The sequence below is a fragment of the Streptomyces sp. NBC_00158 genome (assembly GCF_045160885.1).
Lineage (GTDB): Bacteria > Actinomycetota > Actinomycetes > Streptomycetales > Streptomycetaceae > Streptomyces.
Map to the genome: position 1 here is coordinate 4140030 of NZ_CP108161.1, position 55361 is coordinate 4195390.

The window sequence follows — 55361 nt, forward strand, 5'->3', positions numbered from 1 at the left end:
CCAAACTCCGAATGCCGGTAAGTGAGAGCACGGCAGTGAGACTGTGGGGGATAAGCTCCATGGTCGAGAGGGAAACAGCCCAGAGCATCGACTAAGGCCCCTAAGCGTACGCTAAGTGGGAAAGGATGTGGAGTCGCAGAGACAACCAGGAGGTTGGCTTAGAAGCAGCCACCCTTGAAAGAGTGCGTAATAGCTCACTGGTCAAGTGATTCCGCGCCGACAATGTAGCGGGGCTCAAGCGTACCGCCGAAGTCGTGTCATTGCAGCAATAGGGCCAACGCCCGCTGTGATGGGTAGGGGAGCGTCGTGTGCCGGGTGAAGCAGCAGCGGAAGCTAGTTGTGGACGGTTCACGAGTGAGAATGCAGGCATGAGTAGCGATACACACGTGAGAAACGTGTGCGCCGATTGACTAAGGGTTCCTGGGTCAAGCTGATCTGCCCAGGGTAAGTCGGGACCTAAGGCGAGGCCGACAGGCGTAGTCGATGGACAACCGGTTGATATTCCGGTACCCGCTTTGAAACGCCCAATATCGAATCCATTAATGCTAAGCCCGTGAAGCCGTTCCGGACCCTTCGGGGAAAGGAAAGTGGTGGAGCCGGCGATCCAAGGTGGTAGTAGGTAAGCGATGGGGTGACGCAGGAAGGTAGTCCAGCCCGGGCGGTGGTTGTCCCGGGGTAAGGGTGTAGGCCGTGTGGTAGGCAAATCCGTCACACATTAAGGCTGAGACCTGATGCCGAGCCGATTGTGGTGAAGTGGATGATCCTATGCTGTCGAGAAAAGCCTCTAGCGAGTTTCATGGCGGCCCGTACCCTAAACCGACTCAGGTGGTCAGGTAGAGAATACCGAGGCGTTCGGGTGAACTATGGTTAAGGAACTCGGCAAAATGCCCCCGTAACTTCGGGAGAAGGGGGCCATCACTGGTGATCGGACTTGCTCCGTGAGCTGGGGGTGGCCGCAGAGACCAGCGAGAAGCGACTGTTTACTAAAAACACAGGTCCGTGCGAAGCCGTAAGGCGATGTATACGGACTGACGCCTGCCCGGTGCTGGAACGTTAAGGGGACCGGTTAGTGACCTTTCGGGGTTGCGAAGCTGAGAACTTAAGCGCCAGTAAACGGCGGTGGTAACTATAACCATCCTAAGGTAGCGAAATTCCTTGTCGGGTAAGTTCCGACCTGCACGAATGGCGTAACGACTTCTCGACTGTCTCAACCATAGGCCCGGTGAAATTGCACTACGAGTAAAGATGCTCGTTTCGCGCAGCAGGACGGAAAGACCCCGGGACCTTTACTACAGTTTGATATTGGTGTTCGGTTCGGCTTGTGTAGGATAGGTGGGAGACTTTGAAGCAGCCACGCCAGTGGTTGTGGAGTCGCCGTTGAAATACCACTCTGGTCGTGCTGGATGTCTAACCTCGGTCCGTGATCCGGATCAGGGACAGTGTCTGATGGGTAGTTTAACTGGGGCGGTTGCCTCCCAAAGGGTAACGGAGGCGCCCAAAGGTTCCCTCAGCCTGGTTGGCAATCAGGTGTTGAGTGTAAGTGCACAAGGGAGCTTGACTGTGAGACCGACGGGTCGAGCAGGGACGAAAGTCGGGACTAGTGATCCGGCGGTGGCTTGTGGAAGCGCCGTCGCTCAACGGATAAAAGGTACCCCGGGGATAACAGGCTGATCTTCCCCAAGAGTCCATATCGACGGGATGGTTTGGCACCTCGATGTCGGCTCGTCGCATCCTGGGGCTGGAGTCGGTCCCAAGGGTTGGGCTGTTCGCCCATTAAAGCGGTACGCGAGCTGGGTTTAGAACGTCGTGAGACAGTTCGGTCCCTATCCGCTGTGCGCGTAGGAATATTGAGAAGGGCTGTCCCTAGTACGAGAGGACCGGGACGGACGAACCTCTGGTGTGCCAGTTGTCCTGCCAAGGGCATGGCTGGTTGGCTACGTTCGGAAAGGATAACCGCTGAAAGCATCTAAGCGGGAAGCCTGCTTCAAGATGAGTATTCCCACCTCCTTGAGAGGGTAAGGCTCCCAGTAGACGACTGGGTTGATAGGCCAGATGTGGAAGCCCGGTAACGGGTGGAGCTGACTGGTACTAATAGGCCGAGGGCTTGTCCTCAGTTGCTCGCGTCCACTGTGTTAGTTCTGAAGTAACGAACTCGCCTTGCCGGCTTGAGTTCAACTTCATAGTGTTTCGGTGGTCATAGCGTTAGGGAAACGCCCGGTTACATTCCGAACCCGGAAGCTAAGCCTTTCAGCGCCGATGGTACTGCAGGGGGGACCCTGTGGGAGAGTAGGACGCCGCCGAACAATCATTGTGGGAAAGCCCCGCACCTTATGGTGCGGGGCTTTTCTGCGTTCAGGGTCCGTTCGGGCGCGTTCAGCCGTTTACCGGCACGCGGTTCCCGTCAACCTGAGGTGACTCCTCGTATGGTGGCCCGATGGGCTATGAGCTGGTCATCTTCGACAACGACGGCGTCCTCGTGGACAGTGAGCCGGTCGCCAACACGATCCTCTCCGCGTACCTGACGGAGCTCGGGCACCCCACCACGTACGAGGAGTCCCTCCGGGACTACATGGGCTCCGCCGTGCACCGGGTGCACGACCTCGTCCAGGAGCGGACCGGGCAGCCGCTGCCGGCGGACTTCGAGCGGGTCCTCAACGAGCGGGTGTTCGCCGCGTTCGAACGGGAACTGCGGGCCGTGCCCGGGGTGACGGACGTGCTCGCGGAGCTGTCCGCGATCGGCATGCCCTACTGCGTGGCCTCCTCCTCCAGCCACGAGCGGATCAGGGTCGGGCACCGGGCAGCCGGCCTGGACGAGTGGTTCGAGGAGGAGTGGATCTTCAGCGCGGAGGAGGTCGGCAAGGGCAAGCCGGCGCCGGACCTGTTCCTGCACGCCGCCGACATGATGGGCGTCCACCCCTCGCGGTGCGTGGTGGTCGAGGACAGCCCGCTCGGGGTGGAGGCCGCCCGGGCCGCCGGGATGGACGTCCTCGGCTTCACCTCCATGCTGCCCGCCGACCGGCTCGCCGGGGCCACCGCGTGCTTCGGGGAGATGAAGGAGCTGTCCGCCCTGCTCGGACAGGGCGGCTGATTGGGTGTGTGATCTCTCTACCCACCGGTAGCCGCGGGGCCTACGCTGTGCCGCCATGACGGTTGACGTACGGCTTCGCCGTGGGCGCGGGGCGCTCGGGTTCAGCTTCTTCGTGCAGGGTGTCGCCTTCGCCCTGCTGGTGACGCGGATCCCGGCCATTCAGGACCGGTACGGGATATCCGACGGGCTGCTGCCCGCCTTCCTCGCCGCCGTGCCCGTCCTCGCCGGGGTGTCCAGCGTCGCCACCGAGCACCTGGTGAAGCGCGTGGCGCCCGGCGTGGTGCTGCGGTGGGCGCAGCCCGTCGTGCTGCTGGCCCTGCTCGGTGTGGGGGCCGGCAGCGGGATGTGGCAGGTGGCGGTGGCCCTCGGGGTGTTCGGGCTGTCGGTGGGCGCGCTGGACGCCTCGATGAACATGCTCGGGGTGAGCCTCCAGCGGGCGTACGGGCGTTCCATCATGCTGGGCTTCCACGCCTCGTACAGCCTCGGCGGGATCCTGGGCGCGTCGGCGGCCTGGGCGGGGGCGCACTGGCACCTGTCGCTGTTCACGGGGTACCTGCCCGCGGTGGTGGTCCTGCTGCCGGCGGCCATGGTGGGGAGCCGGTACTACGTGAACGCCAAGGGAGGGGGCACGGAGCAGGAGCAGGGGCAGGGGTGGCCGGCGGGCGGAGGGAAGCTGCTGCTGCCGCTGTGCCTGGTGATGGCCTGCGCGTACATCGGGGACTCGACGGTGGCGAACTGGAGCGCCAAGTACCTCCAGGACGTGCTGGGGAGTTCGGAGCAGCTGGCCACGGTCCCCTACAACGTGTACATGGTGACGACGCTGGCCGGGCGGGCCGTCGGGGACCTGGGTGTGCGCCGGTTCGGGGCGGTCGCGGTGGTGCGGGCCGGGACCGTGGTGGCGGCCTGCGGGTTCGGGGTGGTGGCGGCCGCGCCGGGGGCCTGGGTGGGGATGCTGGGGTTCACGCTGCTGGGGATCGGGCTGTGCGTGATCGTGCCGCAGACCTTCGCGGCGGCGGGGCGCCTGTTCCCGGGGGCTTCCGACACGGCGGTGGCGCGGCTGAACATCTTCAACTACGTGGGTTTCCTGATCGGTTCGCCGCTGGTGGGCGGGATCGGGGACGCGTGGAACTACCGGGGCGCGATGGTGGTGCCGATGGTGCTGGTGTTGGTGACCTTGTTCCACGCCCGTTCCTTCGGCGCCGGCGGGGCCCGATACGGTGTCGGGCATGAGCGGCGAGTCGGTGACCGGGCTGTTGATGTGGGACGAAGCGGTAACGGGGTATGACTTCGGACCGGGCCATCCCATGGATCCGGTGCGCCTGGCGCTGACCATGGGCCTGGTGCGCGCCTTCGGGCTGGACCGGGAGATGGAGGTGCGGGCGGCCCCGGCGGCCGGTGACTCGACGCTGAGGCTGGTCCACCGGGAGGACTACGTGGCCGCGGTGCGGGAGGTTTCTGCGGATCCCGGGGTGGCGGACGGTTCGTACGGGCTGGGGACCATGGACGATCCGGCGTTCCACGGGATCCACGAGGCGTCCGCGCTGATCGCCGGGCAGTCGGTGGCGGCGGCGGAGGCCCTGTGGCGGGGGGAGGCCCGGCACGCGGTGAACTTCGCGGGCGGGCTGCACCACGCGATGCCGGGCGGGGCGGCCGGGTTCTGCGTGTACAACGACGCGGCGGTGGCGATCGCGCGGCTGCTGGAGCTGGGCGCGGAGCGGGTCGCGTACGTGGACGTGGACGTGCACCACGGGGACGGGGTGCAGACGGCGTTCTGGGACGACCCCCGGGTGCTGACGGTGTCGCTGCACGAGCACCCGCGGACGCTGTTCCCGCAGACGGGCTGGCCGGAGGAGACGGGCGGTCCGGAGGCCGAGGGGAGCGCGGTGAACGTGGCGCTGCCGGCCGGGACCGGGGACGAGGGGTGGCTGCGGGCCTTCCACGCGACGGTGCCGGAGCTGCTGGCGGACTTCCGGCCGCAGGTGCTGGTGACGCAGCACGGGGCGGACACGCACTTCGAGGACCCGCTCGCGCACCTGGCGGTGTCGCTGGACGCGCAGCGGGCGGTGCAGGAGGCCTGCCACGCGCTGGCGCACGAGTACGCGGGCGGGCGGTGGCTGGCGCTGGGCGGCGGCGGGTACGCGGTGGTGGACGTCGTGCCGCGGTCGTGGACGCACCTGGTGGGGATCGCGGCGCACCGGCCGGTGGACCCGGCGGCGATGGTGCCGCAGTCGTGGCGGGACGAGGCGTACGCGCGGACGCGGCAGGGCGGGCCGGCCCGGATGACGGACGGGCGGACCCCGGGCTGGCGGGACTGGGACGCCGGATACGACCCGGCGGACCGTACGGATCAGGCCGTTCTGGCGACGCGGAGGGCGGTGTTCCCGCTGCGCGGGATGCTCGTGTGACGCAGGGTCAGTCTTTGGCGTGGTTACGCCAACTGTGGGGCGGTTCGGCGGAATTGATGAACCGGCAGGTCGGGTGCGGCAGCATCGGAGGGTGTTGAGCACCGGCGCGTTGCGTGCGCATCTGCTGGCCGCCCGGTTGGCCGGGCCCGTCGCCACGACGCGGGAGGAGAGCCTGCGCAGCTACCGGCTGTTCGCGGCGGGGGACCCCCGGGTGTTGCTGGGGTTGGAGCCGGAGCGCCGGTGGGGTGTGGGTGAGCTGCTGGGGCTGATGTCGGCCAAGTGCGGGGTGTCGGTGGATCCGGCGCACGTCAGGGGGCCGGACGTGATCGATCCGGAGCGGACGCTGGCGGCGCTGGAGGCCTTCGCGGAGCGGCTGGGGGCGGCGGCGGGGGCGCGGGCGCCGGTGCTCCTCGGGACGGGGCACCCGCATCGGCTCCTGCCCTTCTACGCCGCTTTGGCCCGGGCGCTGTCGGCGGCGGGATGTGTTGTCCTCACTCCGGCGCAGGGGGTGCATGTCGACATGGCGACCCGGTTCGGCGTACGCCCGCACCGGATCGATTACGTACGGGGGGTCGCGCTGGTGCGGGACTCCGGCGCGCGGGGCGCCGGGAGTGCCACCGGCGCACACTCCCATTCGCCACTGCCGGTTCGGATCGCGCTGGGGGCGCTGGCGGCGGCCGGGGGGCCGCTGCCGGAATTGGTGGTGGGTGACCACGGGTGGGTCTGCGGTGCAGGTCAGCTGGGTGTGGAGGCGATCGGGCTGGGTGATACGGATGATCCGGCGCTGTTCGTCGGGGAGGCCGAGGGGCGGGTGGCGGTGACCGTTCCGCTTGATGACGGGGTGCGCTCGGACTACTACGGTCCGCTCATTCGGCACGTGCTGCACCGCGCCGGGCTGCCGGGGCGTCAGGAGTGGCCGTAGCTCCTCTTCCCCACTCGTATCACCCGCCCCTACTCTGGGGAGTGAGCGTGCGACGACGAGGAGTAACCGGAGGGGAAGCCGGTGCCCGTCATGCGCGGAAGGTCAGGTGGGTGTCATGGCTGCTGGCGAGAGGCCTCTCAGTGAGGTTCAGTTCCTGACCGTGGCGGAGGTCGCCTCGGTGATGCGAGTGTCGAAGATGACCGTGTACCGGCTGGTGCACAACCGTCATCTGCCCGCGATCCGGGTGGGCCGGTCCTTCCGGGTCCCCGAGAACGCGGTCCACGAGTACCTCCAGGAGTCCTTCGTGGGGGTGGAGTCGGCCTGAGATCCGGGCCGCCTGCCGAGGCTTGGTAACTCCTGCGGAGGGCTCGGATTACAAGCTCTGAGTTTCGGCGGGTAGGCTAGGCCGACGTAGGTCGTGTGGGCCCAGACGCCCCGCACCAGTGAAGAGAAGTGAGCGAGGGTAGTCGTGGGCTCTGTTATCAAGAAGCGGCGCAAGCGGATGGCCAAGAAGAAGCACCGCAAGCTGCTCAAGCGCACCCGCGTCCAGCGCCGTAACAAGAAGTAAACGGCAGCTGTACGTGTTCTCCGCAGCCCCTCCACCATCCTGGTGGAGGGGCTGCGGTGCAGCCGGGGGTACTTCTTCGAGGGAGGCGCTGAGCTCGTGGGGAAGGTCGTGCTCGTCACCGGGGCAGCCCGGCAGCTGGGGGGCCGCTTCGTGCGCCGCGTCCAGCGCGACCCGGAGGTGGAGCGGGTCATCGCGGTCGACGCGGTGAATCCGCCGCACCGGCTCGGCTCGGCCGAGTTCGTGCGTACGGACATCAGACAGTCGGCCATCGCCCGGGTGCTCGCGGAGCACGCCGTGGACACGGTGGTCCACCTCGCGGTCAGCGGTGGCGCCGCCGCGGGGGCTCCGGGCGGGCGCAGCACCGTCAAGGAGACGAACGTCATCGGGACGATGCAGCTCCTGGGGGCCTGCCAGAAGTCCCCGACGGTACGGCGGCTCGTGGTGAAGTCGAGCACCAGCGTGTACGGGGGCACGGCGCGGGACCCGGCCGTGTTCACGGAGACCACGCAGCCGAAGTCGCTGCCGGCCGGCGGCTTCGCGAAGGACGCCGCCGAGGTCGAGGGATACGTACGCGGTTTCGCGCGGCGGCGGCCGGACGTGGCGGTGTGCGTGCTGCGCTTCGCGAACATCCTGGGGCCGTTCGCGGACTCCGCGCTGGCGGAGTACTTCTCGATGCCGGTGATGCCGACGGTGCTGGGGTACGACCCGCGGCTGCAGTTCGTGCACGAGGACGACGTGGTGGACGTGCTGAGGCTGGCGGCGGGGGAGCCGGAGCGGGGCACGCTGAACAGCGGGACGTTCAACATCGCGGGTGACGGGGTGCTGCTGCTGTCGCAGTGCGCGCGGCGGCTGGGCCGGCCGACGGTGCCGTTGCTGCTGCCCGCGGTGACGTGGGTGGGGCAGGCGCTGCGGGCGGTGGGCGCGACGGACTTCTCGCCGGAGCAGATCCGGCTGCTGACGCACGGGCGGGTCGTGGAGACCACGCAGATGCGTCAGACGCTGGGGTTCCGGCCGATGTACACGACCGCGGAGACCTTCGCGGACTTCGCGCGGAGCCGGGGGAGCGGGCTGCTGCCGCCGGAGCGGGTGGCGCGGGCCGTGGGGCGGGTCGCGGAGCTGTTGGACGTTGACGAGGTTGCCGAGGGAGTGGAGCGATAGTGGCCGACGCCAAGGTCATCCCGTTCGACGAGGACCGGCCGCGCCGGCGGGCGGGCGGGGCCCGGAAGGTGCGGGCGGTCCCGGACCGGCCGGAGCCGGTGGATCCGGTCGCGGAGGCGCCGGTGCGGGGCGGCGGCGAGGGCGGCTGGGACCGGCGGATCGCGGGCGGGCTGGCCTTCCTGCGGCGGCGGATCACGGGCGATTACGAGGTCGACGAGTTCGGCTACGACAAGGAGCTGACGGACCAGGTCCTGATGTCCTTGATGCGGCCGCTGTTCGAGAAGTACTTCCGGGTGGAGGTCAGGGGCGTCGAGAACATCCCGAAGGAGGGCGGCGCGCTGATCGTGGCCAACCACTCGGGGACGCTCCCGCTGGACGGCCTGATGCTCCAGGTGGCCGTCCACGACCACCACCCGGCACAGCGGCACCTGCGGCTGCTGGCGGCGGACCTGGTGTTCATGCTGCCGGTGGTGAACGAGCTGGCGCGGAAGGCCGGGCACACGCTGGCGTGCGCGGAGGACGCGCAGCGGCTGCTGGAGGCCGGGGAACTGGTCGGGGTGATGCCGGAGGGCTTCAAGGGCATAGGGAAGCCGTTCGGCGACCGGTACAAGCTCCAGCGGTTCGGGCGGGGCGGCTTCGTCTCGACGGCGCTGCGGGCGGGCACGCCGATCGTGCCTTGCTCGATCGTGGGGGCGGAGGAGATCTACCCGATGATCGGCAACGCGAAGACGCTGGCGCGGCTGCTGGGGGTGCCGTACTTCCCGGTGACGCCGACGTTCCCTTGGCTGGGGCCGTTGGGGGCGGTGCCGTTGCCGACGAAGTGGACGATCCAGTTCGGCGAGCCGATCCCGACGGACGGGTACGCGCCGGAGGCGGCGGAGGATCCGATGCTGATGTTCAACCTGACGGACCAGGTGAGGGAGCAGATCCAGCACGCGCTGTACAAGCTGCTGGTGCAGCGGAGGTCCGTCTTCTTCTGACGGTGCGGTGGGGGTGGGGCTGGGTGCCGCTGCGCGGAGCTGCTCCCCGCCCCGCCCTTTCTCCGTTTCCCGGGGCTCCGCCCCGGACCCCGCGCCTCAAACGCCGGCGGGGCTGGATGGCCCCGCCGGCGTTTCGGCGTGTTACTCGGCGTCCTCCGCCTGGATGCCCAGGCCCGGGAGGAGGCCCGGGAGGAGCGGCGGGAGGGTGATGTCCGGCTGGGGTTGGGCCGGGGGTGCCGAGGGTGGCGGGGCGGACTGCCCGTGCGCCGGCGGGTTGAGCAGGTTGCCGGTGCCGCCCAGGAGGCCGCTGCCGGGAGCCGGTGCGTGGCTGCCGGAGGGGCTGGGGGCGGCCGGGGTCTGCGCCGCGGCGGGGGAGTCCGGTGCCGGTGCGGGCTGCTGCTTGCCCGTCGCCGGGGTGCTCGGCCTGGCGGGGGTGCCGCCGGGGCCGCCGCGCTGTTGCTCCGGGGGCTTGGGCAGCAGGCCCTGGAGCGGCGCCACCTCATCGTCTATGGCCTGGAAGACCGAGGTCACCTGGTCGCCCACGTCCATCAGCTGCGGCGGCAGGTTGGACCGGAGCCGGCCCCACGCGTCGCGGTGGGAGTTGGAGAACGAGGACAGGGTCTGGATCGGGCCGAGCGAGCCGTCCCGCTTGTAGGCCGCCTGGAGCAGCCGGTGGCCCTCCGCGGCGTCGTGCTGCATGCCTGCCAGCGCCCGCCGGATCTCGCCCAGGACCTCGTGGTCCAGGGGCCCGGAACGGCCGCGTTCCATCAGCCGGCGCGCTTCCGACAGGCGGTTCGAGGCCCGGTCGAGGTAGACCTCGCCCCGGTCCGCGCCCTCGTCGGCCATGCCCAGCTTCAGGTCCTCCATGCCCAGCTTGACCGGGTACAGCGGATCACCGGGCAGGGCGTCGGTGCTGGCAGCGGCCACTCCGCTGAAGGCCCCTGCGGCCACACCCACGGTGAGGCCCCCCGCTGCGATGCCCTTGGACCAGCGGGAGCGGGGCCGCAATTTCCGGAGCGAGGTCGCCCGGTGGGCGCCGCGGCCGGTCCGCTGTTCGGGCACCAGAGGGTCCTCGGCGGCACCGCCCCCGGCCCTCTCCTCCATCACCATGGCCTCCATGGCGGCTACGAGCTGCGCTCGTTGCACCACTTTGACCTCGGGGTCCAGCACCGGGCGCGGCATTTCGCCGAGCACGCTCGCCAGGGCCAACAACCGGTCGTGGTCGGCGGATTCGGCAGGCGCCTCGGACTGCTCGGCCGCCGGGTCCGGTTCCGAAAGAGCGGACGGGGTCCGATCCTCCAGGGCCTGGGCGAAGGCGTTCGCCCGCCGGTGCGGAGTCACGTTCGCGATCACTGGCGGCACCTCCTCTCGTCATGACGATCGACTCCCCAAGGTGTCCGGAAGGTTGCCTTCCTTGAGCACATCCACACTTTCGGGTGAGCGGCTTCGGGCAGGGCTTGTCCACAGGGAGCCTGCATTCCGCACAACGAGCGGCGCGGCACTTGGGTTACGGACGAAGGATGATCGGACCACAGCGTCATCGAGGGGTCACCGGTAGTGGGGTCGTCTTGTGTGCGGGAGCGGGTCAGCGGGCGTCGTCCGGCAGCAGGCGGGCCAGGGTGCGGACCGCCCGGTACTGGAGCGTCTTGATGGCCCCTTCGTTCTTGCCCATCACCCGGGCGGTCTCGGCGACCGAGAGGCCCTGGAGGAAGCGCAAGGTGACGCACTCCTGCTGCTGGGGGTTCAGCTTCCGTACGGCTTCGAGCAGTGCCGCGTTGGAGAGGGACTCCAGGACGGAGTCCTCGGGGCTGCGCTCCACCTCGTTGGCGTCGAGCATCTCGCCGGTGGTGACCTCCAGGCGGAAGCGGCTGGACTTGAAGTGGTCCGCCACCAGGTTCCGCGCGATGGTCACGAGCCAGGCGCCGAAGTCGCGGCCCTGCCAGGTGAAGGTGGAGATGCGGCGCAGCGCGCGCAGGAAGGTCTCGCTGGTGAGATCCTCCGCGGTCGCCTTGCCGCCGACGCGGTAGTAGATGTAGCGGTACACCGTGTCGCTGTACTGGTCGTAGAGGCGGCCGAAGGCCTCCGCCTCGCCGGCCTGGGCGCGTTCGACCAGGTCCATCATGCGGGCCTGGTCGCTGTCCGCGGTGGGGCGGCGGGCGGCGGTCGTGCTGGTGCCGCCGGCGGCGGAGCCCGCGCGACCGCGTCTGCCCACGGTCGCCCCGCCGTCCGTCAGTGCGTAGCAGGGGCCGGCCGGGCCGAGGCCGGCAGGGACCGCGGCGGCGAAGGCGGGGACGGCGTACGCGGTGGGGACGAAGCCGCGCAGGTGGTCGAGGACCGTCGCGCGCAGCGTAGCCAGGCCCGAGGCGTCAACCCCGACAGGTGGGTACACGGGACTCCCAGAGGCAGAGCTTCCATCACGTGCAGTGCGGGACCGTTCACCCGTCGTGGGGACGGATGGGCGGTGGCATGCGTTTGAGGAGAATAACGCTTCGTACAGGCAGCACTACACCCAGTTGCCTAAATCACCGGTTCCGACACTTCTGTTGCGTGTCCAGGGCATATTCAGGCCCGATTGGTGATCGATTCTTGATCGCTTGGATGCGCGGAATGGACGGTTCCACGGTGGCTCACGACCGAGTAGGGCAGGCCGGAGTGCCGCGCCGACGGCGCGGGTAGAGGGGAGCGAATGACCGCCGGGCGGCCCGGGGGAGGGCGGGGGCCCGGCGTTGCTACTTGCGGCGCCGGTGCAGGGCGATGGCGGCGGCCGCGCCGCCCGCGATCGCGCCGACTCCGGCGGCCGCCGGGACGCCGACCTTCACGGCCTTGCGGCCGGTCCGATAGTCGCGCAGGCGCCAGTCGTTGGCGCGGGCATGCTTGCGCAGTTTTGTGTCGGGATTGATCGCGTACGGATGTCCGACCAGGGACAGCATCGGGATGTCGTTGTGCGAATCGCTGTACGCGGCGCAGCGTTCGAGGTCGAGGTCCTCGGCGGCGGCCAGCGCGCGCACCGCCTCCGCCTTCGCGGGGCCGTGCAGGGGCTCGCCGACCAGGCGTCCGGTGTAGACGCCGTCCACGGACTCGGCGACGGTGCCCAGGGCGCCGGTCAGGCCGAGCCGCCGGGCGATGATCGTGGCGGTCTCGACGGGGGCGGCGGTGACCAGCCACACCTTCTGGCCGGCGTCGAGGTGGGCCTGGGCCAGGGCGCGGGTGCCCGGCCAGATCCGCTCGGCCATGTACTCGTCGTAGATCTCCTCGCCGATGGCCATCAGTTCGGAGACCTTGTGTCCCTTGACGATGGACAGGGCGCTGTCGCGCGCGTCCTGCATGTGTTCGGGGTCCTCGACCCCGGCGAGCCGGAACCAGGCCTGCTGCCAGGCGAAGCGGGCCAGTTCGCGGCGGCGGAAGAACTCGCGCTTGTAGAGGCCGCGGCCGAAGTGGAAGATCGCGGCGCCCTGCATGACGGTGTTGTCGAGGTCGAAGAAGGCGGCGGCGAGGTCGTCTCCGTGGACCGGGAACTCGGGCTCGGCGGGCTCGGCCTGCGCGGCTCCGGCCTCGGCGGCGGGGGCTTCGCCGGGCGTGGACGCAGGCGCGGTCTCCGGTGCGCCGGCCGCCTCGGGGGCGTGTGGTGCACCGGCCTGCGCGGTCTTGCGGGCGGCCTCGGCCGAGGCCTCGCCTGCCAGTACGCTCCGCGCCGTCGCGGAGCGCCTACGGGGGGTGAGCCATCCCAGAGCGGCCATGACGCGAGCATAGCCATTGTGTTCGGGAGTTCCCGAACCGCCGGGAAACGGAGCGGTTAACTCTTCGGGCGCGCCGGGCGGGAGCGGGACAATGGCGGCATGAGCCCTTTGCTGCGCCGTAAGGAAAAGAAGCGTCCCGAAGAGCGGATGGTGACGCTCATCGGGAAGCCGGGGTGCCACCTCTGCGACGACGCCCAGGAAGTGATCGAGAAGGTCTGCGCCGAGACGGGCGCACAGTGGGAGAAGAAGGACATCTCGCAGGACGAGGAGCTCTACCGGCTCCACTGGGAGCAGATTCCGGTGGTGCTGGTCGACGGTGAACAGCACACCTTCTGGAGGGTGAACCCTGACCGGCTGCGTCGGGCATTGGGAGCCTGACCGTTTCGCCCGTTACCATCGTGGGCGATTTATGGGGACTCGGGGGCGTATCGATGAGGAGTGTGTACCGCTTTGCCCCCCTCGGGATTTGAACGGGTTCGGCCCGTTCCCGGCCCGGGCCCCACCTGCCCAGCCCGCGTGACCCCGGTCACTTTGCTCGGACAAAGCGGACACAATCTTTGTGCACGCGTTCACAAAGACATAGCCTGCATTCGACGGGGCGGTCCTGGGACAAGAGGCCGCCTGCAGCCCCGCTCATCCCGCAGGAGCATCGTGGCAACTGGCCGAACTCACCGACCGGCGACCCGCAGCCGAGGTATTCCCGAGGCCACTGTCGCCCGGCTTCCGCTGTACTTGCGCGCACTCACCGCGCTCTCCGAGCGATCGGTACCCACGGTGTCCTCCGAGGAGCTCGCGGCCGCCGCCGGAGTCAACTCCGCGAAGCTGCGCAAGGACTTCTCGTACCTCGGTTCCTACGGCACGCGCGGCGTCGGCTACGACGTCGAGTACCTCGTCTACCAGATCTCCCGCGAACTCGGCCTCACCCAGGACTGGCCCGTCGTCATCGTCGGCATCGGCAACCTCGGCGCCGCCCTGGCCAACTACGGCGGATTCGCCTCGCGCGGCTTCCGCGTGGCCGCGCTGATCGACGCCGACCCGGCCATGGCCGGCAAGCCGGTCGCCGGCATGCCCGTGCAGCACACCGATGACCTGGAGAAGATCATCGAGGAGAACGGCGTCTCGATCGGCGTCATCGCCACGCCCGCCGGTGCCGCCCAGCAGGTCAGCGAGCGGCTGATCGCCGCCGGCGTGACCTCCATCCTGAACTTCGCGCCGACCGTGCTGTCCGTGCCCGAGGGCGTCGACGTGCGCAAGGTCGACCTCTCCATCGAGCTCCAGATCCTGGCGTTCCACGAGCAGCGCAAGGCCGGCGAAGGCGCCGGCGGCGCCGGTGCGGACGCGGACTCCGAGACCGCTCCGGGCGGGGACGCCGCCGCGGGCGCCGCGCCCGTCGCCGCCGTGGAGCCGCCGGCCGGCCGGGCCGCCGCGGCCGCGCGCAAGGGCGGCCCCGAGGGTGACGTGCCGGCGGTGATGCCGGCATGAGTCTGCTCGTCGTTGGCCTGAGCCACCGCAGCGCGCCGGTGAGCGTGCTGGAGCGGGCCTCGCTGTCCGCCGACGCCAAGGTCAAGCTGCTGCACGACACCCTGGCCGCCGAGCCGGCGGCCGAGGCGACCGTGCTGGCCACCTGCAACCGGATCGAGCTGTACGCCGACGTGGAGAAGTTCCACGCCGGTGTCGCCGAGCTGTCCACGCTGCTGGCCCAGCACAGCGGGGTCGCGCTGGAGGAGCTCACGCCCTACCTCTACGTGCACTACGAGGACCGGGCCGTGCACCACCTGTTCTCGGTGGCGTGCGGGCTGGACTCGATGGTCGTGGGCGAGGGTCAGATCCTCGGCCAGATCAAGGACGCGCTGGCGCTGGGGCAGGAGCTCCACACGGCGGGGCGTCTGATCAACGATCTTTTCCAGCAGGCGCTGCGGGTCGGCAAGCGGGCGCACTCCGAGACCGGGATCGACCGGGCCGGGCAGTCGCTGGTGACCTTCGGGCTGGAGCAGCTCGCGGTGCACCTGCCGGTGGGGGAGTGGGCCGCCGGGAAGCGCGCGCTGGTGATCGGCGCCGGGTCGATGTCCTCGCTGGCGGCGGCGACGCTCGCGCGGGTGGGTGTCGCCGAGGTGGTCGTGGCGAACCGGACCGCGGAGCGGGCGGAGCGTCTCGCCGAGATTTTGGTTGCCTCGGGCACTGGTGTCGCGGCGCGGGCCGTTCCGATGTCGGCGGTCGCCGGTGAGCTCGCGCGGGTGGACGTGGTGGTGTCCTGTACCGGGGCCACCGGGCTGGTGCTGACCGGGGACGACGTCGCCGCCGCGCTTGCCGGTGGCGGTGCCGGTGCCGGTGCGGTGGCGGGTGGCCCTGCGGGGCTCTCCCCCACCCCGCCCCTTCCCGAAACCGGGGCTGCGCCCCGGACCCCCTCCTGGGGGCTCCGCCCCCAGACCCTCGCGCCTCAATCGCAGGCGGGGCTGGAGAACGGGGCTGCGCCCCGGGCCGCCGGGCCGGGGACGGCCGACGGCTTCGCCGCGGCCCAGGCCTCCGGGCCGGCGGTGGCCGACGGCTTCGCCGCGGCCGGTGCGCTGGGCTCGGCCTTCGCGGCTGCGCCGCAGGCCGGGGTCGACGCCGAGGTCGTCGCGCGGCTTGCCGCCGCTGCCCAGGGCGGGCGGCGGATCGCCGATGCCGGGGCCGTGCGGACCATCGCGGCGCCCGTCGCCGTCGAGGGTGACGGGTGTCCCGTCGGGCTCGACGTGCCGGCTGACGGGTCCCTGCCGGCCGGCGGCGGCCGCTCGGCGCTCGCCGGGGTCGACGCCGGGTCGCTCGAACTGCACGGGGCCTGGGCCGATCAGGGTGAGGCCGCCGCGCAGCGGCAGCCGCGGCGGGCGGCGCGGGCGCTGGCCGACGGGGCCGTTCCCGTACGGCTGGCGCTGCTGGACCTGGCCATGCCCCGGGACATCGACGCGGCCGTGCACCGCATCCCGGGCGTGCGGCTCGTAGACATCGAGAGCCTGGCGGAAGCGTCCGCGGACGCGCCGATGGCCGCCGACGTCGACGCCGTGCGCGGGATCGTGGCCGCGGAAGTGGCCGCGTTCGGCGCCGCGCAGCGGGCCGCGCACATCACGCCCACCGTCGTCGCCCTGCGGGCGATGGCCGCCGAGGTCGTCGCCATGGAGGTGGCACGGCTCGACGGGCGGGTACCCGACCTCGACGAGCGGCAGCGCGCGGAGGTCACCCAGACCGTGCGCCGCGTCGTCGACAAGCTCCTCCACGCGCCGACCGTGCGCGTCAAGCAGCTCGCGAGCGAGCCCGGCGGCGCCGGGTACGCGGAGGCGCTGCGCGAACTCTTCGACCTCGACCCTCAGACGGTGGCTTCCGTCAGCCGGGCGGACGCGGCCGATCCGATGAACGACGACCCAGGACGGGCATCATGAACACACGTCCCGACCAGCCCCTCAGGCTCGGCACGCGGCGCAGCAAGCTGGCCATGTCCCAGTCCGGGCACGTCGCCGAGGCGGTCCGGGCGATCACCGGCCGGCCCGTCGAGCTCGTGGAGATCACGACCTACGGTGACGTGTCCCGCGAGAACCTCGCGCAGATCGGCGGCACCGGCGTGTTCGTCACGGCGCTGCGCGACGCGCTGGTGCGCGGCGAGGTCGACTTCGCCGTGCACTCGCTGAAGGACCTGCCGACGGCGCAGCCCGACGAGCTGGTCATCGCGGCCATGCCGAAGCGCGAGGACCCGCGCGACGCGCTGGTGGCCCGCGACGGCCTGACCTTCGAGCAGCTGCCCGACGGGGCCCGCGTGGGTACCGGTTCGCCGCGCCGCATGGCGCAGCTGAACGCGTACGCCCGCAGCCTGGGCAAGTCGATCGAGACCGTCGCGATCCGCGGCAACGTCGACACCCGGATCGGCTTCGTGCGCGACGGCGAGCTCGACGCGGTCGTGCTGGCCGCGGCCGGCCTGAACCGGATCGGCCGCGCCGACGAGGCGACCGACCTGCTGTCGGTCGACAACGTCCTGCCCGCCCCCGGCCAGGGTGCCCTGGCCGTGGAGTGCCTCGCCTCCGACGCGGACCTCATCTCCGCGCTCGGCCGGCTCGACGACCCGCACACGCGGGCCGCCGTGACCGCGGAGCGTGCGCTCCTCGCCGCCCTGGAGGCCGGGTGCAGCGCACCCGTGGGCGCGCTCGCCGACCTGCTGGTCGACGGGCAGATTGTCAATGAAATGCGCCTGCGTGGTGTCGTCGGGACCCTCGACGGTTCGACGCTGGTGCAGCTGTCCACCACCGGTCCCGTGCCCCAGTCGTACGACGAGGCCATGGCGCTCGGCCGCGAACTCGCGGACGAGATGCTGGCCAAGGGCGCGGCCGGTCTGATGGGGGAGCGATCCCTTTGAACCCCTCAAGCCCCACCACCTCCCCCTTCGCGGGCGTAGCCGCCCCCGGGCTCGTCACCTTCCTCGGTGCGGGTCCGGGCGACCCGGGTCTGCTCACGCTGCGCGCCGTGGAGGCGCTCGCAGCCGCGGACGTACTGATCGCGGAGCCCGAGGTGCTAGAGGTCGTACGGACCCACGCCCGGGCGGGCGTCGACACGCCGCAGCTGACGGTCGCTGACGAAGTGTCAGCCGCCGCCGGTGTTCCGGCGATCCGTACTCCGTCGACCGCCGCGGACGTTGCCAATCTTGTCATGGAGGCCGCGCGCTCCGGCAGGCGGGTCGTCCGTGCGGTGACGGGCGACCCCGGACTGGAGGGCAACGCGGCCGAGGAGATGCTCGCCTGCGCCCACCAGGGCATCCCCTTCGAGGTGGTTCCCGGTGTCGCGACCGCCGTCGGCGTGCCCGCGTACGCCGGTGTTCCGCTGCGCGGTGAGCAGGGCGCCGACGTGCGCTTCGTGGACGCCCGGCACGCCTCGGCGCGCTGCTGGAGCGAGGTCGGCGCGAGCGACTGCGGTGTCGTGGTCTCGGCGACGCTGGAGACGGTCGCGAGCGCGGCCGCCGAGCTGGTGTCGGCCGGCCGCAAGCCGGAGACCCCGCTGACGGTGACCGTCGGCGGTACGACGACCCGGCAGCGGACCTGGAGCGCGACCCTGGGCACGATCGCCCAGGTGTTCAAGCAGGGCAAGGTGCTCCCCTCGCCCGAGGGCTCCCGTCCGGTGATAGCCGTGGTCGGTGAGCAGGGTGCCGCGGCGCGGCGCGAGGAGCTGGCCTGGTTCGAGTCGAAGCCGCTGTTCGGCTGGCGGGTCCTCGTACCGCGTACGAAGGAGCAGGCCGCTTCGCTCTCCGACCAGCTGCGTTCGTACGGCGCGGTGCCGCACGAGGTGCCGACCATCGCGGTGGAGCCGCCGCGCACCCCGCAGCAGATGGAGCGGGCGGTCAAGGGCCTGGTGACGGGCCGCTACGAGTGGATCGCCTTCACCTCGGTGAACGCCGTCAAGGCGGTGCGGGAGAAGTTCGAGGAGTACGGGCTCGACGCGCGCGCCTTCGCGGGCATCAAGGTCGCCGCGGTGGGCGAGCAGACCGCGGCCGCGCTGGTGGAGTTCGGCGTGAAGCCGGACCTGGTGCCGAGCGGCGAGCAGTCGGCCGCCGGTCTGCTGGAGGACTGGCCGCCGTACGACCCGGTCTTCGACCCGATCGACCGCGTCTTCCTGCCGCGCGCCGACATCGCCACGGAGACGCTGGTGGCCGGGCTGATAGAGCTGGGCTGGGAGGTGGACGACGTCACGGCCTACCGGACCGTGCGCGCGTCGCCGCCGCCGGCGGACACCCGCGAGGCGATCAAGGGCGGCGGTTTCGACGCCGTTCTCTTCACGTCGTCGTCCACCGTCCGCAACCTGGTCGGCATCGCCGGCAAGCCGCACAACGTGACCGTCATCGCCTGTATCGGGCCGGCGACGGCCAAGACGGCGGAGGAGCACGGCCTGCGCGTGGACGTGCTGTCGCCGGAGCCGAGCGTGGGCAAGCTGGCGGAGGCGCTGGCGGCGTACGGGGAGGCGCGCCGGGAGGCGGCCAAGGCGGCCGGCGAGACGGTGGCCCGCCCGAGCGAGCGCCGTCCGGGTGCGCGCCGGCGTCGCGCGACGTGAGGTTAGTGGTCGGAGGGGTCCGGGAGCGGTGTGCGCCCCGGGCCCCTTCGGCGTTTCCGGGGAGGGGTACTCGGGCGGGGCTGAGTAGCGGGTTGAGTAGCCGCGCGGGTTCCGGCGGGGCCCGGCGGGCGGTTGGGTGGTGCCATGACCGAGAACACCGCCGCCGCGCTCCCCGACACCGACGCCGACGCCCGTGACCGCCGGGCTTTCGTGGCCCCGCTGGTCTCCACGCTGCTGACCGTGCCCATGGGGCTGCTGGCGCTGTTCTACGCGGGGATCTCGCCGATGGCCTGCGACTCCTGCGACGGGGCGGTCGCCGACGCCTTCGACGCGAGCTTCCGCACGGCCTGGCCGGTGTTCCTGGGCGGGCTGGTGGTGGCCCTCGTGCTGCTTCTCGTCTCCTGGTGCCTGCCGTGGCAGCGCCGCAACGCGGCCCGCCGCCTCCTGGCGGCGTTCGCCGCGCCGGGGGTGGTGGTGCTGGGCACGCTGCTCTTCACGGCACTGGTCGACTGGCCGGCCTAGGGGCTGCGCGGGCCGGGCCGGGGGCGGCCTCTACGCTGGGTGGTGACTGCTGTCGAAGCTCGAAGAGGCGACCAAGAAGATGAGCGCGTACGGATCCTTCCCCGGCTCGCGGCCCCGCCGGCTGCGCACCACCCCGGCGATGCGGCGGATGGTCGCGGAGTACCGGCTGCACCCCTCGGACCTGATCCTTCCGGCGTTCGTCCGGGAGGGCATCAACGAGCCGCTGGCGATCTCGGCGATGCCGGGCGTGGTGCAGCACACCCGGGACACGCTGCGGAAGGCCGCCGTGGAGGCGGTCGAGGCGGGCGTCGCGGGGATCATGCTCTTCGGTGTTCCGGCGGACGAGAACAAGGACGCGCTGGGCACGGCGGGCACGGAGCCGGACGGCATCCTCCAGGTCGCGATCCGCGACGTGAAGGCCGAGGTCGGCGACGACCTGGTGATCATGTCGGACCTGTGCCTGGACGAGTACACCGACCACGGCCACTGCGGGGTCCTCGACGAGCACGGCCGGGTCGACAACGACGCGACGCTGGAGCGGTACGCGGAGATGGCGCAGGTCCAGGCCGACGCGGGCGTCCACGTGGTGGGTCCGAGCGGCATGATGGACGGCCAGGTCGGCGTGATCCGCGACGCGCTGGACGAGACGGGCCACGAGGACGTCTCGATCCTCGCCTACACGGCGAAGTACTCCTCCGCCTTCTACGGTCCCTTCCGCGAGGCCGTCGCCTCCTCCCTCCAGGGCGACCGCAAGACCTACCAGCAGGACCCGGCGAACGCCCGCGAGTCGCTGCGGGAGCTGGCGCTGGACCTGGAGGAGGGCGCCGACATGGTCATGGTGAAGCCGGCCGGCCCCTACCTGGACATCCTGCACCGGGTCGCCGAGGCCGTGGACGTGCCGGTGGCGGCGTACCAGATCAGCGGCGAGTACGCGATGGTCGAGGCGGCCGCGGAGAAGGGCTGGATCGAGCGCGACCGGGCGATCATGGAAACGCTGCTCGGCATCAAGCGGGCGGGCGCGGACACGATCCTGACGTACTGGGCGACCGAGGTCGCGGGCTGGCTGCGCGCCGAGCGCTAGACCGTCCGACGGGCGGGCGGGGCGGGGCGGGCGCACCCTGGAGGGGTAGTCCGACAGTGGGAGGTGATCCGCCATGGCCACGCTCGCCGGATGGCACGTGGAGCTGGAGTTCACCGAGGACGGCCACCGCACCAACGCGGCGGCCATGCTCAGGCTCGGTGACGGCTGCGAGATGAGGGCGCGCGGCTACGCCATGCGCCATCCCTCCGACCCGGAACAGCTGCGGGTGGGCGAGGAGATCGCTGGCTCGCGGGCCCTCATGGACCTCGCGTCGCAGCTGCTCCAGAAGGCGCACACGGAGATCGACGAGGTCTCGGGAAAGCACTCCTACCCGCTCAAGGCCTAGCGGGTCCGCGTCCGGAACAGGGTCACCGCCAGGGCGAGCGCCAGGGCGGTGATCCCCGCGCACCAGGCGAGCGCCGTCCACGGGGTGTCGCCCGCGGGACGGTCCAGCAGCAGGGCCCGCAGCGATTCGATGACCGGGGTCAGCGGCTGGTGCCCGGCGAAGCCGTGCAGCCAGGACGGCATGGTGTCGATGGGGACGAAGGCGCTGGAGGGGTAGGGCAGGAACATCATCAGGAAGGTGAACCCGCCCGCCGCCTCGGGGGTCTTGGCGAGCAGCCCCAGCGCCGCCGCGAGCCAGGAGATCGCGGTGATGTACGCGACGAGCAGCCCGGCGGCGGCCAGCAGCGCGAGCGGCCCGCCCGAGGGCCGGAAACCGATGGCGAGGGCGACCAGCAGCACCAGCGTGGTGGAGAGCAGGTTGCGTACGACCGAGGCCGCGACGTGCCCGGCCAGGATCGGCACGCCCCCCACATCGAGGGAACGCAGGCGGTCGACGATCCCCTTGCTCATGTCGTCGGCCACGCTCACGGCGGTGCTCGCCGCGCCGAAGCCCGCGCACAGCAGCATCGCCCCCGGGACCACGTAGGTCACGTACTCCGTCCCGGTGTCGATGGCCCCGCCGAAGAAGTAGACGAAGATCAGCATCAGCATGACCGGCAGCATCAGGGCGGCGATCAGCGCGTCCGGGCTGCGCCGGCTGATGCGCAGGCTGCGCCCGGCCATGGTGAGGGCGGTGGCGGTCATCGGGCTGCTCCCGTCAGGGCGAGGAAGACGTCGTCGAGGCTGGCGCTGCGCACGGCGAAGCGGGCGACGTCGGTGCGGTCGGGGTCGAGTTCGTCGAGCAGGGCCCGCACCTGGGCGGCGGAGCCGTCGGTGGCCAGGCCCAGCGTCAGCTCGTCGGGGTCGTGGTGCACGGCGCGGGCGGCGAGGGCCTCGTAGGCGCGGCGGCTGGTCAGGGTGAGGTCGAGGCGGTGCCCGGCGACGCGGGCCTTCAGCTCGGCGGGGGTCCCTTCGGCGGTGACGCGCCCGGAGTCGAGGACGGTGACCCGGTCGGCGAGCCGGTCGGCCTCCTCCAGGTACTGGGTGGTGAGCAGGACGGTGGTGCCGTCGGCGCGCATCTCCCGTACGACGTCCCAGAGTTCGAGGCGGCTGCGCGGATCGAGCCCGGTGGTGGGCTCGTCGAGGAAGAGCACCTCGGGCCGCCCGACGAGGCTCGCGGCGAGGTCCAGGCGGCGGCGCATGCCGCCGGAGTAGGTCTTGGTGAGCGCGCCCGAGACCTCCGACAGGCCGAAGCGCTCCAGGAGTTCGTCCGCACGGGTCCGTGCGTCCCGGGCGGAGAGCCCGGCCAGCCGGCCGGTCATCCGGAGGGTCTCGGTGCCGGTCTGGAGGTCGTCCAGGGCGGCGAACTGCCCGGTCAGGGCGATCCGTTCGCGTACGCGGGCCCGCGCGCCGGCGATGTCGTGCCCGGCGACCCGTGCGGTCCCGGAGTCGGGCGCGGTGAGGGTGGCGAGGATGCGGACGGTGGTGGTCTTGCCCGCCCCGTTGGGGCCGAGGAGGGCGAGTACTGAGCCCCGCGGGACGGCCAGGTCGAGGCCGTCGAGGACGCGGGTGCCGCCGTAGGACTTGGTCAGGGCTCGGGCGTACAGGGCGTGGTCGTTCACGGGTCATCCCTTCTGCGTATGGGTTACGCGCTTCTGTGTAAGTAATACACAGAACTAGGATGTGGGTCAACGAGACCAGAAGGGAGGGGCGGCCGTGCCGAAGGACGAACCGGATGAAACCGGGCTCCCGGTCAGCCTGCAAATGGCCTGGGGCCTGCGTGAACGCCCTGGCAAGGGCCCCCGCCCGACCCTCACGCTCCCCAAGATCGTCGACGCGGCCGTCGCCCTGGCGGCGAGCGAGGGCATGGACGCCGTCTCCATGGGCCGCGTGGCCAAGGAACTCGGCGTCTCCACGATGTCCCTCTACCGCTACGTCACGGCGAAGGAAGAGCTGTACATCCTGATGTCCGAGGCGGGCGTCGGGACCCCGCCGGATCCTCCGGAGGGCGAGGGGGAACGGGGCTGGCGCGAGCTGCTGACCGACTGGGCGTACGCCCAGCGCACCCTGCTGATGACGAAGCCGTGGATCCTGCGGATCCCCCTCAACGCCCCGCCCGCCTCACCCAACCAGCTCGCCTGGATGGAACGCGGCCTCGCCTCCATGGCCGGCACGGCCCTGGAGGAGGGCGAGAAGCTCTCCGCGATCATCCTCATCGGGGGCCTGGTCCGGAACGAGGCGACGATGGCCGCCGACATGATGGACGCCATCATCAAGAGCGGCGTCGCACCCGACCAGGTCATCGGCCGCTACGTGAAGACGTTGAACCTGCTCACCGCCCCCGACACCCACCCCGCCCTGACCCGCCTGCTGTCCTCGGGCGCCTTCGCCGGCTCGGGCGAGCCCGACTTCCAGTTCCGCTTCGGCCTGGACCGCATCCTCGACGGCCTGGCCCGCCTGATCGCGGAGCGGACGGCCCCGCCGAGCGCGTAGCCCCGTACGGGTGCACGCTGGAAAGCAGCGGCCACGGAGGTGATCGTCATGAAGGATGCCGTCGGATGGCATGTCGACGTGAAGTTCGATGAGGACAACGAACGTACCCGCGCCGCCGCCCTCGTCCGCCTGCCGGACGGGAGCGAGCTGCGCTCGCACGGCTACGCCAGCCGTCACCCGAGCGACGGTAATCAGCCCCGGGTGGGCGAGGAGCTCGCGGCGGCGCGCGCGCTCGGCGACCTGAGGGAGCAGTTGCTCAACAAGGCGCACGACGAGATCGACGGCGCGTCGGGACGCACGTCGTACCCGATCACGCGCTGACCGGTCCCGGAGGGAAGGGGTCATCGCAGAGGCCCGGGCGTGCACGCGCCCGGGCCGTCGCTCGTTCGAGGGGGGCGCACGGACGTTCGCCCTCCGTACCACCGGCCGGTCGGGTAGGACACGCCCGCCGAGGGGTTGCGCCGCGTGACGTCCCGGGCGTGGCGGGGCCGTGCGGTGATCGGATCTGCCGTGCACCGGCCGCGAGGGGCGGCCGGCGGACACGGCAGGAGCATGTGATGCGACGACCCGGGTACCTCGTACGCGGAGCGCTGGCGACAGCCTCGGCGGCGGGCATCCTGATGGCGATGGCGGGACCGGCGGCGGCGGCAGCCGCCGTGCCGTGGTTCAAGGTCGACGGGGTGGGCACACCGCTGGCCGGCGGCACACCGCAGCTCGGTGTGCCGTACGCCAGCAAGGGGACGATGACCGACGACGACACCGACGCGGTGACCGGCACCTCGTACCGCTTCTGCGTGGTCGAAGAGGTGGGCGCGAACTTCGACAAGCACCTGTGCACCATCAACTTCCGCTGGAACAACGGCAGCCAGATCAGCGCCACCGTTCTGGTCGAGGCTCCGCACGCGGGCGTCGAGCCGAAGGCCTTCGACGGTGTGGTGACGGGTGGCAGTGGGCTCTACGAGGGCACTACGGGCTACGTGCACTACGAGCCGGTCGCGGGAACCCCGAACAAGTACACCGTGTCGGTGCCTTGAGGCCGTTGATGCGATACCTCAGCCTCGCCGCTGCGGCTCTGGCAGCGGCGACAGCCCTCGCAGGGCCGGCGGCGGCGGACGGCATCACGATCGTCAGCCCACCGGCGTTCACGGTCGACCCCGTGGGCAAGGCGCCGCTGACCTGCGCGCTCGGCCTTCCCGGGGTCGGCGTTCCGTGCGGCAGCAACGGTCCGATGACCTCGGGCACGAAGACGATCGGCACCGTCTACCGCGAGTGCACGGTCCAGAAGAAGGGGACGAAGTACGACACCTCGTCGTGCGACGCCACCTTCGTGTTCGACGACGGCAGCCAGATCGGCGTCAGGGTCCTGGTACCGGTCCCGCGCACCGGGGTCGAGGCCAAGGCCTTCGACGGGTACGTGCTGGGCGGGACCCTGACGTACGAGGGCTGGTACGGCACGGTCCACTACGAGCCGACGGCGACCGCCGGCCAGTACGCGGTGACCTTCCACTGACCCCCTGCCGCCCTGGGCGGTGCTACCGGCCGACCCAGCCGGTCAGCGCCGCCCAGCTCGCGGGGGCGAGGTCGAGGGTGGGGCCGTCCGGGACCTTGGAGTCCCGGACGTGGATGGTGGCGGGGGTGGTGGCTACCTCGACGCAGTCGCCGCCGTTGCTTCCGCTGTAGCTGGACTTCCGCCAGGCGACGGCCACCTCCAGGCACTGGCCGCCGTCGCTGCCGCTGTAGCTGGACTTGAACCACTTCAATGTGGTGCTCATAGCTCTCCTAGCAGGCGGTCAAGCAGCCCCCGTGTCTGCTCGGCGTTGAGGGCCTGAGTTCGCAGCATTGCATACCGGCGGGCCAGGATGCTCACCTCGTTTGGGTCTGAGATGAGTCGGCTGCCCCGCTGCCCTTCGGAGTAGCCGAAGTGCTGGTGGTCGTGGGTCTCCAGGAGCGTGAAGGGGCCGTCGAGAGCCGCGTGAGCGCACTGTTCCAGGGGCATCACCTGGAGGGATACATCCGGAAGTTCCGCGCAGGAGATCAAGTGGCGCAGCTGCTCCTCGTGTGACTCCGGACCACCGACGCGGTGGAGGATCACCGGCTCCCAGATGACGAAGCTCAGGGTCGGTGGTGTTGTGCGGTGCAGTATCTCCTGGCGGGCCACGCGGTCGGCCGTGAGCGCCTCGATCTCCTCCTCGCGGTATGCGGGTACCCGGCACTTGAACAGCGCACGGGCATAGGCCGCTGTCTGAAGTAGACCCGGTACGACCTGGTTGTCGTACCAGGACAGGGTGATCGCGGTGTACTCGCGATCCATGTACTCCTCGGCCCATGGAGGTGTCGTGTCGAAGGCGGGCATTTCGTTCGCCGCGACGGTCAACGTACCCGGCAGGCACAGGTGCAGGTCCAGCAGCTCGGCCACGTTCGGCATGAGCGCACGGCGCCCCTGCTCGATGGAGCCGATGGTTTCCTCGTCCACCTTGATCAGTTCGGCGAGCTGTTTCTGGGTCAAGCCTTTGGCGACCCGGGCGCCAGCAACCTGCCGGCCAACCATCTTCATCGTCGTCGCATTGGCCCGCGGGCGCTTCTTCGGCGGCATGGCGATGGACTCCCCACCTCTGCACGTGGATTACCCCTGGCCGACCCGTACTCATCGCAGAGTACGGGTCGGCGCACTGTCGCAAGCTAGTCACTCCGCGCCACCATCGTCCCGTGAACCTAAATACTCAACCCGGCCTCATGCGCGAGCGGTTGTTCCCCCGCACCTATCAAACGGTGTCCGCTGCCCGGGCCTTCGCGCGCGAGACGCTCACCACCTGGGACCTCCCCGACCGCCAACCGGACATCGCGCTCTGTGTCAGCGAACTGGCCACCAACGCCCTCCGCCACGGCGTCCCGCGCGGCCGCTCCTACCGCCTCCGCCTGCTCAACTTCGGCTGCTGCGTGCGCGTCGAGGTGCACGACAGCGGGCCCGGACGGTCGCGGATCCTCGGGCGGCCGCACGGGAACGGGCTGCGGATCGTCGAGGGCGTCTCCGACGAGTGGGGGGTGCTTCCGCGGCGGCCCGGCAAGGTCGTCTGGGCCGAGTTCCACGCACACGGGTGATAAACGGGCCGTTACCGGGGCGAAACCAGTTCAACCGCCCTGCCGGAGCCACCATGGCCTCATGAACGCTATGACCTTGTACAGGGCCGCGATGACGGTCGGCGCGGCGACGCTGTTGGTGGCCGGTCCCGCCTGGGCGGCGCCTCAGCCGGCCCCCCGGGCCGCCGCGGCGCCGTCCAATTCGGATCTGGAGGTGGTGCGCATCGACCCGGACGCCGCACCGCCCGGCGGCACCACCACGATCCACGGGTTCGTCGCCAACCTCGGCCCGGAGACGACCAACTCCCCGATGACCGTCACGATCACCCTGCCGCGCGGGGCGACGGCCGAGGGGCCCTACTTCCCCGAGGACTGCGAGGCGACCCCGAACGGCCGCCGGGTGCGCTGCGTGTTCCCTCCGGGGCTCAAGGCGAACCGCAGCGCCACCGCTCTGGTCCCGCTCTCCCTGGACCGGGACCTCGCGGTGGGGACGACGCTCAGGGGCGGCTCGGTCGCGGTGCACAGCCTGGACGACCGCAACGGGCAGAACAACCGGCAGGAGTTCGAGATCGAAGTCGTCGAGTCGGCGCCCGGTCTCTGACCCGTTCTGCCGTTCGCCGCTCGGGATGTCCGGCTCGGGTCGGTTTCCCCTCCGCAGGCTGCTAGCTTCGGCTGATCGGAGCAGACGGCCGGAGGGGGAGCAATGTCGCGTCCGTGGCGGTGGGTTGTGGTGGTCGGGGCCACCGGGATCGGGTTCCTGATCGCCTTCAAGGCCGGGCAGTGGGACCCCTTCGGCTGGTTCCCAGAGAAGGACTCGGACCGCGTCTCCGCCGCCGCCGGCTTCGGCGGGGCCATGGCCGCCGTGCTCGCCCTGGTCGGCGGCTGGTGGGCCCAGGGCGGCGCCGCCGGGGACGGCGGCAACTCCCTCAGCCAGCGCGCCCGCGCCTCCGGCACCTCGCAGATCACCCAGGACGGCGGCCGCACCGCCCCCGGCCGGGTCAGCCAGCAGGCCCGCGCCGACGGCGACTCCCGCATCCAGCAGCGCGGCGGCGGTGAGGCCGAGGAGCCGTCCCCGTGACGGCCGAACAGCACGCGAGGGCCTCCGGCAACGCCCGGATCGAGCAGCGGATCACCTACGCCCCCGGGGCCGGCCCCGCGCCCCGCGCCGGGCTCGGCCTCCCCGAGGCGCCCGCTGTCCTCGTCGGACGGGACGGGCCGACGGAGGAACTGCTGGCCCTCCTCGCCGACGGCGGCCCCACGGTCGCCGTCGTCTCGGGCCTCGCCGGGGTCGGCAAGAGCGCGCTCGCCGTGGCCACGGCCCACCGGGCGGCGGAACTGGGCTGGTTCGGGGACCGGGTGTTCTTCCTCCGCCTGCGCAGCTACGCCCCGGACGGTGGCGTGAGCGGTCCCGACGCGGTGCGGGAGATGCTGCGGCTGCTCGGGATCCGGGACACGGACATGCCGGAGTCCCAGGACGGCCGGGCGGGGCTGTACCGGGGGCTGCTGGCGGAGTTCGCCCGAGCAGAACAACGGGTGCTGATCGTCGCCGACGACGCGGGCGAGGTCGCCCAGGTCCGCGACCTCGTACCCGCCGGGTCGGCCCACCGGCTGCTCGTCACCTCCCGGCACCGGCTCGTGCACCGGGACTTCTCCGCACGGGTGGTGCCCCTGGACGAGCTGGCGCCCGACCCCGCCGCCGAACTCCTCACCAGGGCGGTACTGCGCACCTGGCCGCAGGACCCCCGCCCGGCGGCGGAACCGGAGGCCCTCGCGGAGGTCGCCGAGCAGTGCGGTCGGCTGCCCCTGGCCCTCACGGTCGCCGGGGCGCTGCTGGCGGGCGACCCGGGACTGCCCGTAACGCAACTGGCGGCCCAGCTGGCCGACGCCCGGACCCGGCTGTCCACCCTGGACTCGGAGCTGGACGACGGCGTCCGGGCCGCCTTCGACCTTTCGTACGAGCGCCTCCCGCCCGACCAGGCCCGCGCCTTCCGCCTCCTGACGGTGAACCCGGGTCCGGACTGCGCCACGGTCTACGCCGCGCTCCTGACGGGCGAGCAGCCGGCCGCCCTGCGCCCGAAGCTGGCGGCCCTCGTCCGCGCCTCCCTCCTGTCGGAGGAACCGGTCGGCGGGGGCCGCTGGCGCATGCACGACCTGGTCCGCCTCTACGCGCGGGAACGCGGGGAGGAATGCGCGGAGCAGGACGGCCGGGAGGAGGTGGTCGACACCCTGTTGGGGTACCTGGTCATCCAGGCCGAACTGGCGCGGCAGGTGCTCGCTCTGGACACGCGGCCGGTGGCAGGGCCGGGTCTGCCGTCGATGGAGGAGGCCCGGCACTGGCTCGGCGCCGAACGCGCCCTGCTGGTCGCCGCCGTGGGTTTCGCCATCGAGTCCGGGCGGCCGGAGGCAGCCGTTGAACTGGGCACGCGCTTGCTCTCGTACCTCCAGATCTACCACTACGGACAGGACGCGCTGACGGTGGCGCGCAGGCTCCTCACGGCCGCGGAGGGTGGTGGGAGCGCCGAGGACGTCGGCGGGCGGCTGTACGACCTCGGCCTTGCGCTTCTGTCGGTGGACGAGCCGGCGGAGGCCGAGAGGTCGCTCACGCGGGCACTGGCGGTGTTCCGGGAGAACTCCCTGCGGATGCTGGAGGGAAAGGCCCTGAACCAGCTGGGCAGCGTGTACGCGGCGGCGGAGCGGTGGGCGGAGGCGGAACAGCTGAAGCGGGAGGCCCTGGAGATCCTCCGTGAGGAGGGGATCCGTCATGCGGAAGGCACCGTACTGTCGGGCCTCGCCCGGATCTACGAGCAGACGGGACGCCTGGACGACGCCGTCGCGACCATGCAGCAGTCGGTGTCCCTGATGAAAGCCCTGGACGACCCGCACCGTGAGGTGTCCGCGCTGAACTCCCTCGCGGACGTGCTCTGGCGGGCCGGGCGGCTGGAGGAGTCCACGGCCGTGCGGGAGCGGGCGGTCGACACCCACCGGGAGTTCGGCAACCGCAAGCAGGCCGTACGAATGCTGTCCGCGCTTGCCGAGGCGCTGGTGGACCGGGGAAGGGACCAGGACGCCCGGCAGCGGTTGGAGGAGGCCCTTGAAGCTGCCACGGCAGAGGGCGACCTGTACGCACAGGGGGAGATCACGGGGAACCGGGGCCTGCTCCATCGGCGTGCGGGGCGTCTGGACCAGGCGCGGGAGTTGCTGGAGCAGGCCTGCGAGCTGGTCGCGGAGACGGGCGGCCAGCGCGCCGAGGCCGCCTTCGCCGTCGGGCTGGCGCTCACGCTGCACGACCTGGACCGCCACGCGGAGGCCGCCGACGCGTTCGAGCGCGCGGCGGGGCTCCACGCCGGTCTCGGCGACGCCGAACAGGAGGCGGTGGCCCGGGCGGCCGCCGCCGAGCTGCGGGGCCGGGCGGACCGGCCCCGCAGGGGGTGGCGGCGCCGCTGATCCGCGGCGGCCGGATGGGTCGACTCGTACGCCTTCGTCGTACGAGTCCGTACTGGGAGGTGAGCCCGTGCCGATCTCGGCGGAAGACGCCCGGCGGCGTCGTGATCATGTCCGCCGAGGACTTCCGGTCCTGGCAGGAGACCGTCTGCCTCCTGCGCTCACCGCGCAACGCACAGATCCTGATGGAGTCCGTCGCGGAGCTGGACGTCGGCCACGGTCATGCCGGGGAGTGATCGGCGAAGCGGGTCGTCTGCGGGCCCTGCGGGGCTGTCCCCTACCCGCCCTTCGCCCGTTCCCCGGGCTGCGCCCGGACCCCTCCTGGGGGCTCCGCCCCCAGACCCCCGGGCCTCAAACTCCCCCAGCTACCGCTGGGAGGTGCCCCCAGGCGGGGCTGGAGGGGGCCGGCGAGGCTTCGGGGTGCCGGCGAGGCTGGACAGGGCAGGCAGGGGGCTGGTTTCGCGGGGCTGGAGGTGGCTGCGATGCGTGAGGGGGCGGGGGCGGGGTGGGGTGTCGGCCGGGACTAAAACGAGATGAATTCGGCGCGCGGTGCCGATCCGCAGAGCAGATCCCGATCAGGCGCCGAACATCGAAGCCTGTCCCGGACGACACCCCACCCCGCCCCCGACCCCGGCCCCCGCAGCACGCACCCAGGACCCCGCCCGGCAGAGCAGCGCCCTCACCGGCGCCCGGCGCCCGGCGCCCGAGCTCGGCACCGGCCCACACCACGGACCCCGCCCGGCCAGGGCAGCCGCACCCCGCCCGGCCCGGGCAACGGCCCGGCCGGGCCGTTGCCCACAGGCTGGGGATGAACGAACCCTAGGCCGGGTCCTCCTGCATCGACGCCGTGATGATGGAGAACGCCCCGCCCTGGGGGTCGGCCAGGACCGCCATGCGGCCCGCGACCATGTCGAACGCCGGGGCCAGCACCGTCGCGCCCGCGCGCACCGCGGCGGCCTGGACGTCGTCCACGCTGTCCACGTGGAAGTACGGCTGCCAGTGCGGCGGCACGCCCGGCGGCATCTTGCTCATGTCCATCATCCCGCCCACCGCGCGGTCGTTGACCTTGAACTCGACGTAGCCCTCGGCGCCTTCCATCTCCGACTCCGCCGTCGTGACGGGCAGGACGGACGAGTAGAACGCCGAGGCCGCCTTCAGGTCCGGCGTCGTGAGCTCGTTCCAGATCAGCGCGCCGTGCTCGTTGACGATGCCCGCACCGTCGAACGTTCCCGGCTGCCACAGGCCGACGACGGCCCCCGTCGGGTCGGCGATCACGGCCATCCGGCCGAGGTCCATGACGTCCATCGGGCCCATCATGACCGTGCCGCCCGCGTCGGTGACGGACTTGACCGTCGAGTCGATGCTGTCCGTCGACAGGTACGTCGTCCACACCGTCGGCGGCAGCGGGTCCGGCACCGTCCCGTCCGGGTTCATCGCCTTCATGATCCCGGCGACCGGCTTCCCCTTGAGGGTGCAGACGGCGTACCCGCCCGTCTCCGGCGGGCCGACCTCCCCCTGCCACCCGAACAGGTCGCGGTAGAAGTCGAGCGCCGCCTGCTGGTCGGGGACCATCAGGTCGATCCAGCACGGGGTGCCGGGCTTGTAGGGGCCGTTCATGTCGGGCACGGATGCCTCCGTCGGTGGTGCGGTGGTACTGGGGCTGGACGGGCCATCCCCTACCCGGCCCCACCACCCGGAATCGGTCCGAACGGGTGACTCCCCGACCCCGCCCCCGACCCCGGCTCACCGCTCCCGCGCCAGCCGCCCCGCCACCCACCCGAAGCCGAGGCACACCGGCGTGTACACCGCGAGGTTGAGCGCGAAGAAGGGGCTGTCCGGCGGGCTCGGCAGGAGCCCCGCCGCCCAGCCCAGGCCCGCGAGGCCGCGTACGCCCAGGCCCGCCGCCACCGCGCCCGTGACGGCCCGCGTCAGGCGCCCGCCGCGGCCGTACCCGTGCGCGAGGACGGCCGCGCCGGCGGTGAGGGTCAGCGCGGCCAGCGGGAGGACGACGGGCGGGCCGAAGGATGTCTCCAGGCCGAGCACCGCCAGCGACAGGGCCCGCTGGTCCGGGGCGGGCCAGGTGGCGCCGGTGGCCCAGTAGAGGTGGACGAGCCCGTCGGCCCCCAGCAGCCCCGCCACCGCCACCGCCGCCCGCCGCCGTGCCTTGACGTTCATCCGCCCACTCCCCTTCGCCGTGCCGCGCCCTGACACACCGAAGAGGCCCGCCCCCGGCCCGACGTTCCCCGTGACCCCGCTCACACGACGACGGCCCCCGCCTCCCGGAGGGGAGGCGGGGGCCGCCGGACGGTGCGTCAGGGTCAGAGCTTCTCGGGGGTCCGGATCCCGAGGAGGGACATGCCCTTGGTGAGGGTGCGGGCGGTCAGGTCGCACAGGAACAGGCGGTTCTCGACCTGCTCCGGGGTGTCGGCCTTCAGGACCGGGCACTCGGCGTAGAACGTCGTGTACAGCGACGCCAGCTGGTACAGGTACGCGGCCAGCTTGTGCGGGGCGTACTCGGCCGCGGCCTCCGCGATCAGCGCGCCGAAGCCGTCCAGGTGCAGGCCCAGGGCCCGCTCCGAGGCGGTCAGCTCCAGCTCGGGGTGGGCGGCCGGGCGGGCCTCGCCCGCCTTGCGCAGGATCGACTGGATGCGCGCGTACGCGTACTGGAGGTACACGGACGTGTCACCGGTCAGCGAGACCATCTGGTCCAGGTCGAACTTGTAGTCGCGCGCGGCGGAGGTGGAGAGGTCCGCGTACTTCACCGCGCCGATGCCCACCTGGGCGGCGCGCTCGGCGATCTCCTCCTCCGTGAGGTCCTGGGCCTTCTCGCGGACGACCGCGGCGGCCCGCTCGACCGCCTCGTCCAGCAGGTCCACCAGCCGGACCGTCTCGCCCTCACGGGTCTTGAACGGCTTGCCGTCCTTGCCGAGGACCGTGCCGAAGGCCAGCTGCACGGCCTGGACCCCGTCGTTCAGCCAGCCGGCCCGGCGGGCCGTCTCGAAGACCATCTTGAAGTGCAGCGACTGCCGCGCGTCCACCACGTAGATCAGGCTGGTGGCCGCCAGGCCGGAGACGCGGTCGCGGATCGCCGAGAGGTCGGTGGCGGCGTAGCCGAAGCCGCCGTCGGACTTCTGGACGATCAGCGGGGTCGGGTTGCCGTCCGGGCCCTTGTACTCGTCGAAGAACACGCACAGCGCGCCGTTGGAGCGGACGGCGACGCCCGACTCCTCCAGCAGCTTGCACGTCTCGACCAGCATGTCGTTGTAGCCGGACTCGCCGACGACGTCGGGGTCCTGGATGTCCATGTCCAGCTTGTTGAAGACGGAGTAGAAGTAGATCTTCGACTCGTCCACGAACCGCTGCCACAGCTCCAGCGTCTGCGGGTCGCCCGCCTGGAGGTCCACCACCCGGGCCCTGGCCCGCGTCTTGAACTCCTCGTCGGAGTCGAAGAGGGCGCGCGAGGCCTTGTAGAGGCGGTTGAGGTTGGACATGGCCTCCTCGCCGGAGGCCTCCTCGTCGCCGCCCTTGTGGTCCAGCTCGTGCGGGTGCTCCAGCAGGTACTGGATGAGCATGCCGAACTGGGTGCCCCAGTCGCCGATGTGGTGGCGGCGGATCACCTTCTCGCCGGTGAACTCCAGGATCTCCACCATCGCCGCGCCGATCACCGCGGACCGCAGGTGGCCGACGTGCATCTCCTTGGCCACGTTCGGCTGCGCGTAGTCGATCACCGTGGTGCCGGCGGACGCGTTGAGCGCCACGCCGAGCCGGTCGTCGGCCGCGCGCGCGGCCAGCGTCTTGATGATCGCCTCGTCGGAGACGGTGATGTTGAGGAAGCCGGGGCCGGAGACCTCGACGTCCTTGATCACGCCGCCCTTGTCCAGGCCCTCCAGGACGGTCGCGGCCAGCTCGCGCGGGTTGGCCTTGGCCTTCTTCGCGAGCGCCAGGATGCCGTTGGCCTGGAAGTCGGCCCGGTCGCTTCGTCGCAGCAGCGGGTCGGCGGCACCGGCCTCCGGCAGGGCGGAGACGAGGGCGTCCGAGACGCGCTGTTCGACGGAAGAAGCGAGGGAAGGGACCGAGGCCATGAGCTGCCGTTCCTGTGAGGTTGCACGTGCGCGTGCGCTTGGTTGTTCCGACAAGTGCCGAGTATCCCACGCGGAGGGTGCCCGTTTCCCGGTATATGGCGGCGCGTATCAGCAGGCGGAAGCAACCCCGGAGCGGCCCCTTCCGTCTGGGAGAATGGCCATTGCCAGCATTCGAGATAGAAGGACGTGTCGTGGCTCAGAGCGCGCAGAGCAGCAGCACAGAGACCGACTGGGTCTCCCGTTTCGCGGACGAGGTCATCGCCGAGGCGGAGCGCCGAGCCCCCGGCAAAGCGATCGTCGTCGCGTCCGGACTCTCTCCCTCCGGCCCGATCCACCTGGGCAACCTGCGCGAGGTCATGACCCCGCACCTGGTCGCGGACGAGATCCGCCGCCGGGGCCACGAGGTCCGCCACCTCATCTCCTGGGACGACTACGACCGCTACCGCAAGGTCCCCAAGGGCATCCCCGGCGTCAGCGAGGAGTCCCACGCCCAGCACATCGGCCGCCCGCTGACCGCCGTGCCCGCGCCCGAGGGTTCCTCGTACGCGAACTGGGCCGAGCACTTCAAGGCCGCCATGGTCGCCTCCCTGGCCGAGCTGGGCGTCGAGTACGACCCCATCAGCCAGACCGAGCAGTACACCTCCGGCGCCTACCGCGAGCAGGTGCTGTTCGCGATGAAGCACCGCGGCGACATCGACGCCGTCCTCGCCCAGTACCGCACCAAGCAGAAGCCGGGCGGCAAGAAGCCCCAGCAGAAGCAGGTCGACGAGGCCGAGCTGGAGGCCGCCGAGGGCTCCGGCGCGGCCGCCGAGGACGACGGCAGCGCCGAGGGCGCGGAGTACTTCCCGTACAAGCCGTACTGCGCCGAGTGCAACAAGGACTTCACCAAGGTCACCGCGTACGACGACGAGACCACCGAGCTGACCTACGTCTGCACGGAGGACGAGTTCACCGAGACCGTCAAGCTGTCGGAGTTCAACCGCGGCAAGCTGGTCTGGAAGGTCGACTGGCCGATGCGCTGGGCCTTCGAGGGCGTCGTCTTCGAGCCCTCCGGCGTCGACCACTCTTCCCCGGGCTCCTCCTTCCAGGTCGGCGGGCAGATCGTCGGCCTCTTCGGCGGCGAGCAGCCCATCGGCCCGATGTACGCCTTCGTCGGCATCTCCGGCATGGCCAAGATGTCCTCCAGCAAGGGCGGGGTCCCCACCCCGGCCGACGCGCTGAAGATCATGGAGCCGCAGCTGCTGCGCTGGCTGTACGCGCGCCGCCGCCCGAACCAGTCCTTCAAGATCGCCTTCGACCAGGAGATCCAGCGCCTGTACGACGAGTGGGACAAGCTGGAGGGCAAGGTCGCCGACGGCTCCGTGCTGCCGGCCGACGCCGCCGCGCACGCCCGCGCCGTACGCGTCGCCTCCCACGAGCTGCCCCGCACCCCGCGCCCGATGCCGTACCGCACCCTCGCGTCGGTCGTCGACATCACCGCCGGGCACGACGAGCAGACCCTGCGGATCCTCTCCGACCTGGACCCGACCCAGCCGCTGACCTCCCTCGACGAGGTACGGCCGCGCCTGGACCGTGCCGAGAACTGGATCACCACCCAGGTCCCCGCCGACCAGCGCACCCTGGTCCGCGAGGACGCCGACACCGAGCTGCTGTCCTCCCTGGACGAGGCCGGACGCGAGTCCCTGCGGCTGCTGCTGGAGGGACTCGACTCCCACTGGTCGCTCGACGGGCTCACCACCCTCGTCTACGGCGTCCCGAAGGTCATGGCCGGCCTGGAGCCCGACGCCAAGCCGACGCCCGAGCTGAAGGTCGCCCAGCGCGAGTTCTTCGCCCTGCTCTACCGCCTGCTCGTGACCCGGGAGACCGGCCCGCGCCTGCCCACCCTGCTCCTGGCCGTCGGGGCCGATCGGGTGCGCAAGCTGCTCGCCGCCTGACCCTGCGGGGCCGACCATGCGGAAGGGCCCGCACCCCTCGGGGTGCGGGCCCTTCCGCGTGCGTGCCCGGCCGTGCGGCTACGCGATGTGCTCGCTCTCCAGGTCGCGCTGGTAGCGCTGCTTCAACGCGGGCATCAGCTTCTTGAGCTCGGCCTCGCTGCGCGGGTGAGTCTGCCCGAGGTGCGCGGAGAGGCGCTTGTCCAGCTCGTCCGGCTCCGGGAAGTGGGAGTAGCGGTCGATGTACGCCCGGAAGACCTCGTACGCGGCCTCCGTGAACTTCTCCTCCTCGGCGTCGTCCGGCTCCTGCTCCGCCTCCGGCCGCTCCAGCTCCAGCTGCTCCGGCAGCGACCCCTCCTCAGGGGCGGCCGGGGCCGGTCCCGCACCCTCGACGTGGGGGGCGTAGGCACCCTCGTACGCCGCCTGCGGCGCCAGCGGCCCCGCGAACCAGGCGCTGTCGTGCGGGGCGGGCATGGCCGTCGGGTCCACCGCGAAGGGCGCGGGGGCCACCGGCTGGCGGGGCTTCGGGGGCTGAGGGGCCCGGCCCTGGCCGTCCCGCTGCTCGGGAACCTCCGGCGCCGCGTCTCCCCCGGACCCGTCGGAACCGTCGGACCCGGTGACGGCTGTGGCCGCCAGGGCGGCGGGAGCGGGCGCGGCCTGGGCCGGCACCGCGGCCGGGACGCCTTCCGCGGCCCCGGGCGCCGCGGGCAGGGCCGCGGCGGCATGGGCCTCCAGGCCCGCCACCGCAGGCCCGGCGGCGACGACCGGGCCCCTGGCGGCCGCCGGAGGCAGCAACACCGGGTCGATGCCCGCCGCCGCCAGCCCCTCGGGCGCCGTCTGCGACAGCGGCACGCCGATCCGGGCCAGCCGCAGCGGCATCAGCGCCTCCACCGGCGCCTTGCGCCGCCACGCCCGCCCGTACCGGGCCTGGAGCCGCGCCTGGTAGATCAGCCGGTCCTGCTCCATGCCGACCGCCTGCTCGTAGGAGCGCAGCTCCCACAGCTTCATCCGGCGCCACAGCTTGAAGGTCGGCACGGGGGAGAGGAGCCAGCGGGTGATCCGCACGCCCTCCATGTGCCGGTCCGCGGTGATGTCCGCGATCCGGCCCACGGCGTGCCGGGCCGCCTCGACCGTGACCACGAACAGCACCGGGATCACCGCGTGCATGCCCACGCCCAGCGGGTCCGGCCAGGCCGCCGCGCCGTTGAACGCGATCGTCGCCGCCGTCAGCAGCCACGCCGTCTGGCGCAGCAGGGGGAACGGGATGCGGATCCACGTCAGCAGCAGGTCCAGCGCCAGCAGGACGCAGATGCCGGCGTCGATGCCGATCGGGAACACCAGCGAGAAGCTGCCGAAGCCTTTCTTCAGGGCCAGCGCGCGTACCGCGGCGTACGAACCCGCGAAACCGATGGCCGCGATGACCACGGCTCCGGCGACCACGACACCGATGAGTATCCGGTGCGTACGAGTCAGCTGCATCGCGGCCACCCGCGGTCCCCTCCCGTTGTCGAGCTACGGCAGGCACAGCGTACGGGTGACTGCGCGTCACCCGTGCCCTAGGCCCCCTCTTGTCGGAGGGATTGTCCCTACGACTGCGCCGACGGGGAAGCGGAAGCCGAAGCGGAACCCGACGGAGCCGCACCCTCACCGGTGTTGGCGGCGCCGATCGCGGCCACCGTCTCCTTGGCGGCGGTGATCGCGTCCTGGAGCAGCTTGCCCTGGTCGGGGGCGCCGGCGCCCTCGTAGGCGGCACCGTTGTAGTCGACCGTGACGACCACGTTCTGGGCGCGGACGACGACCGAGTTGTTGGCGAAGTCGACGTCCTTCTTCACGCCGAAGCTCACGGAGGTGGCCGCGTCGCCGACCCCGTCCGCCTTCTCGGCCTTGACGTCGTGCGCGCCCTCGGTGGCCTTCGCCAGCTCGATCTGCTTGTTGTACTGCTCCTCCGCGCGCTTGTTGCCGCTGCCGAGGGAGGCGTGCGAGTCGTAGCGCACCAGGGAGACGGAGAGCCAGCGGTACTGCGAGCCCTTCGCGCCGTCCGTCTTGAGGCCGTTCCAGGAGCAGCTGGCGCGGTTGCCCAGGTCGTTCGACTTGGCCGCGGTGCCGTTCTTGTCCTTGGCCTCGGGGACGAGCGAGTCGATGCTCTTGCCGGTCACGGCCTTGCACGGGTCGGGCAGCTTCGCGAAGGCCACCTTCTCCAGCGGGGCCGCGGACTTCGAACCCGGCTTGGCGGGCGAGGAGGCTTCGGACTTCTTGCCGGAGTCCTTGGCACCCGAGGACTTGTCCGAGTCGGACGAGCAGCCGGCGACGGTGAGGATCACCGGGACGGCTGCGCAGGCGAGAACGCGGGTGAGGCGCGAGGCTGATCGGTGCATGGTTCCTTCAGACGTTGGGCAGACGTGGGGTCTTCTTCGGGGCGCGTTGCGGGCGCTGGACCCGAGCAACGGTAGCCCGACCCGGCGCCCGGCGGCTGTGCGCGCCGTCACGCGGGGCGTGCGCGCCCCCTCGCGGGAGCGCCGTCACTCGCTGAAACGCTCGGCCAGGGCCTGCGCCAACTGGCGCGCCTTCTCCTGCGTTTCCGCACTCGGGGGGACCGAGCCCGGTCCGGACGGCTGGACGCTGTACTCGACGGTGACGAGGACGTTCGAGGTGCGGAACACGATCCGCACCGTCCGCGCCTGGGCGGCGGTGGCGCCGGCCGCGCTGAGCTTGTCGTCGAGGAACGCCTCGCTGCCGAGCCCCTCCAGGACGCGCGAGCCGAGCTCGGGCGGCGCGGTCGGGGAGACCGGCGCGGACGGCGAAGCGGAACCGGGAGCGGAGGGTGCCGGGGAGGGCGCGGCACTGCCGCCGGGCGTGGCGGCGGGGGGCGCTGCGGGGGCCGTACTCGTATTCGTACCGTTACCAGCGGGGGGCGCCGTACCGGGTGCGGCCCCGGGGGTCGGGCTTCCGCTGGGTCCCGGGAAGGGCAGCTTCGCGTCGGTCAGCCGGCGCACGTACACCTGGCGGGCCTTGTCGTCGTCGCTCGTCGTGGCACGGTCGTACGAGACCACGCGCTCGAAGGTGACGGACAGCAGCAGGTTCCCCTCGGGGGTCTGCGCGTTCCAGCGGCAGGCGACGTGCCGGTCCCCGTCGTACGAGGCGTCCGCGGTCCCGGCGTAGAGCCGTTCGCGCTGCTCGGTGGTGAGGGAATCGGCTGCCGGGAGCATGGCCTTGAGCCGCTTGGGGTCGGCGGCCTTGCAGGGCTGCGGCAGGCTGCGGTACTTCCCGGGCTGCGCGGGCGCGGCGGTGCTCCCCCCGCCCTTGGGGTCGCTGGTCCCGATGCCGTTGCCGTCGGTGCAGCCGGTGAGCCCGGCGGCTCCGGCCACGAGCGCGGTGAGCATCGCGATGCCCGGCAGGACTCGGCGACGACGCACCGGCGTCCGGTGTACCGGCATTGGGTCCACGTCCACTGGCTCCCCTTGGCTCCCTCGGGAAAATCCGTTGCCGCGACTTGGGCACGGATGGACACAATGTCTATCGCACACGCACGTGCCGGCGCCGGTTCCCTGTCTGCTTTGGGGTGATGAGCGCGGCTTTTCGCGTATTCATACTTTTCTGCTGATTTCGGGGGATTGTTGTCTTATGTCGTATGTAGAGGTACCCGGGGCTAAAGTCCCGATCCGGATGTGGACGGATCCGGCGTCCGTCGAGGACAGCGCGATGCGCCAGCTCCAGAACACGGCCGGGCTGCCCTGGATCAAGGGCCTGGCCGTGATGCCGGACGTGCACTACGGCAAGGGCGCCACGGTCGGCTCGGTGATCGCGATGAAGGACGCGGTGTGCCCGGCGGCGGTCGGCGTCGACATCGGCTGCGGAATGTCGGCGGTCAGGACGTCCCTGACGGCGAACGACCTCCCGGGCGACCTGTCGAAGCTGCGCTCGCGCATCGAGCAGGCCATCCCGGTCGGCGCGGGCATGCACCGCGAGCCGGTGGACCCGGGGCGGCTGTACGGCTTCTCGGAGTCGGGGTTCGGGGACCTGTGGGAGCGGTTCGACTACCTGGCGGACGAGGTGAAGTTCCGGCGTGACAGGGCACTGCGGCAAACCGGAACCCTAGGATCCGGAAATCACTTCATCGAGGTCACGATCGACGAGACCGGTGCGGTGTGGCTCATGCTGCACTCCGGCTCCCGGGGCATCGGCAACGAGCTCGCCGCGCACCACATCGGGATCGCCCGTGGCCTCTCCCACAACCAGAACCTGGTGGACCGGGACCTCGCGGTGTTCCTCGCGGCGACCCCGGAGATGGACGCGTACCGCAGCGACCTCTTCTGGGCGCAGGAGTACGCGAAGTACAACCGCGCGGCGATGATGAGCCTTCTCAAGGAGGTCGTCCGCAAGGAGTTCCGCAAGGCGAAGGTCTCCTTCGAGCAGGAGATCAGCTGCCACCACAACTACGTGGCGGAGGAGCGGTACGACGGCATGGACCTGCTTGTCACCCGCAAGGGCGCGATCCGCGCCGGCAGCGGCGAGTACGGGATCATCCCGGGCTCGATGGGCACGGGCTCGTACATCGTGAAGGGTCTCGGGAACGAGAAGGCCTTCAACTCCGCGTCGCACGGCGCGGGCCGGAAGATGAGCCGGACGGCGGCGAAGAAGCGGTTCACCGCGCGCGACCTGGCGGAGCAGACGCAGGGCGTGGAGTGCCGGAAGGACTCGGGCGTCGTGGACGAGATCCCGGGGGCGTACAAGTCGATCGAGCAGGTCATCGACCAGCAGACGGACCTGGTGCAGGTCGTGGCGAAGCTGAAGGCGGTCGTCTGCGTGAAGGGCTGAACGCACCGTGCCGTGCCCGGGGGGATCCGGGCACGGCACACGTGTGTTGCTCAGCGGGGCCCTGACGGGGGCGGGGGCGCTAGCTGATCTTCGTGAGGGCCTTGTCCATCTCCGGGCCGACGGCGCTCGGCTCCAGCGTGGCGCTGCGGTTGATGGGCGGCGGGGGCGTGCCCGGCTGGGGGGACGCCGGGGTCCAGACGACCGGGCTCGGGCACACGAGCCTGTCCGGCTCGCCGCGCTGCACGCGGCATTCGGTCTCGAAGACCGTTCCGGTGGTGGTGAGCACCTCGACGATGACGCGGTTGGCGGTCTCGGCGATGGTGACGCCACAGGGGTTGGGCGGGAAGCCCGTGGAGCCGGTGGTCAGGTTGTACCAGGTGTAGGCCGGGTTGACCGGGTTGGGCGCGTTGAAGTCGTAGACGCCCGCGTACACGATGCCGTTGGACAGGACGGCCTTGTACTTGACCTCTTCCTCGTCCCACGAGGTGGAGATGCCGGCGCACACCCCGGGCGGGCCGGCGGGGCCGGGAGCACCGGGTGCTCCGGGTGCGCCCGGAGCGCCGGGGGTGCCGGGGGTGCCGGGTGCACCGTCGCGGCCGTCTCGGCCGTCGCGGCCGTTCAGGCCGGGGGCGCCGGGGGCTCCCGGAGGTCCGGGGGGTCCGGGCGGGCCGACCTTGACGCACTTGTCCTTGTGGGGTTCGGCCGCCGCGCCCTTCACCTCGGGCTCGTAGTCGTCGTTGTCCTTCTCCTTGCCCTTGCACTTGTCGCCGGCCGGAGCCGCGGCGACCGTGGCGGCCGCGGGCGCGTCGGTGTCCGCCTGGGCGGGGGTGGCGAGGCCGAGCATCGCGATGGCCATCGTGGCCACCGCACCGCCGGCGAGCCACTTGCTCTGCCGGGGCAGCGGGCCCATGCGGGACGGTGTCCTTGTCTCAGGACTCATGTGTGGTGCTCCTCGTGGGAACCGGGGGTCTGACGTGGAGGCGTTGGCGGCCTCTGTCCCGCATGGTTCGCCCGCCGCAGCCGGTACGGCGTGAGGCGCGAGGTCTGATCATCAGATAGGTGTCACAAATGGCGCCGATCGGCCGAGCCGCTGTCAGCCCTCGTCCCCGTCGAGGAGGCGGTCCACGGACAGTTCGAGGCTGATGCCGATGGATTCGGGGAGTGGGACCGACGTGCCGCGCTTGAAGTGCTTGCGCGACCGGTACTCGCCGCCGCGCGGGTCGGTGTAGAGGACGACTTCGTCGTGGCGGCGGTCGGACACCAGATAGACCGGGATGCCGGCCTGGGCGTAGCAGTCGACCTTGGTGCCGAGGTCGTCCGACCAGTTGGACGAGGTCACCTCCACGACCAGACGGAAGGCGTGGGGGGCGTAGCAGTTCTTCGTGACGTGGGCGTCGCGGTAGTCGGCGTCCAGGACCGAGAAGTCCGGGATGGCGTGGTCGTCCGCCCCCGAAGGCAGCCAGAGTCCGATTGCCTGAAGGTATTTGAGTCCGGCCTGGCGTGCTCCGGCTGTGAAGAACTCCTCGCCGAGCCACATCAAGGACTCGGCGTGAGGTCCGTCGGCGGGGGGTGTCACGGTCAGCCTCCCCTGGAGAATCTCCACTCGATGCCCGGGAAGCTCCTTGGAGAGTCGATCGGCGGCGTCCGCGATCGTGATCTCGTGCTGTATCACGGCCACAGCTTCCTCCCTTTCGCGACGCATGCTTTCGGAGCGTATCGGGGTCCGCCGACATTGCGTACGGATTCACCCATACGGGCTCCGAAGGGGCTCCGGGGCGGCAACTTCCGCTTGTGGGAGGGGGATTGACGGCGGGAGCTGGTCTAGACCAAGGTGTGCGGCATGTGGAGAACTCGTGTGCTTGTCGCCGCGCTCGCGTCGTTGTCGCTCGCCCTCGGGGCCGCCGGGTCCGCTCAGGCGGGGGTGGGGCTGCCGCCCGTCGTGTCGCACGTGCCGACCCAGGAGAAGGTCGTCTTCATCACTGTTGACGACGGTTGGAACCATGACCCCGAGGCCGCCCGGATCCTGTCCGAGAAGCGGGTGCCGGTGTCGTTGTTCCTGCTGCCCGGGGCGACCTCGTACGACACCTCGTACTTCACCGACCTGGTCGACCAGGGCCGGGTCACCGTCGAGAACCACACCGTGAACCACCCGGACCTGACCACCCTCGACGCCGCCGGGAAGGACGCCGAGGTGTGCGGGGCCGGGGAGCGGATCGCCGAGACGTTCGGGAGGACGCCGAAGCTGCTGCGCCCGCCGTACGGGGCGGTCAACGACGACGTGCGGCTCGCCGCGAAGGCCTGCGGGGTGAAGGCGCTGGTCACCTGGACGCACGACTTCACCACCTGGGGCCAGACCCCGCCCACCCCGCAGCTGAAGGCCGGGGACATCGTGCTGCTGCACTTCACGCCGACGCTGGCGGCGGACCTCCAGCGGGCCCTGGACGCGGCGAAGGCCGCCGGCCTGAAGCCGGCGGCCCTGTTGCCGCACCTGAAGAGCGCCGGGCTGGTCCCGTAGGGGTCAGTGCTCGCGGTGGACCTTCGTGTTCGAGGCCTGGGCGCGGGGGCGGACCACCAGCAGGTCGATGTTGACGTGGCTGGGGCGCGTCACCGCCCAGGTGATCGTGTCGGCCACGTCGTCGGCGGAGAGGGGTTCGGCGACGCCCTCGTAGACCTTCTCGGCCTTGGCGGCGTCACCGCGGAAGCGGGTCTTGGCGAACTCCTCGGTCTTGACCATGCCGGGCGCGATCTCGATGACGCGGACGGGCTGGCCGACGATCTCCAGGCGGAGGGTCTCGGCGATGACGCGGGCGCCGTTCTTGGCGGCGACGTAACCCGCGCCGCCCTCGTAGGTGGCGTGGCCGGCGGTGGAGGAGAGCACGACGACCGTGCCGTCACCGGAGGCGACGAGCGCGGGCAGCAGCGCCTGGGTGAGGTTGAGGGTGCCGATGACGTTGACCTCGTACATCGTGCGCCAGTCGGCCGGGTCGCCGGTGGCGACGGGCTCGGCACCGATGGCCCCTCCGGCGTTGTTGACGAGGACGTCACAGCGCTGGAGGGAGGCGGCGAAGGCGTCGACGGCGGCCCGGTCGGTGACGTCGAGGGCGTGGGCGGTGGCCTCGTGGCCGGCCTCGGCGATCTCGGCGGCGAGCGCCTCGATGCGGTCCTTGCGGCGGGCGGTGAGGACGACGTGGTAGCCGGCGGCGGCGAGCTGCCGGGCGGTGGCCGCGCCGATTCCGCTGCTCGCGCCGGTGACTACGGCGGTTCGGGTGGCCGGGCGCGTGCTCATGGGCGGGGCTCCTCGTGGGGTCGCGCGGATCGCGGGGTCGCAGGGTTCGCGGGGGTCGCCCGCCGGTTCGGTCGTTCGGTCGTTCGTACGGGCGAATCTCCGCCAGCATAGGCCGGGTCAGCGGCGCGGCGCGTACATGATCACGGCCATCCCGGCGAGGCAGACGAGCGCCCCGGTCACGTCCCAGCGGTCGGGCCGGTAGCCGTCGGCGACCACGCCCCACAGCAGGGACCCGGCGACGAAGACCCCGCCGTAGGCCGCGAGGACGCGGGCGAAGTCGCCCTGCGGCTGGAGGGTGGCGACGAATCCGTACAGGCCGAGGGCGATCACCCCGGCGCCGATCCAGGCCCAGCCCTTGTGTTCCCGTACGCCCTGCCAGACGAGCCAGGCGCCCCCGATCTCCAGGAGGGCGGCGAGGGAGAAGAGGGCGGCGGAGCGGGCGATCAGCATGACCGGAAGCCTACGCACGGGGCCGGGCCGGGTCGCCGGGCGAATGGCGGACGGCTCGCCCTCCTTCGTGTGATGGTCCGATCGTCGGGTGGGCGGGGTGGCTACGGTCCGCGCGAGGAGGTGGTGGCGGTGCGCCGTGGTGCCGTACGCAGTGTGGTGGTGGCGGGCTTGCTGGTGCTGTGCGGGGCCGGGCCGGCGGAGGCCCGGCCGGGGTCGGACGAGGAGGCGGACGTGGCCTACCACGGCCGGGTCCAGCTCGCCCGCGGACAGCTGAAGGTGTGGATGGTGCCGCAGAACGAGGGCCCGGCCGAGGTGCCGAACGCGACCGTGAGGGTACGGCTGTCCGCGGACCTCGCCGACCGGCACGAGCTGTCCGAGGGGTGCGCGCGGGTGGGCCGCCGGGAGGTGGTGTGCGAGACGGGCGCGCTGCCGCGGCACGGGCGGGGGCGCCACATCGCGCTGGTGCTCGGGCTGCGGGAGCGGCCGGCGGAGGTCGCGGTGCGGATCGACACCCTGTGGGACGGCGGGACGACCGACCGCAACCACGCCAACGACGAGCACGTGGTGCTGGCGCTGGACACGGGCGACCCGTACGCCTTCTGACGGCCCGTGCGCGCCGGTCAGACGGTGGCGCCGTCGCCGAACTCGGCCAGGGCGTCGTCGACGATCCGCTCCAGGCGGGCGTGGTGGGCGCCGCGCCAGTAGACGCGCTCGCAGTCGGTGCACTGCGCGAAGACGTCGTACGAGCGCTGCGTGCCGTGCTCCAGCCGGTCGCCCACGCTGTCCTTGTCCGCGTCCCGGAGCGGGCCGTTGCAGGCGGTGCAGCGGGTCCAGGGTGCGAGGCCGGGGGCGAACCGGCCGAGGACGTCGCGGAGTTGGTCGTCGGGGTTGTCGCTGTAGACGTACGCGCCGGCGAAGATCTCGCGGCGGCGCAGCAGGCCGCGGTCGCGGGAGAGCAGGACGCGCTGCTCGGCGGCGGAGCGGGTGGCGAGGGCGGGGTCGCCGATGTCCTCGTTCTCGTATGCCGCGTCGACGCCGAGCAGCCGCAGCCGGCGGGCGAGGGTGCCGAGGTGGACGTCGAGGAGGAAGCGCAGCGGGGCGCCGGTGACCTGTTGGGGCCGGTCGACGCCGAACACCTCGACGGATTCGCCGGCCCGGGGCACGTGGGCGGTGGTGACCTCCTGCCCGTCCACGAGCAGCCGGCCCACCTCGGTGAGGGGGACGCCGGCGGATTCGACGACGTGTCCGAGGCTGGAGGCGCCGTCGGTGGCGGTCGGTACGCGGTCGACGCGCCTGCTGGGCGGGGCGAAGAGGCGCAGTTCGGGGGCGAGGGTGAGGTGGATGCCGGGACCGTTCACGGTCCCAGCATGCCATTGGGGGGTGTGGTGGCGCGGCCGAATTTCGGGGGCGGTCAGGCGGTGGCGGCGGTCCCGTCGTAGGCCTCGCGGTGGGCGCTGACCTCGTCGAAGTGGTTCTCGGCCCACTGCTTGACGGAGGAGAGGAGGCAGCCGAGGCTGCCGCCGAGTTCGGTGAGCTGGTAGTCGACGCGGACGGGGACGGTCGCGGTGACGGTGCGGCTGACGATGCCGTCGCGTTCCAGGGAGCGGAGGGTCTGGGTCAGCATCTTCTGGCTGACACCGGGGATCTTGCGGCCGAGTTCGCTGTAGCGCATGGAGCCCTGTTCGGCTTCGCCGAGGGCGCTGAGGACGAGGCCGACCCACTTGTCGCTGATGCGGGCCAGGAGCTGGCTGGTGGGGCACTCCTTGACGAAGGCGTCGTAGGCGGCGCGGGCCTCTTCGCGGAGGGCGGCGGCGGTGCGGGTGGCCATGGGTGCCCACTTCCGGGTCGGGTACGCACTCCGGAGTGCGTACTTACGAAAAGAGAGTACCTCTCCATAGGTTAGTGGTCATCGGAACGGCCGAACGAACGGCCGAACGGCCAAGACCAACGGGGAGAGAAAATGAGCGAGCAGCAGACCCAGAGCCAGACCCAGACCATGCGGGCAGCGGTTGTCACCACCTTCGGCGGGCCGGAGCGGGTGGAGCTGGCCGAGGTGGCCGTCCCCGAGCCGGGTGCCGGGCAGGTCCGGATCCGGGTCCGGGCCGCCGGGGTGAACCCGGTCGACGGGGCCGTCCGCGCCGGCGTCTTCGGCGGGGCCGGGCAGCGGCTCGGGCTCGGCTGGGACGTGGCGGGCGAGATCGACGCGGTCGGCGCGGGCGTGGACGGCTGGACGGAGGGCCGCCGGGTGGTCGGGCTGCACTACGGCACGGTGAAGCCGCTCGGTACGCACGCCGAGTACGCGGTGCTCGACGCCTCGGCGGTGGCGGCGGCCCCCGGGTCGGTGGACGACACGGCCGCGGCGGCGCTCCCGCTGAGCGGCCTGACGGCGGCCCGGGCGGTGGACCTGCTGGGGCTCGCACCGGGCGACTCGGTACTGATCACCGGCGCGGCCGGGCTGGTCGGCGGCCTCGCGGTGCAGCTGGCCGCGCGGGCGGGTCTGGTGGTGACGGCGCTGGCGGGCGCGGGGGACGAGGAGTTCGTACGCTCCCTCGGCGCGACCGGGTTCGTGCCGCGGGGCTCTGCGCCGGCCGGCCCGGTGGACGGGGTGCTGGACACGGCGGTGATCGGCGCGGAGGCGCTGGGCTTCGTCCGCGACGGCGGGGCGTACGTCGGCCTCATCCCCGGCGCGGCGCCGGCCGCGGAGCGGGGGATCCGGGTGGCGGAGCAGGAGGTCGCCGCGGACGGCGAGCTGCTGGCCCGGCTGTCGGCCCTGGTCGACGCGGGCGCGCTGACGCTCCGGGTGGCGGCCGAGTTCCCCCTCGCGGAGGCGGCGAAGGCCCACGAAGCCCTTGCCGTTCCGGGGACCCGGGGTCGCGTGGTCCTCACGGTCTGAAGTGCCGCTGCGCGGGGCCTGCCCCTCCCCGCCCTTCGCCCGTTCCCCGGGGCTGCGCCCCGGACCCCCTGGGGGCTCCGCCCCCAGACCCCCGCGCCTCAAACGCCGGCGGGGCTATAAGTAGCCCCGCCGGCGTTTGAGGCGACGGGCGCGCAGCGCCCGTACGGGGTCAGGGGCGGAGCCCCTGGGAACGGTGGAAGGGAGGGTAGGGGACCCCGGCCCCGCGCAGCGGCCCACCACCCGCACCCGACCCACCGGCACCAGCCACCCGAACCGGCCCCGCCCGGCGCGTCAAGAAGGAGCGGGGGCCCGGAGGAGCCAGTGGCGGGTGAGGGCCGCCATTTCGGACGGGGTGCGGCCGTTGTGGTCGACGGCGATGAACTGGCCTCCGATCCGCAGCGAGAACATCATCAGGCACCGGACCTCGACGTCGTCCGGGTCGGGGCAGAACGCCCCGAACAGCCCGCGCAGGTAGTCCATCCGGCGGTTGTCGACGCGGCGCAGCCGCGCCGCGACGGCCGGGTCGCGGCGGGCCCAGTCGCGGACCGCCAGGTCGACGGCGGTGCCCCGCACCGGCCCGTCGGCGGACTCGCTGACGAACGTGAACAGCCGGTCCAGTCTGGCGCGCGCGTCGCCGCCCCCGCTCTCGATCCGTTCGATGACCGCGTCCGCGACCTCGTGCTCCCAGGTGTCGAGCATCTCCTCCAGCAGCGCGTCCCGGTTGCGGAAGTACCCGTAGAAGCCGCCCTTGCTGACGCCGAGGGCCTGCGCGAGCGCTTCGATCCGTACGGCGTCGGGGCCGCCGGTGGCGAGGGCGCGCAGGCCCTCTTCGATCCACTTGCCGCGGGGCGTGCGGGCGGTGGCCATGGTGTGTCTCCCGTCACGTGCCGGTGATGATCTGTACGCCTCCGTATAGATGGGGCTAGCCTCATCTATACGGCATCGTATAGATGAGGGGCACATACATGAAACTCCCCAGTACCGCCCACACCTCCCGGCCCTGGCGCATTCACGGGATCGTCCCCGACTTCCGGCTGGAGGACGTCTGGGCGCTGCCGACACCGGGCGGCCCGGACGACCTCGCGTGGCTGGTGGCCCAGTTCGCCGAGGAGCGGGGCGGGAAGTCCGGCATCTCCTCCCCGCTGTACCGGATCCTCTTCGCCATCCGCTGGAAGCTCGGCGCGCTGCTGGGCTGGGACGAGCCCGGCGACGGCGTCGGGGCCGGGGGGCGGGTGGACTCGCTGCGGCGCCGGCTGCCCGCCGACCTCGCCGAGGGGCTGCGCGGGCCCGACCCGGAGGGCGCCCCCTTCACCTCCGTGTACCTGACGGACGACGAGTGGGCCGCGGAGATGGGCAACAAGACCGTGCACGGCGTGATGCACATCGGCTGGGTCCCGGACGGCCGCGGCGGCTACCGCGGCCAGATGGCCGTCCTGGTCAAGCCCAACGGGCTGCTCGGTGCCGTGTACATGGCCGCGATCAAGCCCTTCCGGTACGTGGGCGTGTACCCGGCGCTGATCAGGGCGATCGGCCGCGAGTGGCAGGAGAACGCCGCCGCGCGCCGCCAGGCCTGAAGGCGCTGGCCGCCGTGTCGGCGGCCAGGGGGGTGCCGACTCCTGTGCGCGATGGTGGCGTAATTGGCGGCCGCGATCACGTAGGGCAGGCCCTGAGGTTGGCATATTGCACAGAAATTCATCGGAATGGGACTTGTCTGGGCGGTTGCTGCGCGGCCTTTGGCGGAGCGGAGTTTCGCGCAAAACTGCGGTCTGGGAGTGCAGGACTCGATTCCTCGGGCGACTCTGGGGCGATTTCCTGATTCCTGTTTTTTTTGTGACCGGAAAATGTGGTCAGCGCTGTGAAGTGTGATGTGAAATTCAGATCGCTCTGCGCCCGGCGTGAATCACTTGCGCGACACGGGCTCACGGTGGATCCAGGTGTCCTGGCCGTGGCAATCTGCTTGCCAGCGCAAGGGTTTCGAGTGGAGGTACACGGCCCGTGGGTGTCAATGTCAATCCCACCGTCAGCAGGCGCCGGCTGGGATCGGAGCTCCGTAGGCTCCGGGAGATGAGGGGTATGACGACCCCTCAGGTGGCGGAGAGCCTGCTGATCTCCCAGCCCAAGATCAGTCTCATGGAGAACGGCCGCCGCCTCGTCAAGCCGCGAGACGTGCGCGATCTCTGCAGGCTGTACGGGGTTCAGGACCAGTGGCTTGTTGACCAGCTGATGCGCCTGGCCAGGGAATCGGGGCAGCAGGGCTGGTGGAATGCCTACGGCGATATCCCGTACGGCGCATACATCGGCCTGGAAACCGAGGCCGCGGCGATCCGATGCTTCGAGCCCCTGGTGATCCCCGGCCTGCTGCAGACTCCCGCCTACGCTCGGGCGGTCATCGCAGGAACGATCCCTCAGGCCGCCGCCGAACAGGCCGCCATGCGTCTCCAGGTGCGGCTGCGGCGCCAGCGCCGGCTTGCCACCCCGGAAAACCCGCTGCGCTTATGGGCTGTACTGGACGAATCGGCACTGCGGCGCCTCGTGGGCAGCCGCGAGGTCATGCGTGAGCAACTGGAGCATCTGACCGACCTTGGAGCCCAGCCGCACATCACCCTGCAGGTCCTCCCCCACGACGTGGGGGCGCACCCCGGTGTCTCGGGGCAGTTCGCGCTGCTCGAGTTCGCCGACGCTACCGACGTGAGCGTGGTGTATTTGGAAAGGTTCACCAGCGATCTCTATCTGGAAAAACGATCCGACGTCAGGCTCTACAGCGACATGTATGCCCACCTGCAGGCCCAGGCACTGAGCCCGGACAGTACCCGTCACTTCATCAACGAAGCCATCAAGGCGTACGTCGCCGCCGAATCCTGGGGAGACGCCCGGATGCCCTCCCCGCCGAACCCGTGAGCGTCGTGCGGTACGCATCCTGACACCGAGGACCGAGCCCCTGGACGACGTGTCCAGGGGCTCGGCTTTGGGCGCTGTCGAGACCGATCGGTCAGAGGTGCGAGGCTGTCACGCTCGCCTTGTGCCGACTAGTCCTGTCGAGTCGCCGCACCCCGGCGGGTTCTCTTCATCGCGAAGACCGCCGAGCCTCCGACGAATACCAGGGCGGCTGCGGCGGCGGCCATGATGCCGGTCCCGCTGCTCGTGCTGGTAGCGGCGAGGCCTGGCGACGCCGACTTCGGCTGCCGGCTGGTGGCGGTGCTCACGTGGGCGAAGTTGACGTTCTTGGCCATCTGGCCGGGAAGCATGTGGCCCAGGGCGTCGTCGAGGCCGCCCGGCAGGAAGTCGGCCCACGGGGGCTTGCCCTGGTTGTGGTCGTCGTGACCGTGGCCGGGCTTGCCCTGGTCGTGGTGACCGTGACCCTGCTCGCCGTCGTCGTCGTGGTCGTAGTCGTCGCGACCGTGTTCGCCCTCGTCGCCGTCGCCGTCGTCGTGGTGGCCGTGGTGGCCGTGGTCGTGATCGCCCGAGTCTCCCTTTTCGCCCTTGTCGCCGCGAGGCCCCTTGGGCCCGGCGGGCCCGGCGGGTCCGGCAGGTCCGGCGGGCCCGGCGGGTCCGGCGGGTCCGGCAGGTCCGGCAGGTCCGGCAGAACCGGTGGGTCCGGCGGGTCCGGCGGGTCCGGCAGAACCGGTGGGTCCGGCGGGTCCGGCGGGTCCGGCAGAACCGGTGGGTCCGGCGGGTCCGGCGGGTCCGGCAGAACCGGTGGGTCCGGCGGGTCCGGGTGCTCCGTCGGGGCCAGGGGCGCCGGGGCTGCCGGTGGGTCCGGGTGCGCCCGTCGGTCCGGGCGGCCCGGTCGGGCCGGGAGATCCGGTGGGGCCGGGAGATCCGGTGGGGCCGGGAGATCCGGTGGGGCCGGGAGATCCGGTGGGGCCGGGAGATCCGGTCGGGCCGGGAGGCCCGGGCGGGCCGGCGGCGCAGGTCGGCCTCGTGATGGTGTTGTTGTCCATCGTGACCGCGGCCTCACGCGCCAGGGCGCGGCCTTCGATCACGGCGCTGTTGTTCAGTGTGATGGACTGCAGGGCCAGGATGGTGCCCTTGAACTGGGTGGTCGTGCCGAGGGTGGCGGAGCTGCCCACCTGCCAGAACACGTTGCAGGCACTTGCTCCGTTGATGAACTCCACGGAACTCGAGGTAGCCGTGGTCAGGGTCGAGGGGATTCGGAAGATGAAGACGGAGTTGGGGTCGTTCTGGCCGTCGAGTGTGACCGTCCCGGTGAGTTGGATGAACGACGGGCAGTGTAGACGCCGGGCGCCAGCGTCAGTCCGCCGATCTCGGACGATGCGAGCACGGTCCCGGGTCCCCGGCCTGCCGCGTCGTCGTAGGCGACGACGAGGTCGGACTTCGCCTGGGCGGCGGCGGCGTTGGGGGCGACGCGCGTCACTCCGTTGACGATGCCGGGCGGGAAGCCGGTCACCGATGTACCCGGATAGAGCCCCAGGTCACCGTTGATGACGGTGTCGTTCGTGTTGGTGACCGTAGAACCGGCCAGGACCCCGTAACTGGCGGTGGTCCCCAGCAGCACGGGGGCTTCTGCGGCGTGGGCGAGGGTCGGGATCAGGGTGGCCGCTAGGAGCGCTGTGGGGAGCAGGGCAAAGGCTCCCCGTTTGAGCAGATTGCGTTGGGGACTTGTGTCGGGTGGAGCCGACCGGATGGCATCCAATGCCATGGCAGGACCTTTCTTGTTGCTTCGGGTCTCAGTCCTCCCGAAGGAGGATCCCGAGCGCCCTCGACGATGGCTGCTCAGGGCCGTAGGCCCCCCTGCCGGCGCCGGTGCGAAGGCTCGCCCTGAGCGGGAGCCGCAGAACGATTGCCTTCCAGCGATGTGATGCGCCGTCATGCGGGAGTATTCACGCATATTGCGCAGCAATAGACCGCAAATCGGAAAAAATGGTCTGCATGGGTGACGTGACGTCAGGAAGCCGTGTGGGCTGAACGGCCACGCGAATCCGTTGTGTCGTCAAAGCGGAGAGCGTCGACGCATCCGAGAGGCCCTTTGACCGATGTGAACGATCGCAGGCGCAAGTCGCACCGCAAGCCCCCGGAGGCCGGCTGCGCCGAGTACAGGAGCCGTACGGGGTGGATGGCCCCGACCGCCGACCGCCGACCGCCGACCGCCGACCGCCGACCGCCGACCGCCGACCGCGGGACCGGCGAGCGCTGGCGGGTCCGCTACCGCTACCTCGGCGGGCAGCAGCACAAGGGGAACTTCGAGACCGAGGCGGCTGGCGACAGCCGGGCCGCCGAGGTCGACGCCGGCTGTGGCACGGCACGTACGTCGTCCCCAGCGCGATCAAGGAGACGCTCGCCGGCTACGCGCAGAAATGGCCGGACGTGAATCCCGCCGGCCCGACGACCGCCCTCCGGTACGAGGCAACGGTCCGCAACCACATCACCGCACCTCGGACGGCGCGAGCTGCGCTCACTCAACCAGCCGTCCACCATCCAGGCCGGATGCGCGAGCTCCAGGACGCGGGCCTTGGACGACGGCCTGCTGCCCAAGGAGTGTGCCCTGGCCGCCTGGCGGGCGGCTTCCGAACCGGGGCGGGCAGTCCCCTCGGAAGGCTGCCCACCATGGGTGAAAGCCCGGTCACGGCCAGACGAGGCAGTACGCCTGGTGGCCGTTCTCGTGGAGGCGGTGGGAGAAGTCCTGCCACTCGTGCAGCAGCTGGTAGACGTTGAAGGCGTCGCGCGGGCCGCCGCGGTCGGGGACCGTCGACCAGATGAAGGCGGCCGCGCCCACCGACTCCTCGCCCACCCCGCGCAGCGGGTCCACCACCGTCATGGGCAGCTTGACCACCGCGTAGTCGGGGTGCAGGACGACGAGCTCCAGCGGGGGGACCTTGTGCAGGGGTATGCCCTCGATGCCGGTCAAGACCATCGCGGCCATGGTCTCCGGCTTGATCTTGGTGAACATGCCGCCCATGCCGAGCTCGTCGCCGCCCAGCTCCTCCGGCCGCATCGTCTGCGGGACCCGCGCGGCGGTGGCGCCGTCGGGGGCGCCGAAGTACTTGTACGTCACTCCCATGCCGCGGCCCTTGGGCAGGCCGCCGGTGTCTTCCGCGTCGTCCGCCTCGTCACCCTGTGCGGGCTCGGCGGCTTCGGCGGCCTCGGCCGCGCGCCGCCGATGCTTGCCGCGCCGGCGGGCTTCACGGGCTTCACGGGCGCGCTGCGGGTCCAGGCCGTCCGTACCCTCGCCCGGTCCACCACCGCGTTGCATATCTCCACCCGACACGTATTGCCTGCCCCGGCCCCGCGGCCCCCGCCACGCAGCCTGATCATCATGGCAGTGACCTCCCCCGCGGCGGCGCGGTGAAACGCCCCTCCGCAAGTCTGTCGCGGCCTCTGAGACCATGGCTCGTGTGAGCTACCCGTACCCGTATGAAGCCCCAGTTTCGCAGACGCTCTTCGAGCGCGCGTCCCTCGTGACCCCCGGCGGCGTGAACTCTCCCGTGCGCGCCTTCCGTGCCGTGGGCGGTACGCCCCGGTTCATGGTGTCCGGTACCGGTCCCTACCTGACCGATGCCGACGGGCGCGAGTACGTCGACCTGGTCTGCTCGTGGGGGCCGATGATCCTCGGCCACTCCCACCCCGAGGTGATCGAGGCGGTGCAGGCGGCGGTCGCCCGCGGCACCTCCTTCGGCACGCCCGGCGAGGGCGAGGTCGCCCTCGCCGAGGAGATCGTCGCCCGTATCGAGCCCGTCGAGCAGGTCCGCCTGGTGTCCTCCGGCACCGAGGCGACCATGTCGGCTATCCGGCTGGCCCGCGGCTTCACCGGTCGCGCCAAGGTCGTCAAGTTCGCAGGCTGCTACCACGGACACGTCGACGCGCTGCTGGCCGCCGCCGGTTCCGGGCTGGCCACCTTCGCCCTTCCCGACACCCCCGGTGTCACGGGCGCGCAGGCCGGCGACACGATCGTGCTCCCCTACAACGACCTCGAAGCGGTCCGGGCCGCCTTCGCCGCGCACCCGGGCGAGATCGCCTGCGTGATCACCGAGGCCGCGCCCGGCAACATGGGCGTCGTCACCCCGGCCGAGGGCTTCAACCAGGGCCTCGCCGACCTGTGCCGCGAGAACGGCGCGCTGTACATCTCCGACGAGGTGATGACCGGTTTCCGCACCTCCCGCGCCGGCTGGTACGGGGTGGACGGGGTCAAGCCCGACCTGATGACCTTCGGCAAGGTCATGGGCGGCGGCTTCCCGGCGGCGGCGTTCGGCGGCCGCGCGGACGTCATGGGGCACCTGGCCCCGGCCGGCCCGGTCTACCAGGCGGGCACGCTCTCCGGTAACCCGATCGCCACCGCCGCCGGTCTCGCGCAGCTGCGGCTGCTCGACGACGCGGCGTACGAGAAGGTCGACGCGGTCTCGAAGGAGATCCAGGGCCTGGTGACGGCGGCGCTGAGCAAGGAGGGCGTGGTGCACCGCCTTCAGACCGCGTCCAACATGTTCTCGGTGTTCTTCACCGGGGAGCAGGTCCGCGACTACGACGACGCGAAGAAGCAGGAAGGCTTCCGCTTCAACGCGTTCTTCCACTCGATGCTGTCGCAGGGCGTGTACCTGCCGCCGTCGGCGTTCGAGTCCTGGTTCGTGTCCACGGCCCACGACGAGCGGGCGGTCGAGCGGATCGCGGCCGCGCTGCCGGCCGCGGCGCGTGCGGCGGCGGAGGCGACGGCATGAGCGACATCACCGTCGTCCACGTAGTGCGGCACGGAGAGGTGCACAACCCGGAGGGCGTCCTGTACGGGCGCCGGGCCGGCTACCACCTCTCCGAGCTGGGCCGGCAGATGGCCGACCGGGTCGCCGAGCACCTCCAGGAGCGGGACGTCACCTACGTGGTGGCCTCGCCGCTGGAGCGTGCGCAGGAGACGGCCGCGCCGATCGCGAAGGTGCACGGCCTGGAGCTGGCCACCGACGGCCGGCTGATCGAGGCGGGCAACGTCTTCGAGGGCAAGACCTTCGGCGTCGGCGACGGCGCGCTGCGCAAGCCGGGCAACTGG

General features: G+C 71.4%; 58 protein-coding genes and 2 rRNA genes (2 of these 60 cut by a window edge). 37 read left to right on the top strand and 23 right to left on the bottom strand.

All coding sequences use genetic code 11. The features are described 5' to 3' along the window. The 10 genes from OG553_RS19125 to OG553_RS19170 all read left to right on the top strand — a co-directional run. Positions 1 to 2112, top strand: a 23S ribosomal RNA gene (locus OG553_RS19125); it begins 1006 nt to the left of the window's first position. Between the two features lie 74 nt (positions 2113 to 2186). After that, positions 2187 to 2303: ribosomal RNA gene (rrf, locus tag OG553_RS19130) — 5S ribosomal RNA — on the top strand. 131 nt (positions 2304 to 2434) lie between these two features. Continuing rightward, entirely contained in the window at positions 2435 to 3088 is a 654-nt protein-coding gene (locus tag OG553_RS19135; RefSeq protein WP_405980150.1) for an HAD family hydrolase, read from the top strand. 55 nt (positions 3089 to 3143) lie between these two features. Continuing rightward, positions 3144 to 4373, top strand: coding sequence for an MFS transporter (locus OG553_RS19140; RefSeq protein WP_405980151.1), 1230 nt, complete (start codon positions 3144 to 3146; stop codon positions 4371 to 4373). Continuing rightward, positions 4345 to 5493, top strand: coding sequence for an acetoin utilization protein AcuC (locus OG553_RS19145; protein WP_405983075.1), 1149 nt, complete (start codon positions 4345 to 4347; stop codon positions 5491 to 5493). Before OG553_RS19140 ends, OG553_RS19145 begins: the two co-directional genes overlap by 29 nt. 91 nt (positions 5494 to 5584) lie before the next feature. Then, a complete protein-coding gene (locus OG553_RS19150) occupies positions 5585 to 6415 on the top strand; it encodes a phosphatase (protein ID WP_405980152.1) in 831 nt (276 codons plus the stop codon). 115 nt (positions 6416 to 6530) lie between these two features. Then, a complete protein-coding gene (locus OG553_RS19155) occupies positions 6531 to 6740 on the top strand; it encodes a helix-turn-helix domain-containing protein (protein WP_042803574.1) in 210 nt (69 codons plus the stop codon). A gap of 144 nt (positions 6741 to 6884) precedes the next feature. Beyond that, the gene (locus OG553_RS19160; protein ID WP_003948845.1) at positions 6885 to 6983 is read left to right on the top strand and encodes a 30S ribosomal protein bS22; all 99 of its coding nucleotides are present in this window, start codon (positions 6885 to 6887) and stop codon (positions 6981 to 6983) included. A gap of 96 nt (positions 6984 to 7079) precedes the next feature. Continuing rightward, the gene (locus OG553_RS19165) at positions 7080 to 8141 is read left to right on the top strand and encodes an NAD-dependent epimerase/dehydratase family protein (protein WP_405980153.1); all 1062 of its coding nucleotides are present in this window, start codon (positions 7080 to 7082) and stop codon (positions 8139 to 8141) included. Next, a complete protein-coding gene (locus tag OG553_RS19170) occupies positions 8141 to 9121 on the top strand; it encodes a lysophospholipid acyltransferase family protein (protein WP_405980154.1) in 981 nt (326 codons plus the stop codon). The genes OG553_RS19165 and OG553_RS19170 overlap by 1 nt, the downstream gene beginning before the upstream one ends. Before the next feature lie 141 nt (positions 9122 to 9262). Here the strand turns inward: OG553_RS19170 and OG553_RS19175 are convergent, their stop codons facing one another. The 3 genes from OG553_RS19175 to OG553_RS19185 all read right to left on the bottom strand — a co-directional run bounded on the left by OG553_RS19175 (position 9263) and on the right by OG553_RS19185 (position 12858). Continuing rightward, positions 9263 to 10474 (bottom strand): DUF5667 domain-containing protein, encoded by a 1212-nt coding sequence (locus tag OG553_RS19175; RefSeq protein ID WP_405980155.1) that lies wholly within the window; start codon positions 10472 to 10474, stop codon positions 9263 to 9265. Between the two features lie 232 nt (positions 10475 to 10706). Continuing rightward, on the bottom strand, positions 10707 to 11510 hold the full coding sequence (locus tag OG553_RS19180) for an ECF subfamily RNA polymerase sigma factor, BldN family (RefSeq protein WP_401244352.1): 804 nt from the start codon (positions 11508 to 11510) through the stop codon (positions 10707 to 10709). Between the two features lie 340 nt (positions 11511 to 11850). Next, positions 11851 to 12858 carry an HAD family hydrolase gene (locus tag OG553_RS19185; protein WP_405980156.1) on the bottom strand — a complete coding sequence of 336 codons (1008 nt, stop codon included), beginning with the start codon at positions 12856 to 12858 and terminating at the stop codon, positions 11851 to 11853. A gap of 99 nt (positions 12859 to 12957) precedes the next feature. Here OG553_RS19185 and OG553_RS19190 point away from each other — a divergent pair, with 99 nt between their 5' ends. From OG553_RS19190 to OG553_RS19225, 8 genes are all read left to right on the top strand, one after another. Beyond that, positions 12958 to 13236 (top strand): glutaredoxin family protein, encoded by a 279-nt coding sequence (locus OG553_RS19190; RefSeq protein WP_361596998.1) that lies wholly within the window; start codon positions 12958 to 12960, stop codon positions 13234 to 13236. Positions 13237 to 13509: 273 nt separating this feature from the next. Then, entirely contained in the window at positions 13510 to 14340 is an 831-nt protein-coding gene (locus OG553_RS19195) for a redox-sensing transcriptional repressor Rex (RefSeq protein ID WP_405980157.1), read from the top strand. Next, on the top strand, positions 14337 to 16271 hold the full coding sequence (locus tag OG553_RS19200; RefSeq protein WP_405980158.1) for a glutamyl-tRNA reductase: 1935 nt from the start codon (positions 14337 to 14339) through the stop codon (positions 16269 to 16271). Before OG553_RS19195 ends, OG553_RS19200 begins: the two co-directional genes overlap by 4 nt. Then, positions 16268 to 17236, top strand: a complete 969-nt coding sequence (gene hemC / locus OG553_RS19205; RefSeq protein WP_405980159.1) for a hydroxymethylbilane synthase — start codon at positions 16268 to 16270, stop codon at positions 17234 to 17236. The genes OG553_RS19200 and hemC overlap by 4 nt, the downstream gene beginning before the upstream one ends. Continuing rightward, complete coding sequence (locus OG553_RS19210) at positions 17233 to 18918, top strand: uroporphyrinogen-III synthase (RefSeq protein WP_405980160.1); 1686 nt, start codon at positions 17233 to 17235, stop codon at positions 18916 to 18918. The genes hemC and OG553_RS19210 overlap by 4 nt, the downstream gene beginning before the upstream one ends. A gap of 144 nt (positions 18919 to 19062) precedes the next feature. Then, a complete protein-coding gene (locus OG553_RS19215) occupies positions 19063 to 19440 on the top strand; it encodes a hypothetical protein (RefSeq protein ID WP_405980161.1) in 378 nt (125 codons plus the stop codon). Between the two features lie 79 nt (positions 19441 to 19519). Continuing rightward, positions 19520 to 20521, top strand: coding sequence for a porphobilinogen synthase (gene hemB, locus OG553_RS19220; protein WP_405980162.1), 1002 nt, complete (start codon positions 19520 to 19522; stop codon positions 20519 to 20521). A 73-nt stretch (positions 20522 to 20594) separates the two neighbouring features. Beyond that, a complete protein-coding gene (locus tag OG553_RS19225) occupies positions 20595 to 20867 on the top strand; it encodes a DUF1876 domain-containing protein (RefSeq protein WP_405980163.1) in 273 nt (90 codons plus the stop codon). Here the strand turns inward: OG553_RS19225 and OG553_RS19230 are convergent. Further along, positions 20864 to 21610 carry an ABC transporter permease gene (locus OG553_RS19230; RefSeq protein WP_405980164.1) on the bottom strand — a complete coding sequence of 249 codons (747 nt, stop codon included), beginning with the start codon at positions 21608 to 21610 and terminating at the stop codon, positions 20864 to 20866. The genes OG553_RS19225 and OG553_RS19230 overlap by 4 nt on opposite strands. Next, a complete protein-coding gene (locus OG553_RS19235) occupies positions 21607 to 22527 on the bottom strand; it encodes an ATP-binding cassette domain-containing protein (protein ID WP_405980165.1) in 921 nt (306 codons plus the stop codon). The genes OG553_RS19230 and OG553_RS19235 overlap by 4 nt, the downstream gene beginning before the upstream one ends. Before the next feature lie 94 nt (positions 22528 to 22621). On the opposite strand from OG553_RS19235, the gene OG553_RS19240 reads away from it, so the two are divergent. From OG553_RS19240 to OG553_RS19255, 4 genes are all read left to right on the top strand, one after another. Beyond that, positions 22622 to 23398, top strand: coding sequence for a TetR/AcrR family transcriptional regulator (locus OG553_RS19240; RefSeq protein ID WP_405980166.1), 777 nt, complete (start codon positions 22622 to 22624; stop codon positions 23396 to 23398). A gap of 48 nt (positions 23399 to 23446) precedes the next feature. Next, a complete protein-coding gene (locus OG553_RS19245; protein ID WP_125821478.1) occupies positions 23447 to 23719 on the top strand; it encodes a DUF1876 domain-containing protein in 273 nt (90 codons plus the stop codon). 236 nt (positions 23720 to 23955) lie between these two features. Beyond that, entirely contained in the window at positions 23956 to 24432 is a 477-nt protein-coding gene (locus tag OG553_RS19250; protein WP_405980167.1) for a hypothetical protein, read from the top strand. A gap of 8 nt (positions 24433 to 24440) precedes the next feature. Next, positions 24441 to 24908: a hypothetical protein gene (locus tag OG553_RS19255; protein ID WP_405980168.1), complete on the top strand. Its 468-nt coding sequence runs from the start codon at positions 24441 to 24443 to the stop codon at positions 24906 to 24908. 22 nt (positions 24909 to 24930) lie between these two features. On the opposite strand, the gene OG553_RS19260 is transcribed toward OG553_RS19255, so the two are convergent. Both OG553_RS19260 and OG553_RS19265 read right to left on the bottom strand, forming a co-directional pair. Beyond that, the gene (locus OG553_RS19260; protein WP_405980169.1) at positions 24931 to 25170 is read right to left on the bottom strand and encodes a DUF397 domain-containing protein; all 240 of its coding nucleotides are present in this window, start codon (positions 25168 to 25170) and stop codon (positions 24931 to 24933) included. Further along, a complete protein-coding gene (locus OG553_RS19265) occupies positions 25167 to 25991 on the bottom strand; it encodes a Scr1 family TA system antitoxin-like transcriptional regulator (RefSeq protein WP_405980170.1) in 825 nt (274 codons plus the stop codon). The genes OG553_RS19260 and OG553_RS19265 overlap by 4 nt, the downstream gene beginning before the upstream one ends. 140 nt (positions 25992 to 26131) lie before the next feature. On the opposite strand from OG553_RS19265, the gene OG553_RS19270 reads away from it, so the two are divergent. The 5 genes from OG553_RS19270 to OG553_RS19290 all read left to right on the top strand — a co-directional run bounded on the left by OG553_RS19270 (position 26132) and on the right by OG553_RS19290 (position 30153). Further along, entirely contained in the window at positions 26132 to 26497 is a 366-nt protein-coding gene (locus OG553_RS19270; RefSeq protein ID WP_405980171.1) for an ATP-binding protein, read from the top strand. A 70-nt stretch (positions 26498 to 26567) separates the two neighbouring features. After that, entirely contained in the window at positions 26568 to 27077 is a 510-nt protein-coding gene (locus OG553_RS19275; protein ID WP_405980172.1) for a hypothetical protein, read from the top strand. A gap of 102 nt (positions 27078 to 27179) precedes the next feature. Beyond that, a complete protein-coding gene (locus tag OG553_RS19280) occupies positions 27180 to 27554 on the top strand; it encodes a hypothetical protein (protein ID WP_405980173.1) in 375 nt (124 codons plus the stop codon). Further along, positions 27551 to 29920: an ATP-binding protein gene (locus OG553_RS19285; protein WP_405980174.1), complete on the top strand. Its 2370-nt coding sequence runs from the start codon at positions 27551 to 27553 to the stop codon at positions 29918 to 29920. The genes OG553_RS19280 and OG553_RS19285 overlap by 4 nt, the downstream gene beginning before the upstream one ends. 107 nt (positions 29921 to 30027) lie before the next feature. Beyond that, on the top strand, positions 30028 to 30153 hold the full coding sequence (locus OG553_RS19290; RefSeq protein WP_405980175.1) for a type II toxin-antitoxin system Phd/YefM family antitoxin: 126 nt from the start codon (positions 30028 to 30030) through the stop codon (positions 30151 to 30153). Between the two features lie 583 nt (positions 30154 to 30736). On the opposite strand, the gene OG553_RS19295 is transcribed toward OG553_RS19290, so the two are convergent. From OG553_RS19295 to argS, 3 genes are all read right to left on the bottom strand, one after another. Continuing rightward, positions 30737 to 31534, bottom strand: a complete 798-nt coding sequence (locus OG553_RS19295; RefSeq protein WP_405983076.1) for a VOC family protein — start codon at positions 31532 to 31534, stop codon at positions 30737 to 30739. 126 nt (positions 31535 to 31660) lie between these two features. Next, positions 31661 to 32092 (bottom strand): DUF3995 domain-containing protein, encoded by a 432-nt coding sequence (locus OG553_RS19300; RefSeq protein WP_405980176.1) that lies wholly within the window; start codon positions 32090 to 32092, stop codon positions 31661 to 31663. 143 nt (positions 32093 to 32235) lie between these two features. Further along, entirely contained in the window at positions 32236 to 33999 is a 1764-nt protein-coding gene (gene argS, locus OG553_RS19305; protein ID WP_405980177.1) for an arginine--tRNA ligase, read from the bottom strand. Positions 34000 to 34190: 191 nt separating this feature from the next. On the opposite strand from argS, the gene lysS reads away from it, so the two are divergent. After that, positions 34191 to 35933, top strand: a complete 1743-nt coding sequence (gene lysS, locus OG553_RS19310) for a lysine--tRNA ligase (RefSeq protein WP_405980178.1) — start codon at positions 34191 to 34193, stop codon at positions 35931 to 35933. A 78-nt stretch (positions 35934 to 36011) separates the two neighbouring features. Here lysS and OG553_RS19315 read toward each other — a convergent pair whose 3' ends face one another. The 3 genes from OG553_RS19315 to OG553_RS19325 all read right to left on the bottom strand — a co-directional run bounded on the left by OG553_RS19315 (position 36012) and on the right by OG553_RS19325 (position 39343). Next, entirely contained in the window at positions 36012 to 37418 is a 1407-nt protein-coding gene (locus OG553_RS19315; protein ID WP_405980179.1) for a DUF2637 domain-containing protein, read from the bottom strand. A 98-nt stretch (positions 37419 to 37516) separates the two neighbouring features. Further along, positions 37517 to 38305, bottom strand: coding sequence for a DUF3558 family protein (locus tag OG553_RS19320; protein ID WP_405980180.1), 789 nt, complete (start codon positions 38303 to 38305; stop codon positions 37517 to 37519). A gap of 144 nt (positions 38306 to 38449) precedes the next feature. After that, positions 38450 to 39343 carry a DUF3558 domain-containing protein gene (locus OG553_RS19325; RefSeq protein WP_405980181.1) on the bottom strand — a complete coding sequence of 298 codons (894 nt, stop codon included), beginning with the start codon at positions 39341 to 39343 and terminating at the stop codon, positions 38450 to 38452. Positions 39344 to 39551: 208 nt separating this feature from the next. On the opposite strand from OG553_RS19325, the gene OG553_RS19330 reads away from it, so the two are divergent. Beyond that, entirely contained in the window at positions 39552 to 40745 is a 1194-nt protein-coding gene (locus tag OG553_RS19330) for an RtcB family protein (protein WP_405980182.1), read from the top strand. 79 nt (positions 40746 to 40824) lie between these two features. Here OG553_RS19330 and OG553_RS19335 read toward each other — a convergent pair whose 3' ends face one another. Both OG553_RS19335 and OG553_RS19340 read right to left on the bottom strand, forming a co-directional pair. Beyond that, positions 40825 to 41685, bottom strand: a complete 861-nt coding sequence (locus OG553_RS19335) for a hypothetical protein (protein ID WP_405980183.1) — start codon at positions 41683 to 41685, stop codon at positions 40825 to 40827. 153 nt (positions 41686 to 41838) lie between these two features. Further along, the gene (locus tag OG553_RS19340) at positions 41839 to 42321 is read right to left on the bottom strand and encodes a Uma2 family endonuclease (RefSeq protein ID WP_405980184.1); all 483 of its coding nucleotides are present in this window, start codon (positions 42319 to 42321) and stop codon (positions 41839 to 41841) included. 264 nt (positions 42322 to 42585) lie between these two features. Between OG553_RS19340 and OG553_RS19345 the strand changes: the two genes are divergently transcribed. Then, positions 42586 to 43260 (top strand): polysaccharide deacetylase family protein, encoded by a 675-nt coding sequence (locus OG553_RS19345; protein ID WP_405980185.1) that lies wholly within the window; start codon positions 42586 to 42588, stop codon positions 43258 to 43260. 3 nt (positions 43261 to 43263) lie between these two features. Here OG553_RS19345 and OG553_RS19350 read toward each other — a convergent pair whose 3' ends face one another. Together OG553_RS19350 and OG553_RS19355 are read right to left on the bottom strand one after the other, a co-directional pair. Continuing rightward, the gene (locus OG553_RS19350) at positions 43264 to 44031 is read right to left on the bottom strand and encodes an SDR family NAD(P)-dependent oxidoreductase (protein WP_405980186.1); all 768 of its coding nucleotides are present in this window, start codon (positions 44029 to 44031) and stop codon (positions 43264 to 43266) included. A gap of 117 nt (positions 44032 to 44148) precedes the next feature. Then, complete coding sequence (locus OG553_RS19355) at positions 44149 to 44481, bottom strand: YnfA family protein (RefSeq protein WP_405980187.1); 333 nt, start codon at positions 44479 to 44481, stop codon at positions 44149 to 44151. Positions 44482 to 44610: 129 nt separating this feature from the next. On the opposite strand from OG553_RS19355, the gene OG553_RS19360 reads away from it, so the two are divergent. Beyond that, positions 44611 to 45084, top strand: coding sequence for a hypothetical protein (locus OG553_RS19360; RefSeq protein ID WP_405980188.1), 474 nt, complete (start codon positions 44611 to 44613; stop codon positions 45082 to 45084). A gap of 17 nt (positions 45085 to 45101) precedes the next feature. Here the strand turns inward: OG553_RS19360 and OG553_RS19365 are convergent, their stop codons facing one another. After that, positions 45102 to 45839: a Mut7-C RNAse domain-containing protein gene (locus OG553_RS19365; protein ID WP_405980189.1), complete on the bottom strand. Its 738-nt coding sequence runs from the start codon at positions 45837 to 45839 to the stop codon at positions 45102 to 45104. Positions 45840 to 45892: 53 nt separating this feature from the next. After that, complete coding sequence (locus tag OG553_RS19370) at positions 45893 to 46309, bottom strand: winged helix-turn-helix transcriptional regulator (protein WP_405980190.1); 417 nt, start codon at positions 46307 to 46309, stop codon at positions 45893 to 45895. A gap of 168 nt (positions 46310 to 46477) precedes the next feature. Between OG553_RS19370 and OG553_RS19375 the strand changes: the two genes are divergently transcribed. Beyond that, positions 46478 to 47374, top strand: a complete 897-nt coding sequence (locus OG553_RS19375; RefSeq protein ID WP_405983077.1) for an NADP-dependent oxidoreductase — start codon at positions 46478 to 46480, stop codon at positions 47372 to 47374. Between the two features lie 291 nt (positions 47375 to 47665). On the opposite strand, the gene OG553_RS19380 is transcribed toward OG553_RS19375, so the two are convergent. Beyond that, the gene (locus tag OG553_RS19380) at positions 47666 to 48241 is read right to left on the bottom strand and encodes a TetR/AcrR family transcriptional regulator (protein WP_405980191.1); all 576 of its coding nucleotides are present in this window, start codon (positions 48239 to 48241) and stop codon (positions 47666 to 47668) included. Between the two features lie 98 nt (positions 48242 to 48339). On the opposite strand from OG553_RS19380, the gene OG553_RS19385 reads away from it, so the two are divergent. Together OG553_RS19385 and OG553_RS19390 are read left to right on the top strand one after the other, a co-directional pair. Continuing rightward, positions 48340 to 48948 (top strand): DUF2867 domain-containing protein, encoded by a 609-nt coding sequence (locus OG553_RS19385; RefSeq protein ID WP_405980192.1) that lies wholly within the window; start codon positions 48340 to 48342, stop codon positions 48946 to 48948. A 421-nt stretch (positions 48949 to 49369) separates the two neighbouring features. After that, complete coding sequence (locus tag OG553_RS19390) at positions 49370 to 50272, top strand: helix-turn-helix domain-containing protein (RefSeq protein ID WP_405980193.1); 903 nt, start codon at positions 49370 to 49372, stop codon at positions 50270 to 50272. Between the two features lie 128 nt (positions 50273 to 50400). Here the strand turns inward: OG553_RS19390 and OG553_RS19395 are convergent, their stop codons facing one another. Together OG553_RS19395 and OG553_RS19400 are read right to left on the bottom strand one after the other, a co-directional pair. Continuing rightward, positions 50401 to 51591 (bottom strand): ice-binding family protein, encoded by a 1191-nt coding sequence (locus tag OG553_RS19395; protein WP_405983078.1) that lies wholly within the window; start codon positions 51589 to 51591, stop codon positions 50401 to 50403. Beyond that, complete coding sequence (locus OG553_RS19400) at positions 51510 to 51890, bottom strand: ice-binding family protein (protein ID WP_405980194.1); 381 nt, start codon at positions 51888 to 51890, stop codon at positions 51510 to 51512. The genes OG553_RS19395 and OG553_RS19400 overlap by 82 nt, the downstream gene beginning before the upstream one ends. A gap of 480 nt (positions 51891 to 52370) precedes the next feature. Here OG553_RS19400 and OG553_RS19405 point away from each other — a divergent pair, with 480 nt between their 5' ends. Further along, positions 52371 to 52703 (top strand): hypothetical protein, encoded by a 333-nt coding sequence (locus OG553_RS19405; RefSeq protein ID WP_405980195.1) that lies wholly within the window; start codon positions 52371 to 52373, stop codon positions 52701 to 52703. A gap of 252 nt (positions 52704 to 52955) precedes the next feature. On the opposite strand, the gene OG553_RS19410 is transcribed toward OG553_RS19405, so the two are convergent. Beyond that, positions 52956 to 53393, bottom strand: a complete 438-nt coding sequence (locus OG553_RS19410; RefSeq protein WP_007264729.1) for a hypothetical protein — start codon at positions 53391 to 53393, stop codon at positions 52956 to 52958. A gap of 325 nt (positions 53394 to 53718) precedes the next feature. Here OG553_RS19410 and hemL point away from each other — a divergent pair, with 325 nt between their 5' ends. Together hemL and OG553_RS19420 are read left to right on the top strand one after the other, a co-directional pair. Further along, entirely contained in the window at positions 53719 to 55041 is a 1323-nt protein-coding gene (gene hemL / locus OG553_RS19415; protein ID WP_405980196.1) for a glutamate-1-semialdehyde 2,1-aminomutase, read from the top strand. Further along, on the top strand, positions 55038 to 55361 hold the start of the coding sequence (locus OG553_RS19420) for a histidine phosphatase family protein (RefSeq protein WP_405980197.1). Its footprint extends 351 nt past the window's final position; only the first 324 of its 675 coding nucleotides appear in the window; its start codon is at positions 55038 to 55040; the stop codon falls past the right edge of the window. Before hemL ends, OG553_RS19420 begins: the two co-directional genes overlap by 4 nt.

Coding starts and splice junctions, on each gene's coding strand:
- OG553_RS19380 (WP_405980191.1), bottom strand. CDS start 48,241: ATGGCCACCGCCCGCACGCCCCGCGGCAAGTGGATCGAAGAGGGCCTG.
- OG553_RS19295 (WP_405983076.1), bottom strand. CDS start 31,534: ATGAACGGCCCCTACAAGCCCGGCACCCCGTGCTGGATCGACCTGATG.
- OG553_RS19290 (WP_405980175.1), top strand. CDS start 30,028: ATGTCCGCCGAGGACTTCCGGTCCTGGCAGGAGACCGTCTGCCTCCTG.
- OG553_RS19270 (WP_405980171.1), top strand. CDS start 26,132: ATGCGCGAGCGGTTGTTCCCCCGCACCTATCAAACGGTGTCCGCTGCC.
- argS (WP_405980177.1), bottom strand. CDS start 33,999: ATGGCCTCGGTCCCTTCCCTCGCTTCTTCCGTCGAACAGCGCGTCTCG.
- OG553_RS19185 (WP_405980156.1), bottom strand. CDS start 12,858: ATGGCCGCTCTGGGATGGCTCACCCCCCGTAGGCGCTCCGCGACGGCG.
- OG553_RS19140 (WP_405980151.1), top strand. CDS start 3,144: ATGACGGTTGACGTACGGCTTCGCCGTGGGCGCGGGGCGCTCGGGTTC.
- OG553_RS19255 (WP_405980168.1), top strand. CDS start 24,441: ATGCGATACCTCAGCCTCGCCGCTGCGGCTCTGGCAGCGGCGACAGCC.
- OG553_RS19300 (WP_405980176.1), bottom strand. CDS start 32,092: ATGAACGTCAAGGCACGGCGGCGGGCGGCGGTGGCGGTGGCGGGGCTG.
- OG553_RS19215 (WP_405980161.1), top strand. CDS start 19,063: ATGACCGAGAACACCGCCGCCGCGCTCCCCGACACCGACGCCGACGCC.
- hemL (WP_405980196.1), top strand. CDS start 53,719: ATGGCTCGTGTGAGCTACCCGTACCCGTATGAAGCCCCAGTTTCGCAG.
- OG553_RS19190 (WP_361596998.1), top strand. CDS start 12,958: ATGAGCCCTTTGCTGCGCCGTAAGGAAAAGAAGCGTCCCGAAGAGCGG.
- OG553_RS19230 (WP_405980164.1), bottom strand. CDS start 21,610: ATGACCGCCACCGCCCTCACCATGGCCGGGCGCAGCCTGCGCATCAGC.
- OG553_RS19265 (WP_405980170.1), bottom strand. CDS start 25,991: ATGCCGCCGAAGAAGCGCCCGCGGGCCAATGCGACGACGATGAAGATG.
- OG553_RS19375 (WP_405983077.1), top strand. CDS start 46,478: ATGCGGGCAGCGGTTGTCACCACCTTCGGCGGGCCGGAGCGGGTGGAG.
- OG553_RS19145 (WP_405983075.1), top strand. CDS start 4,345: ATGTGGGACGAAGCGGTAACGGGGTATGACTTCGGACCGGGCCATCCC.
- hemC (WP_405980159.1), top strand. CDS start 16,268: ATGAACACACGTCCCGACCAGCCCCTCAGGCTCGGCACGCGGCGCAGC.
- OG553_RS19250 (WP_405980167.1), top strand. CDS start 23,956: ATGCGACGACCCGGGTACCTCGTACGCGGAGCGCTGGCGACAGCCTCG.
- OG553_RS19385 (WP_405980192.1), top strand. CDS start 48,340: ATGAAACTCCCCAGTACCGCCCACACCTCCCGGCCCTGGCGCATTCAC.
- OG553_RS19135 (WP_405980150.1), top strand. CDS start 2,435: ATGGGCTATGAGCTGGTCATCTTCGACAACGACGGCGTCCTCGTGGAC.
- OG553_RS19200 (WP_405980158.1), top strand. CDS start 14,337: ATGAGTCTGCTCGTCGTTGGCCTGAGCCACCGCAGCGCGCCGGTGAGC.
- OG553_RS19410 (WP_007264729.1), bottom strand. CDS start 53,393: ATGGGAGTGACGTACAAGTACTTCGGCGCCCCCGACGGCGCCACCGCC.
- OG553_RS19345 (WP_405980185.1), top strand. CDS start 42,586: ATGTGGAGAACTCGTGTGCTTGTCGCCGCGCTCGCGTCGTTGTCGCTC.
- hemB (WP_405980162.1), top strand. CDS start 19,520: ATGAGCGCGTACGGATCCTTCCCCGGCTCGCGGCCCCGCCGGCTGCGC.
- OG553_RS19370 (WP_405980190.1), bottom strand. CDS start 46,309: ATGGCCACCCGCACCGCCGCCGCCCTCCGCGAAGAGGCCCGCGCCGCC.
- OG553_RS19245 (WP_125821478.1), top strand. CDS start 23,447: ATGAAGGATGCCGTCGGATGGCATGTCGACGTGAAGTTCGATGAGGAC.
- OG553_RS19350 (WP_405980186.1), bottom strand. CDS start 44,031: ATGAGCACGCGCCCGGCCACCCGAACCGCCGTAGTCACCGGCGCGAGC.
- OG553_RS19280 (WP_405980173.1), top strand. CDS start 27,180: ATGTCGCGTCCGTGGCGGTGGGTTGTGGTGGTCGGGGCCACCGGGATC.
- OG553_RS19330 (WP_405980182.1), top strand. CDS start 39,552: ATGTCGTATGTAGAGGTACCCGGGGCTAAAGTCCCGATCCGGATGTGG.
- OG553_RS19335 (WP_405980183.1), bottom strand. CDS start 41,685: ATGAGTCCTGAGACAAGGACACCGTCCCGCATGGGCCCGCTGCCCCGG.
- OG553_RS19155 (WP_042803574.1), top strand. CDS start 6,531: ATGGCTGCTGGCGAGAGGCCTCTCAGTGAGGTTCAGTTCCTGACCGTG.
- OG553_RS19260 (WP_405980169.1), bottom strand. CDS start 25,170: ATGAGCACCACATTGAAGTGGTTCAAGTCCAGCTACAGCGGCAGCGAC.
- OG553_RS19320 (WP_405980180.1), bottom strand. CDS start 38,305: ATGCACCGATCAGCCTCGCGCCTCACCCGCGTTCTCGCCTGCGCAGCC.
- OG553_RS19275 (WP_405980172.1), top strand. CDS start 26,568: ATGACCTTGTACAGGGCCGCGATGACGGTCGGCGCGGCGACGCTGTTG.
- OG553_RS19355 (WP_405980187.1), bottom strand. CDS start 44,481: ATGCTGATCGCCCGCTCCGCCGCCCTCTTCTCCCTCGCCGCCCTCCTG.
- OG553_RS19225 (WP_405980163.1), top strand. CDS start 20,595: ATGGCCACGCTCGCCGGATGGCACGTGGAGCTGGAGTTCACCGAGGAC.